This window comes from Arthrobacter sp. BL-252-APC-1A, assembly GCF_009696625.1.
In the GTDB taxonomy this organism is placed as follows: Bacteria; Actinomycetota; Actinomycetes; order Actinomycetales; family Micrococcaceae; genus Arthrobacter_B.
Window position 1 is genome coordinate 1 of record NZ_VULS01000012.1, and the last position, 56,256, is coordinate 56,256.

51 protein-coding genes, 1 other RNA gene and 2 pseudogenes (1 of these 54 only partly in view) are annotated in these 56,256 nt (G+C 65.5%); 27 read left to right on the forward strand and 27 right to left on the reverse strand.

Going from position 1 to position 56,256, the window contains the following annotated elements; translation table 11 throughout:
• The coding region (locus FYJ28_RS17445) for an integrase core domain-containing protein (RefSeq protein WP_154579921.1) at window positions 1-115 on the forward strand (115 nt) is incomplete at its 5' end.
• A gap of 14 nt (window positions 116-129) precedes the next feature.
• Here FYJ28_RS17445 and FYJ28_RS15310 read toward each other — a convergent pair.
• The 6 genes and pseudogenes from FYJ28_RS15310 to FYJ28_RS15335 form a co-directional block, all read right to left on the reverse strand.
• A pseudogene (locus FYJ28_RS15310) lies at window positions 130-1,767 on the reverse strand (proline dehydrogenase family protein); the annotation flags it as partial.
• A gap of 83 nt (window positions 1,768-1,850) precedes the next feature.
• Window positions 1,851-2,366: a DUF805 domain-containing protein gene (locus tag FYJ28_RS15315; RefSeq protein ID WP_055241523.1), complete on the reverse strand. Its 516-nt coding sequence runs from the start codon at window positions 2,364-2,366 to the stop codon at window positions 1,851-1,853.
• A gap of 163 nt (window positions 2,367-2,529) precedes the next feature.
• Complete coding sequence (locus tag FYJ28_RS15320; RefSeq protein ID WP_154579923.1) at window positions 2,530-3,459, reverse strand: glycosyl hydrolase family 32; 930 nt, start codon at window positions 3,457-3,459, stop codon at window positions 2,530-2,532.
• A 2-nt stretch (window positions 3,460-3,461) separates the two neighbouring features.
• Window positions 3,462-4,382, reverse strand: coding sequence for a carbohydrate ABC transporter permease (locus FYJ28_RS15325; RefSeq protein WP_082413563.1), 921 nt, complete (start codon window positions 4,380-4,382; stop codon window positions 3,462-3,464).
• A 2-nt stretch (window positions 4,383-4,384) separates the two neighbouring features.
• Window positions 4,385-5,344 carry a carbohydrate ABC transporter permease gene (locus tag FYJ28_RS15330; RefSeq protein ID WP_229780508.1) on the reverse strand — a complete coding sequence of 320 codons (960 nt, stop codon included), beginning with the start codon at window positions 5,342-5,344 and terminating at the stop codon, window positions 4,385-4,387.
• Window positions 5,345-5,413: 69 nt separating this feature from the next.
• Window positions 5,414-6,745 carry an ABC transporter substrate-binding protein gene (locus tag FYJ28_RS15335; protein WP_154579924.1) on the reverse strand — a complete coding sequence of 444 codons (1,332 nt, stop codon included), beginning with the start codon at window positions 6,743-6,745 and terminating at the stop codon, window positions 5,414-5,416.
• 102 nt (window positions 6,746-6,847) lie between these two features.
• Here FYJ28_RS15335 and FYJ28_RS15340 point away from each other — a divergent pair, with 102 nt between their 5' ends.
• Complete coding sequence (locus FYJ28_RS15340) at window positions 6,848-7,561, forward strand: GntR family transcriptional regulator (RefSeq protein ID WP_326831760.1); 714 nt, start codon at window positions 6,848-6,850, stop codon at window positions 7,559-7,561.
• 79 nt (window positions 7,562-7,640) lie between these two features.
• Here FYJ28_RS15340 and FYJ28_RS15345 read toward each other — a convergent pair whose 3' ends face one another.
• From FYJ28_RS15345 to FYJ28_RS15360, 4 genes are all read right to left on the reverse strand, one after another.
• Window positions 7,641-8,747 (reverse strand): YsnF/AvaK domain-containing protein, encoded by a 1,107-nt coding sequence (locus FYJ28_RS15345; protein ID WP_154579926.1) that lies wholly within the window; start codon window positions 8,745-8,747, stop codon window positions 7,641-7,643.
• 321 nt (window positions 8,748-9,068) lie between these two features.
• Window positions 9,069-10,757 (reverse strand): long-chain-fatty-acid--CoA ligase, encoded by a 1,689-nt coding sequence (locus tag FYJ28_RS15350; RefSeq protein ID WP_154579927.1) that lies wholly within the window; start codon window positions 10,755-10,757, stop codon window positions 9,069-9,071.
• Window positions 10,758-10,842: 85 nt separating this feature from the next.
• Entirely contained in the window at window positions 10,843-11,799 is a 957-nt protein-coding gene (locus tag FYJ28_RS15355; RefSeq protein ID WP_154579928.1) for an ATP-grasp domain-containing protein, read from the reverse strand.
• Window positions 11,800-11,889: 90 nt separating this feature from the next.
• The gene (locus tag FYJ28_RS15360; RefSeq protein ID WP_055241511.1) at window positions 11,890-12,642 is read right to left on the reverse strand and encodes an SDR family NAD(P)-dependent oxidoreductase; all 753 of its coding nucleotides are present in this window, start codon (window positions 12,640-12,642) and stop codon (window positions 11,890-11,892) included.
• A 135-nt stretch (window positions 12,643-12,777) separates the two neighbouring features.
• On the opposite strand from FYJ28_RS15360, the gene FYJ28_RS15365 reads away from it, so the two are divergent.
• The 5 genes from FYJ28_RS15365 (at window position 12,778) to FYJ28_RS15385 (ending at window position 18,212) form a co-directional block, all read left to right on the forward strand.
• Window positions 12,778-13,455 (forward strand): phosphoribosyltransferase family protein, encoded by a 678-nt coding sequence (locus FYJ28_RS15365; RefSeq protein ID WP_055241509.1) that lies wholly within the window; start codon window positions 12,778-12,780, stop codon window positions 13,453-13,455.
• A gap of 129 nt (window positions 13,456-13,584) precedes the next feature.
• A complete protein-coding gene (locus FYJ28_RS15370; protein WP_154579929.1) occupies window positions 13,585-14,181 on the forward strand; it encodes an HdeD family acid-resistance protein in 597 nt (198 codons plus the stop codon).
• A gap of 244 nt (window positions 14,182-14,425) precedes the next feature.
• Window positions 14,426-15,712, forward strand: coding sequence for an ammonium transporter (locus FYJ28_RS15375; protein ID WP_154579930.1), 1,287 nt, complete (start codon window positions 14,426-14,428; stop codon window positions 15,710-15,712).
• A gap of 117 nt (window positions 15,713-15,829) precedes the next feature.
• The gene (locus FYJ28_RS15380) at window positions 15,830-16,588 is read left to right on the forward strand and encodes a LamB/YcsF family protein (protein ID WP_154579931.1); all 759 of its coding nucleotides are present in this window, start codon (window positions 15,830-15,832) and stop codon (window positions 16,586-16,588) included.
• A complete protein-coding gene (locus FYJ28_RS15385; RefSeq protein WP_154579932.1) occupies window positions 16,572-18,212 on the forward strand; it encodes a 5-oxoprolinase/urea amidolyase family protein in 1,641 nt (546 codons plus the stop codon). Before FYJ28_RS15380 ends, FYJ28_RS15385 begins: the two co-directional genes overlap by 17 nt.
• A 12-nt stretch (window positions 18,213-18,224) precedes the next feature.
• Here FYJ28_RS15385 and FYJ28_RS15390 read toward each other — a convergent pair whose 3' ends face one another.
• From FYJ28_RS15390 to FYJ28_RS15405, 4 genes are all read right to left on the reverse strand, one after another.
• A complete protein-coding gene (locus FYJ28_RS15390) occupies window positions 18,225-20,015 on the reverse strand; it encodes a thiamine pyrophosphate-requiring protein (RefSeq protein WP_154579933.1) in 1,791 nt (596 codons plus the stop codon).
• A 114-nt stretch (window positions 20,016-20,129) separates the two neighbouring features.
• Window positions 20,130-20,585 (reverse strand): carboxymuconolactone decarboxylase family protein, encoded by a 456-nt coding sequence (locus FYJ28_RS15395; RefSeq protein WP_154579934.1) that lies wholly within the window; start codon window positions 20,583-20,585, stop codon window positions 20,130-20,132.
• Complete coding sequence (locus FYJ28_RS15400; protein WP_154579935.1) at window positions 20,582-20,902, reverse strand: GNAT family N-acetyltransferase; 321 nt, start codon at window positions 20,900-20,902, stop codon at window positions 20,582-20,584. Before FYJ28_RS15400 ends, FYJ28_RS15395 begins: the two co-directional genes overlap by 4 nt.
• Window positions 20,903-20,916: 14 nt before the next feature.
• Window positions 20,917-21,903, reverse strand: a complete 987-nt coding sequence (locus FYJ28_RS15405; protein WP_154579936.1) for a pirin family protein — start codon at window positions 21,901-21,903, stop codon at window positions 20,917-20,919.
• A 165-nt stretch (window positions 21,904-22,068) separates the two neighbouring features.
• Between FYJ28_RS15405 and FYJ28_RS15410 the strand changes: the two genes are divergently transcribed.
• From FYJ28_RS15410 to FYJ28_RS15425, 4 genes are all read left to right on the forward strand, one after another.
• The gene (locus FYJ28_RS15410) at window positions 22,069-22,605 is read left to right on the forward strand and encodes a dihydrofolate reductase family protein (RefSeq protein WP_154579937.1); all 537 of its coding nucleotides are present in this window, start codon (window positions 22,069-22,071) and stop codon (window positions 22,603-22,605) included.
• 183 nt (window positions 22,606-22,788) lie between these two features.
• The gene (locus FYJ28_RS15415) at window positions 22,789-23,607 is read left to right on the forward strand and encodes an alpha/beta fold hydrolase (protein ID WP_055238927.1); all 819 of its coding nucleotides are present in this window, start codon (window positions 22,789-22,791) and stop codon (window positions 23,605-23,607) included.
• A complete protein-coding gene (locus FYJ28_RS15420; RefSeq protein ID WP_154579938.1) occupies window positions 23,604-25,196 on the forward strand; it encodes an ATP-binding protein in 1,593 nt (530 codons plus the stop codon). Before FYJ28_RS15415 ends, FYJ28_RS15420 begins: the two co-directional genes overlap by 4 nt.
• A gap of 146 nt (window positions 25,197-25,342) precedes the next feature.
• Complete coding sequence (locus tag FYJ28_RS15425) at window positions 25,343-25,816, forward strand: GtrA family protein (RefSeq protein ID WP_154579939.1); 474 nt, start codon at window positions 25,343-25,345, stop codon at window positions 25,814-25,816.
• Between the two features lie 2 nt (window positions 25,817-25,818).
• Here the strand turns inward: FYJ28_RS15425 and FYJ28_RS15430 are convergent, their stop codons facing one another.
• From FYJ28_RS15430 to FYJ28_RS15445, 4 genes and pseudogenes are all read right to left on the reverse strand, one after another.
• Window positions 25,819-26,655 (reverse strand): SDR family oxidoreductase, encoded by an 837-nt coding sequence (locus FYJ28_RS15430; RefSeq protein WP_154579940.1) that lies wholly within the window; start codon window positions 26,653-26,655, stop codon window positions 25,819-25,821.
• Between the two features lie 102 nt (window positions 26,656-26,757).
• A pseudogene (locus tag FYJ28_RS15435) lies at window positions 26,758-27,343 on the reverse strand (AAA family ATPase).
• A 175-nt stretch (window positions 27,344-27,518) separates the two neighbouring features.
• Window positions 27,519-28,814, reverse strand: a complete 1,296-nt coding sequence (locus tag FYJ28_RS15440) for an MFS transporter (RefSeq protein WP_154579941.1) — start codon at window positions 28,812-28,814, stop codon at window positions 27,519-27,521.
• 70 nt (window positions 28,815-28,884) lie between these two features.
• Entirely contained in the window at window positions 28,885-29,253 is a 369-nt protein-coding gene (locus tag FYJ28_RS15445) for an L-rhamnose mutarotase (RefSeq protein WP_082413202.1), read from the reverse strand.
• Window positions 29,254-29,557: 304 nt separating this feature from the next.
• On the opposite strand from FYJ28_RS15445, the gene rhaI reads away from it, so the two are divergent.
• From rhaI to FYJ28_RS15465, 4 genes are all read left to right on the forward strand, one after another.
• The gene (gene rhaI / locus FYJ28_RS15450; protein ID WP_055238931.1) at window positions 29,558-30,724 is read left to right on the forward strand and encodes an L-rhamnose isomerase; all 1,167 of its coding nucleotides are present in this window, start codon (window positions 29,558-29,560) and stop codon (window positions 30,722-30,724) included.
• A 58-nt stretch (window positions 30,725-30,782) separates the two neighbouring features.
• Entirely contained in the window at window positions 30,783-32,846 is a 2,064-nt protein-coding gene (locus FYJ28_RS15455) for a bifunctional aldolase/short-chain dehydrogenase (protein WP_154579942.1), read from the forward strand.
• Between the two features lie 29 nt (window positions 32,847-32,875).
• Window positions 32,876-34,339 (forward strand): rhamnulokinase, encoded by a 1,464-nt coding sequence (locus FYJ28_RS15460; protein ID WP_154579943.1) that lies wholly within the window; start codon window positions 32,876-32,878, stop codon window positions 34,337-34,339.
• A gap of 123 nt (window positions 34,340-34,462) precedes the next feature.
• Window positions 34,463-35,479, forward strand: coding sequence for a LacI family DNA-binding transcriptional regulator (locus tag FYJ28_RS15465; protein ID WP_154579944.1), 1,017 nt, complete (start codon window positions 34,463-34,465; stop codon window positions 35,477-35,479).
• Window positions 35,480-35,553: 74 nt separating this feature from the next.
• On the opposite strand, the gene ssrA is transcribed toward FYJ28_RS15465, so the two are convergent.
• Window positions 35,554-35,922, reverse strand: a transfer-messenger RNA (tmRNA) gene (gene ssrA, locus FYJ28_RS15470).
• Window positions 35,923-35,993: 71 nt separating this feature from the next.
• Here ssrA and FYJ28_RS15475 point away from each other — a divergent pair.
• Window positions 35,994-36,626 carry a nucleoside/nucleotide kinase family protein gene (locus FYJ28_RS15475; protein WP_229780509.1) on the forward strand — a complete coding sequence of 211 codons (633 nt, stop codon included), beginning with the start codon at window positions 35,994-35,996 and terminating at the stop codon, window positions 36,624-36,626.
• A 73-nt stretch (window positions 36,627-36,699) separates the two neighbouring features.
• Window positions 36,700-37,305 carry a membrane protein YczE gene (gene yczE, locus FYJ28_RS15480; RefSeq protein WP_055238935.1) on the forward strand — a complete coding sequence of 202 codons (606 nt, stop codon included), beginning with the start codon at window positions 36,700-36,702 and terminating at the stop codon, window positions 37,303-37,305.
• A gap of 92 nt (window positions 37,306-37,397) precedes the next feature.
• Here yczE and FYJ28_RS15485 read toward each other — a convergent pair whose 3' ends face one another.
• The gene (locus tag FYJ28_RS15485) at window positions 37,398-38,150 is read right to left on the reverse strand and encodes a PDC sensor domain-containing protein (protein WP_154579946.1); all 753 of its coding nucleotides are present in this window, start codon (window positions 38,148-38,150) and stop codon (window positions 37,398-37,400) included.
• Window positions 38,147-38,932 (reverse strand): FadR/GntR family transcriptional regulator, encoded by a 786-nt coding sequence (locus FYJ28_RS15490; protein WP_195840699.1) that lies wholly within the window; start codon window positions 38,930-38,932, stop codon window positions 38,147-38,149. The genes FYJ28_RS15485 and FYJ28_RS15490 overlap by 4 nt, the downstream gene beginning before the upstream one ends.
• Before the next feature lie 167 nt (window positions 38,933-39,099).
• Between FYJ28_RS15490 and FYJ28_RS15495 the strand changes: the two genes are divergently transcribed.
• From FYJ28_RS15495 to FYJ28_RS15510, 4 genes are all read left to right on the forward strand, one after another.
• Window positions 39,100-40,164, forward strand: a complete 1,065-nt coding sequence (locus FYJ28_RS15495) for an ABC transporter ATP-binding protein (RefSeq protein ID WP_326831761.1) — start codon at window positions 39,100-39,102, stop codon at window positions 40,162-40,164.
• Between the two features lie 73 nt (window positions 40,165-40,237).
• Complete coding sequence (locus FYJ28_RS15500; RefSeq protein ID WP_154579948.1) at window positions 40,238-41,440, forward strand: extracellular solute-binding protein; 1,203 nt, start codon at window positions 40,238-40,240, stop codon at window positions 41,438-41,440.
• A 145-nt stretch (window positions 41,441-41,585) separates the two neighbouring features.
• Complete coding sequence (locus tag FYJ28_RS15505; RefSeq protein ID WP_082413205.1) at window positions 41,586-42,503, forward strand: ABC transporter permease; 918 nt, start codon at window positions 41,586-41,588, stop codon at window positions 42,501-42,503.
• A gap of 9 nt (window positions 42,504-42,512) precedes the next feature.
• The gene (locus FYJ28_RS15510) at window positions 42,513-43,316 is read left to right on the forward strand and encodes an ABC transporter permease (protein WP_055238939.1); all 804 of its coding nucleotides are present in this window, start codon (window positions 42,513-42,515) and stop codon (window positions 43,314-43,316) included.
• 4 nt (window positions 43,317-43,320) lie between these two features.
• On the opposite strand, the gene FYJ28_RS15515 is transcribed toward FYJ28_RS15510, so the two are convergent.
• Window positions 43,321-43,782 carry a hypothetical protein gene (locus FYJ28_RS15515; RefSeq protein WP_055238940.1) on the reverse strand — a complete coding sequence of 154 codons (462 nt, stop codon included), beginning with the start codon at window positions 43,780-43,782 and terminating at the stop codon, window positions 43,321-43,323.
• Between the two features lie 128 nt (window positions 43,783-43,910).
• On the opposite strand from FYJ28_RS15515, the gene FYJ28_RS15520 reads away from it, so the two are divergent.
• Entirely contained in the window at window positions 43,911-44,483 is a 573-nt protein-coding gene (locus FYJ28_RS15520; RefSeq protein ID WP_154579949.1) for a GNAT family N-acetyltransferase, read from the forward strand.
• Between the two features lie 42 nt (window positions 44,484-44,525).
• Here FYJ28_RS15520 and FYJ28_RS15525 read toward each other — a convergent pair whose 3' ends face one another.
• Together FYJ28_RS15525 and FYJ28_RS15530 are read right to left on the reverse strand one after the other, a co-directional pair.
• Window positions 44,526-45,848: an MFS transporter gene (locus tag FYJ28_RS15525; RefSeq protein WP_229780510.1), complete on the reverse strand. Its 1,323-nt coding sequence runs from the start codon at window positions 45,846-45,848 to the stop codon at window positions 44,526-44,528.
• A 371-nt stretch (window positions 45,849-46,219) separates the two neighbouring features.
• A complete protein-coding gene (locus tag FYJ28_RS15530; protein ID WP_154579950.1) occupies window positions 46,220-46,828 on the reverse strand; it encodes a TetR/AcrR family transcriptional regulator in 609 nt (202 codons plus the stop codon).
• A gap of 159 nt (window positions 46,829-46,987) precedes the next feature.
• Between FYJ28_RS15530 and FYJ28_RS15535 the strand changes: the two genes are divergently transcribed.
• The 5 genes from FYJ28_RS15535 to FYJ28_RS15555 all read left to right on the forward strand — a co-directional run bounded on the left by FYJ28_RS15535 (window position 46,988) and on the right by FYJ28_RS15555 (window position 50,739).
• On the forward strand, window positions 46,988-48,706 hold the full coding sequence (locus FYJ28_RS15535; RefSeq protein ID WP_154579951.1) for an alpha-glucosidase: 1,719 nt from the start codon (window positions 46,988-46,990) through the stop codon (window positions 48,704-48,706).
• A 33-nt stretch (window positions 48,707-48,739) separates the two neighbouring features.
• Window positions 48,740-49,393: an aldo/keto reductase gene (locus FYJ28_RS15540; RefSeq protein ID WP_154579952.1), complete on the forward strand. Its 654-nt coding sequence runs from the start codon at window positions 48,740-48,742 to the stop codon at window positions 49,391-49,393.
• A 57-nt stretch (window positions 49,394-49,450) separates the two neighbouring features.
• Complete coding sequence (locus tag FYJ28_RS15545; protein WP_195840700.1) at window positions 49,451-49,918, forward strand: DoxX family protein; 468 nt, start codon at window positions 49,451-49,453, stop codon at window positions 49,916-49,918.
• A gap of 198 nt (window positions 49,919-50,116) precedes the next feature.
• Entirely contained in the window at window positions 50,117-50,293 is a 177-nt protein-coding gene (locus FYJ28_RS15550) for a hypothetical protein (RefSeq protein WP_154579953.1), read from the forward strand.
• A 128-nt stretch (window positions 50,294-50,421) separates the two neighbouring features.
• Window positions 50,422-50,739, forward strand: a complete 318-nt coding sequence (locus FYJ28_RS15555; protein ID WP_152225709.1) for a hypothetical protein — start codon at window positions 50,422-50,424, stop codon at window positions 50,737-50,739.
• Window positions 50,740-50,794: 55 nt separating this feature from the next.
• Here the strand turns inward: FYJ28_RS15555 and FYJ28_RS15560 are convergent, their stop codons facing one another.
• The 3 genes from FYJ28_RS15560 to FYJ28_RS15570 form a co-directional block, all read right to left on the reverse strand.
• Entirely contained in the window at window positions 50,795-54,472 is a 3,678-nt protein-coding gene (locus FYJ28_RS15560) for a thioester domain-containing protein (RefSeq protein ID WP_154579954.1), read from the reverse strand.
• A 131-nt stretch (window positions 54,473-54,603) separates the two neighbouring features.
• Entirely contained in the window at window positions 54,604-55,248 is a 645-nt protein-coding gene (locus FYJ28_RS15565; protein WP_326831762.1) for a response regulator transcription factor, read from the reverse strand.
• On the reverse strand, window positions 55,241-56,256 hold the 3' portion of the coding sequence (locus FYJ28_RS15570; RefSeq protein ID WP_154579955.1) for a sensor histidine kinase. It continues 325 nt past the right edge of the window; 1,016 of the gene's 1,341 nt are visible here — the last part of the coding sequence; the start codon falls outside the window, past its right edge — the gene reads right to left on this strand; its stop codon occupies window positions 55,241-55,243. The genes FYJ28_RS15565 and FYJ28_RS15570 overlap by 8 nt, the downstream gene beginning before the upstream one ends.

Consider the following 56,256-nt stretch of genomic DNA (forward strand, 5'->3'; position numbering starts at 1 on the left):
CAGCAACCAGGAACGCACAGCAGCACTTGCACCATGGCTCGAGCACTACAACAATGAACGACGCCATAGCGCACTCGGAGGCAAACCACCCATCAGCCGACTGCTACCAACCTGACGGCCGGGTACACCTAGGGCCGCCCAGCTTGCCTGGGCGGCCGCCGCTCCGGTCATGACTTCTTCGAGCTGTTCTTCGGTTTCGACGCGTGACGCGGCCAGGAGGCCAAGGCCGAGATCTGATCCCGGCACCCGGGACAGGATGTCCCGTCCCCAGCCCCGGTTGGCTGGGAGCGAAGGATCGGTGTCCGGGGTGTTCCCGAATTCCTCCGGCCCGGGCTCGGGGGACAGGGTACGGTCCTGCTGTCGCCGGGGCGTGGGAACACTGCTGTCCGCAGCCGCCAGGGAATCCAGGAACCGCTGCTTTTCGCGTTCGAAGAGCTTTTCCTCCTCCGCCAGGTCAAAGACTGCGGACATGAAGTTCTCGCTGCTGGCGCCTTCTTCCAGCCGCCGCACCAGGTAGGCAATGGCGACGTCGAACTCCTGCGGGTGCACCACGGGTGTGTAGAGCAGCAGTGAACCGACCTCCCTCTTGACCACTTCGGCCTGCGCAGTGGCCATCCCGAGCAGCATCTCCACGTCAATGCCGTCCCGGACTCCGCGGGCTCCGGCGAGCAGCCAGGCATACGCGATGTCGAACAGGTTGTGTCCGGCGACGCCGACCCGCACGTTGCGGATCCGTTCAGGGTGGAGCGAGTAGTCGAGGACGCGCTTGTAGTTCGCATCCGTTTCGAGCTTTGACCCCCAGGTGGCCAGCGGCCACCCGTGCAGGGAAGCCTCCACCTGCTCCATGGGAAGGTTGGCACCCTTGACCAGCCGCACCTTGATGGGTGCACCCCCGGCGGCACGGCGGGAAGCGGCGAACTCCTGCAGCCGCTGCATGGCGGCCAGCGCATCAGGCAGGTAGGCCTGGAGCACCAGGCCCGCTTCAAGGTTATGGAACTCGGGCCGGGACAGTAGTTCCATGAAGACCGCTATGGTCAGCTCAAGATCCTTGTACTCCTCCATGTCCAGGTTGATGAACTTGGGGCGGGGGGATCCTGCTGCCAGCCGGTAAAGCGGGGCAAGGGTTTCCGCCACGTCGGCGACGGCTTCGTTGAAGGCCCACGGCGCGTGGGGAGCCACAGTGGATGAGACCTTGATGCTGACGTAGTCGACGTCGCTGCGCTCCAGCAGCCGGCGGGTACCTTCCAGCCGCCGTTCAGCTTCCCGGCGGCCCAGCACTGCTTCGCCGAGCAGGTTCATGTTCAGCCGGACACCGTCGCGGCGCAGCCTGGCGATGGACTGGCCCAGACGGTCCTCGGAAGCGTCAATGATCAGGTGACCCACCATGCTCCGCAACGCCCGCCTGGCAGCGGGGACCACAACTGACGGAACGGCCGGACCCAGCACTCCGCCAGTACGTACGGCGGCCTTCAAATACCAGGGAATGAATCCGGGAACCTGGGGGGCAAGGTTGGCGAGGTTCCGGGCAGCGACCTGCAGGTCTTCGGGACGGATCACCCCGTCAACGAAGCCGACGGTAAAGCCGAGGCCGCCGGGGTCCTTGAGGACACCGGCCAGCTGCGCAGCAGAGGCGTCCACTTCGAGAGTGGACGCCTCTGCGAGCCAGGTTCGAACCAGCTGGATGGATTCCTCCGCGAGGTTGGCGGATTCGGAAGCGGAGCTGTAGGGGGCACCATTGCCGGGGTGTGGCGATGTGGTGTGGGTCATCCTCCCAGTATTGGAGTCTTTGCTCCCAATCGGAAGGGGCACCCCGTTTCACCTGCGGTTATGCTCCCCGGGTCCTTGGATGGCTAGGACTGGTACGGTGCCTGCGGGTACGCGCCGTACTGCTGGGCGCCGGCGTCGAACCGGGCGCCTTCCGGCTTGCTGGGCATCAGGGAGAAGACAAGGATGGCAATGCCGCCCACACCCGGAATCAGACCAAGCAGGATCAGCCAGCCGTTGAACCCGCCGTCGTGCAGGCGCCGCACCGTCAGCGCGAGGCTCGGCACCAGGGTGGCCAGCGACCAGAGGCCAATCAGCGCGTAGGGGAACAAAAAGCCGGTACCTTCCAGTTCGCCGGTCACCGGATCCACGCTGCCGGCTGCCGCCGCGAACATCCAGATGACCAGCGCGGTGATGACAACGAAGTTCACCAGCATCCACCACCAGTATTCGCTGCGGCTCGCCCTGCCGGAGAAGGTGGCGTACTTCTTGAAGAACCGCTTGACGGCATCTCCAATGCCTGCGCCATAGAGCGGCTGGGACAGGTCTGTGGTGCCGGGCTGGGCCGGCGTGTACGGGTTGGGTGCAGAGTGCTGTGACATTCGAATTTCCCCCTGTGAGTAGAAAATGAAGCCTGCTTAGTGCGCGGGCTGGCGATCGGATCATAGCCCACGGATTTGCTGTCGTCGAACCCGATATCGCAGGTCAGAGCTATGTTCATGCGGACGCATAATTCTCTCCACCCGGGCAGTGGCCGCAGGCGGTTCAGCTGAAGAGCGGTGCGCCGTTCGTCAGTTCCTTTAGCGTCGTTGGGCCTGAAATCTCCCCCGTAAAACTGCCGTTCTGGAATCCGAACAAGACCCATTCGCCGTCGCGCTTTTGAACCAGCTGGGCCGCGTAGATGCCTTCGAGATAAAATTCGGCGCTCTCCTCCAGTTTCCACGGACCCAAAAGTGATCCGCCCGGAGCAATCCAGGTTCCGGTGGGAACACGCGGCGCATCCACGCCGGGAGCGAATTCGGGCAGGCAGGAAAAGATCAGCACCGGCTGTCCGTCCACTATCCGGGACTGGATGACTTCCATCTCGCCGAACCCGGCCGGACCCGACAACGGCGGGCGGACTTCCCAGTCCTCCAGATCCGGGCTGACCGCGTGGCCCACTACCGCACGGCCGGCCGGGTCGCCTTCGCGGGAACGGGCCGTCACGAGCATGTGCCACAGTGCGGTGTCTTCATCCCAGAACACAAACGGATCCCGCCAGGCTTCATCCGGCCAGGTCCCCTCCCCCAGCTTCTCGTACCAGCGCGGGTCCGCCTCCAGCGGCGGACGGTCCCGGCGCGTCCACGTCACCATGTCCTCCGAAACGGCCATTCCGATCCGCTGCTGCAGTCCATTCTCTGCCCGGCTTACACCCGTGTAGAAAAGATGCCAGCGCCCGTCCGCACCCTGCACCGTGCATCCGGTCCACGTGGCCAGGTCATCCCAGGCCGGACCGTCGGCAGCCACCAGGGCATCCGGCAGCAGCTCCCAGTCCTCCAGATCGTTCGAAACGGCATGGCCGATCGACGCGCGGTAGTGCCTGCGCAGTGGATCCTGCAGGGCACGGGAGGCGCGCAGGAAAAACAGGTGGTACTGCTCGCCGTCGTCAGCCAGCCAGCTGTCCCAGGCCCAGTGGTCGTTGAGGCGGAAGACCATGTTTATCCCTTCACCGCGGAGGAGGCGACGCCTTCAATGAACCAGCGCTGGAAGAGCAGGAACACAACGAGTACCGGCAGCACCAGCAGTACGCCGAAGGCCATTACCTGCCCCCAGGCAGGGGGCAGCTGGCCTGCGAACACGCTGATTTGCAGCGGCAGCGGCCGCAGGTTGGGTTCGGAGACCATCAGCACAGGCCAGAGGAAGGCGCCCCACTGGGTGAGGAAGGTCAGGATGGCCACAGACGCGTAGACCGGCTTGCTCATCGGAGCGATGATCAGCGCAAAGATCCGCCACGGTCCGGCACCGTCCAGCCGGGCTGCCTCGTCAATGCTGCGCGGGATGCCGGAGAAGAATGAATAGAACAGGAAGATCGAGAGGGCGTTGCCGATGAACGGGACGATCTGTATCCACAGCGTGTTCCGTGCGTCGTTGTACAGGTAGAACATGGGGACGGCGACCGCTTCAAAGGGCACGATCAGCAGCATCAGGATGCCCAGCAGTGCAATCCCCCTGCCCTTCCACTCCAAGCGGGACAGTGCGAACGCGGCCATCGAGTTCACCACCAAACCGAGGCCGACGACGGCGACGGTCACCGTGAAGGAAACCAAAAAGAACCGCCAGAGGTGTCCGGTGCTGTCCGAGGACAGGCTCGCGGTGACACCCGAATAGTTGTGCAGGCCCCAGTGGGAGACGTCGAAGACCTTGAAGCCTGCCAGCGTGTCCGACGCCGGAGCGAAGGACGCAGCGACCATGTACGCGACCGGTGCCAGGAACACCAGGCTGGTGATGACCAGGGCGAAGTAGTGCACGGTGATACCGGCGCGGTGCCGCGGGCTGCTTCGGCGCAGCCGGGGTGCGGCGGGAGTTCCTGCCGGAGCAGCACTGTTCCGTGGTCCGCTGTTTTGGATAGTGGTTGCCATGCCTAGGCCTCCCGTTCGCGCGTGAGTCGGCGCTGGATCAGGGACAGGATCAGCACCAGGATGAAGAAGACCACGGAGATGGCGCTGGCGCGGCCAATGTTGTTCTGGTCAAAGGCTGCGGTGACGGCCTGATACATGACGGTGCGTGTGGCGTCCTCGTTGAGGCCCCCGCCGGATTTGGCCAAAACATAAATCTGGTCGAAGACGCGCAGCGAGAGGATGGTCGTGTAGAGCGCTACAAAGACGAGCGTGGTACGGATGCCTGGAAGGGTAACGTGCAGCAGCCGCTGCCAGCCGTTGGCGCGGTCCAGCTCAGCCGCCTCGTACAGCTCACCGGGCACCTGCTGGAGGGCAGCCAGAAGGATTACCATCTGGAAGCCGCAGCCCTGCCAAATGGACAGCACGATCACCGATCCCAGGGCGGTCAGCTCCGAGCCGAGCCAGTCCTGGGCGCCGAAATTGCCGCCGGAGAAGAAATTGAGCGTGGCATTAAGCAGGCCCTGGTCGCCGCGGGCCAGGATCAGCCGCCAGATGATCGCCACCAGCGCCATCGGGAAAATCACGGGCAGGAAGTACACCGCTCGGAATACCGCCATACCCGGCAGCGCCCGCTTCACCAGCATGGCCAGGGCCAGCGCCAGTGCGGTCTGCACGGGGACCACAATGACGGCGAAGATCAGGTTGTGCCCAAGAGAACTAAGGAACTGGGCGGAGACATCCGGGTCTGTCAGGATGCGGGCGTATTGGGTGAAACCCATGAAGTTTGGTTCGCGGGGATCACCGAGCCGGACGTTGTAGAGCGAAAACCCGATGGCGGCCACAAACGGCACCGCCACGAACAGGATAAGCAGCAGCATGGCCGGGGCGGCCATGGCAGGCCCGGCGGCGCCGCGGCGCCTGGCCGGACGCGCAGGCGTTTCCGGCGTTCCGCTCTTGGGCGGCAGCAGTGACGTGGTGGTCATGACGGATTCCTCCATCCCGCTTTGGGCGGGGCCGGGCACTGCGCGTGCCCGGCCCCGCCGCAGCTGGGATTATTCGTCTTCGTAGCCGTTGTTGTCGGTGAAGTCGGAGTCGATGGCGCGCGCCGCCTTGTCCAGCTCTTCCTTCACGTCCGCACCGCCCCAAATGGCGAGCAGGGCGCTGCCAACGGAACTGGTGACCGTTGGGTAGCCCGGGGTTACCGGGCGGGCGACGGCGATGCACTCGGCGGTGACGTCCTCCGAACCACAGGCGGAGGCGAGGTTGTCCGCGAAGAGGGCCAGCGGCTTGCCGTCGCCGTAGAGTTCACTGGTTTCCAGGGCAGAGGTGCTGCCCGGGATCGCGGCATTGGCGTCGGTCATGGCGGTGATGGCCTCATCCGACATCAGGAAGTCCAGGAACGCGCCGGCAGCTTCCTCGTTGCCTTCGGCGGCAGGGGTGGCACCCCACTGCCACGAGCCATGGCCGGCCTTGGTGCCGTTGCCGAAGTCAGGCAGTGGCATCAGCACCAGGTCTTCACCGAGCGCCTCGCTGAAGCCGGGGTACATCCAGTTACCGGTCCAGGTCAGGGCTACCTGACCTTCCTGAAACGCAGTGCCGCTGGTGTTCGGATCCGTGTATTCCTTCCAGGAAGACCATTCGGTCAGCGCGTCGACGTTCTCCTGGGAATTGAGCACGCCTTCAGCCTTGCCGTCCTTCATCAGCGTGCCGCCGGCCGACCACAGGTTGGGGCTGGTGGTGAACAGACCCCATTCTGCGGCGAAGGAGTTCGCTTCACCGAGGTCGATCGCGTTACCCGAAGGGCTGACCTCGGCCAGCTTGGCCAGGTTGGACCGGAATTCTTCTACGGTCCAGGCTTCCCCGGCAGTTGCCGGAGCTTCGAGGCCTGCCGCTTCGAGCAGGGAGGCATTGCCCCAGAGCCCAAGTCCGACGTCGAACATGCCAACCGCGTAGGTTTCACCGTTGTAGGTGCCGCTCTCCTTCACACCGCCGATCCGGTTCTCCAGGACCTCTTCGGAGACGATCCCCTCGAGCGGGACCAGCTTGCGGTCGTAGACGAAGGAAGCCATGGTCGGAGCATCCATTTCCATGATGTCCGGCAGGTCCTCGGCCTTGGTGGCCTGAACAGTGCTGGTGTAGTCAGCTTCAGGCACCAGCGTCAGTTCGACCGTGATGTCCTCATTGGCATCGTTGAACTGATCCACCAGGCTCTGCAGTGCTTCCGCCTCGGAGGCCTGGCCGGAGTGGGCCCAGACTTCCAGCGTGCCATCGGCTTCATTGCCGGCCTCACCATTGCCGCCGCATGCCGTCAGCACCAGAGCCAGCGCTACGCCGGCGGCCCCCATCGATCCGGCGCGCAGCCGGGTCTTCCTTCTTGAACGCATTTCCGCCCTTCCCGTAGGTTCCCCATGCCATAAGCAAGTGGGCTGTCAATGTCGTTCAGTTTGGCCTAGACCAATTTGAGAGTCAATCGCTATGCTGAAGCCGTGACGTCACATTCCCATCCCGCTCCGAAGTACTACGTACTCAAGGAGCGGATTCGCGCCCTGGCCGCGAAAGGGGAACCCGGCACGCTCATTTCCACTGAACGGGCCCTTGCCGCTGAGTACGGAACCTCCCGAACCACGGTCAGGCAGGCCATCGCAGAACTTGTTGCGGAAGGCGTACTGGACCGGACCCAGGGCCACGGCACATTCGTGGCCCACAACCGTCCAACCTATGTCCGCCAGCTGACTTCCTTCACCGAGGACGCCGCGGCCCAGCACCTTCGTACATCCTCCGAGCTACTGGGCATTTCCACCGTGCCTGCAGAAGGCGAAGCGGCACATCGGCTTCAGCAACCCGCCGGTGCGCCGTTAACCCGGGTTGAACGTATCCGCCTCATCAACGAGGAACCGCTGGCCCATGAGACGGCGCTTCTCCCGGGTGAACTGCCGCAACTTGCCGACGCACTGGCCCACAGCGGTTCGCTTTATGCCGCACTCCAGGAGAGCTACGGCATTCGCATTACGGATGCCGAGGACACCGTGGAAACCCAGCTGGCCGGACCGGAAGACGTGCGGCTGCTTGGCCTGGAAATGGGCTTCCCGCTGCTGCTTATCCACAGGCTGGGTCTTGCCGGGGATACGCCCGCGGAGTGGACGCGTTCGGTGTTCCGCGGCGACAGGTTCCGCTTCCAGGCCCGGCGCCACCGGGACTAAACCACAGCCCACACGGTGAAACCCCGCCGGCACTGAGCCGGCGGGGTTCCGTAAAAGGACTGTTTATCCAGCCGAATGGCTAGCGTGAACCGCCTGATCCCGAGCTGCCGGAACCGGAATCATGCCCCGAACCGGAGTCATGGTGTCCGGAGCTGTGGTGCCCGGATTCCTGCCCTGAACCGGAGCCGCTCTCGCTGCCCGCAGACATGGTCCGCCCCGAAGCGTCCTCCACCTCGGTGTCGATCTTCTCCTTGCGCACGTCTCCGGAAACGGTTTCCGTGTCGGTGACGGTTTCGGTGTCCAGCCGGATCCGCTCCACCGGTTCGGTGTGCTTCTGGACCACGGGCTCTTCGCTGTGCAGCGTGACCTCGTACTCATCTTCCCGGATCTCCGGGCCGCTCATCGCTGCGTCGCGGTTCGCATCGGTGATCGGTTCGCGTTCGATCACCACTTCTTCGTGACTGACCGGCACCTCGGTGGTGACCGTGTCAGTTACGGTGTATTTCCGCAGCCTGGCCCGCCCGGTCTCATGACGTTCGGTGCCAATGTCGAGTTTCTCCTCGGAGCGCGTCATGGCGTCGTCGATTCCTGAACCCGATGTGCCGGACATCCCGGTTGTTCCCGATGTGCCCGCCCCCGAGCCGACGCCCGTTCCGGACCCCGAACCCATACCTGAGCCGGTGCCTGAACCCAGGCCTGATCCGGAGCCCATGCCGGATCCTGAACCCACCCCGGAGCCGGACTGTGTGTCATCAACCAAACCCGAACGGGTTCCGCTGGTATCGGAAACCGTCTCCGTGTCCGATTCGACGAGTGTGTCCGTTCCTGCATCCGCGTCCACCGAATCGACGTCCGACGTTCCGTCGTCATAGGTGAACCCGTAATAGCGGTAGAGGGTCACTTCCTCCTCAGCGCTAATAGAGCCGTCACTGGCGATCTGCGGCGCGTTCTTCACCTCATCCTTGGAGTAAGGCACCAGGACGTCGATGCCCTCCACGCTTGCCTCACTGAGCGGGACAAACGTCTCGCTGGTACCAAAGAGGCCGGTGTTGACGGTAACCCAGGCCGGTTCGTTGGTCTGGTCATCGAGGTAGAACGTTCCCACTGATCCGATTTTGTCGCCGTTGGGACCGAGTACGTTCCCCGAAGCGGCCATGAGTCCTTCGACCTGCTCATTGCTGATCATCGTGTGTTCTCCTTCGGCAGCGTCTGCGCCGGGGGCCCGGCACAGCGATCACGATTCCGAACCAGAACCCGTTCCAGCCGCTTCCGCCCGCGGCGGCGGGATCACGGTGAGCGAAGGTGTTCTCCACCCTGCTTTACCGGTGCAGGTCCTGGCTCCCTATGGCCATTTCTCCGGCCGGGCCTGAATTGCCAAGCCTGCTTATCATTCCACTGCCTGCGTGGAACCGCGTCAATAGGAAACCGGGTACACCACGGGACCAAAAGCTGCAGCAAAAAGCGGGCTCCTCCGTGGATGCGAAGGAACCCGCCGTGGAAGGAGGGACTAGAGCGAGTCCTGCAAAGATTCACGCACCTGCTTGCGCAGCACCTTGCCCAGCATGGACTTGGGCAGCTCATCGATAGCGACAATGCGGCGGGGAACCTTGTACGGCGTCAGCCGCTCGCGGCAGAAGGCCCGCAGTGCCTGCTCGTCCAGTTCCGTGTCCGGCTGCATGATGACGGCTGCCACCACCTGCTCTCCGCCGGTACCCCGGGGAAGGCCCACAACGGCGACGTCGGAAATGCCCTGGTTGCTGCGGAGGACTTCCTCAACCTCGGAAGGGGAAACGTTGAACCCGCCGGTGATGATCAGTTCCTTGCGGCGGTCCACTACCTTCACGAAGCCGTCTTCGTCCACGGTGACAATGTCCCCGGTGCGGAGCCAGCCGTCCTCGGTCAGCACCTCTTCGGTTTCCTCGGGGTTGTTCCAGTACCCGGAGAAAACCTGCGGTCCCTTGATCAGCAGTTCGCCGGACTCGCCCTGGGGAACGTCCCGGGAGAGGTCCTCCGGATCGGCCACACGCATGCGGGTGCTGGGGAACGGCACACCGATGGTTCCGTTCCGGCGGGTCTCCGCGAACGGGTTGCCCAGCGCCACCGGAGAGGATTCAGTCAGGCCGTAGCCTTCAACCAGCAGGCCGCCGGAGACTTCCTCCCAGATCTCCACGGTCTTCGCCGAGAGAGTCATGGCACCGGAAATTGCATATCGGATGGTGGAGATGTCTATGCCGCGCTTCTTTGATTCAAGAGCGACCTTCTCGTAAATCGGCGGCACGGCACAGAAGACAGTCGGCTTGGACTTCTTCGCCGCATCCAGCACCAGGTCCACGTCGAACTTCGGGAACAGCACCAGCCTCGAACCGGTGAGCATTGCGAAGGTGAGGTACAGCGTCAGGCCAAAGGCATGGAACATGGGCAGCACGCCGTAAATGACCTCTTCGCCCTCCTTCGCCCCGTGCATCCAGGCCTGGCCCTGCAGGGCATTGGAGCGGAGGTTGTAATGGGTAAGCATTACGCCCTTGGGCATGCCCGTGGTCCCGGAGGTGTACTGCAGTGCGGCCAGGTCCGTGACCGCCGGCTTCGGGTGTTTCGGGTCGATCGGATCACTGTCGAGCAGTTTCTCCCAGGGGATGGTGTGCTCTGTTTTGGTGGTGAGGCCGGCCCGGGTGCGGCGGATGGAAGGGATCGGCAGGCGCAGGCCGATCCGCTTCAGGCGGGGCATGGCCTTGGTGATGTCCACGGCGACGATGCTCGGAACAGCGACGTCGTCCGGGAAATCCTGGATCTTCTCGACAGCCTTGTCCCAGACAATGGCCACCTGCGCACCGTGGTTCTCGAACTGGTGCCGCAGCTCTCGCTCCGTGTACAGCGGATTGTGCCCGACGACGACTCCGCCCAGCCGCAGCACGGCGTAGAAAGCAATGAGGTACTGCGGGCAGTTCGGCAGGATGATCGCCACCCGGTGGCCCTTGCGGACGCCGAGTTTCCGCAGCCCTTCGGCTGCCCGGTTGATCTGGTCTCCGAGCCGCTCATACGTGGTTTCGGCACCGAAGAACTCCAGCGCGATTTTGGGCCCGAACCGTGCCACGGCGTCCTCCACCATGGCGGTCAGGGACTCGGTCGGCAGTTCGATTTCTGCCGGTACGCCGGGCTGGTAGTGCTTCACCCAGAGCGGTTCTTGGGCAGCGGTCATGGAAGGAGCTCCTTAGTTTCGGTACTTTTCGACTATATTCCAGTCGCCGCATGGACAGTGAAAAGTGCAGGTCCGGGTATCGCCTTTACCGTGAAGCGAGCCCGCCCAGGTACCGCGCGAGCTGCCGCGGGGCAGAGACCGGCGCGGCGGCATCGACGGCCGCGTTGTAGTTGGTGTTGGTATTCACGTCATAGGTGAGCACCCGCCCGTCAGCAGCCTCAATGAACTCGATCCCGCACACTTCCAGGTTCATGCGGCGGGCGAAGTCCTCATACCTGGCGATGATGGGGTGGTCGAAGCCTTCCCGCAGGCTGAAGAGCTGGGTATCAGGGTCGGGGGCAATCGATGCGCCGGGCGGCATAATCGGCGTTCCCGTGGCCGGGTCGATGGCGCAGGCGTCCGCAGGGCAGAGCTGGAAACCGCCGCGGGCGGTGTCGGCACTGATCGCGTAGACGAACTTCCCGCCTACCAGTTCCACCCGGCTGATGAACGGCTCAGCGGCCTGGATAAATTCCTGCACCAGGGTGATTCCGTCCTGCGGTTCCTCAAAATCGGCGGAAGCAACGTAGTCCGCCAGCTCGCCGTGGGACTCGAATTTGCGCACGCCCAGGCCCTTGCCGCCCTGGTTGTGCTTGAGGATAAACGGCACCGGAAATTCCTTGGCTGCCGCCAGGATCTGGCTGCGGCCAATGGCTGCCACGGTCCGGGGTGTTTCGATACCGGCGGCGCGCAGTGCGGTGAGCTGGTCCACCTTGCTCATTTCAAGTTCAAGGACGCGCCGCCCGTTGACGGTGCGCCGTCCGTGGGCTTCCAGCCACGCCAGCACCGCGCGGGCGTAGTCCTTGGAAAGAGAATGTCCACGGGTGTGGGATGAGGCGCTGATCCGCGACCAGAAGATGCCTTCCGGAGGGGCGGCGTCAAGGTCCAGCACGCCGTCGGTCAGCAGCCATTCGTGTACCTCCACACCTTCAGCCTCGAAGGCCTTCGCGAAGGGCGGAAACCACTCGGGGTTCTCATGCAGGGCGTACACGGGCAATGCCATTTTCAAACCTTTCACAGCGATGGTGCGTGGTTGGAAGCCTACTGGAAAGGGGGAACGCCCCTTTCCAGTTTCCGGCCGGAACCGGTACTGTCAGCGCCCGCGACCACCGATTTTGGCAATCAGTCCCTGCGGGCCGCGGCTTCCCACGGCGGCGAGCACCTTGTACCGCTTCGACGGCACCGAGACTCCCTTGCCGGCGAAGGCGTCAGCGAGGCCTTCCCGTACCACTCGGTCCGCATCCAGCCACATCCATTTGGGGTACAGCGTTTTGTCCATCTGCATCCGCTCATGGAATTCGGTGTGGACAAAGCCGGGGCACACGGCGGTCACGGAGATTCCGCGGGAGGCATAGTGCAGGTTGGCCCAGCGGCTGAAGTTGATCACCCAGGACTTCGCTGCGCTGTAGGTCCCGCGGGGGATGAACCCGGCAACTGAAGCCACGTTGATGATCCGCCCGCCGCCGCGCTCAAGCATCGAGTTCACGGCTGCGTGGCTGAGCAGCAGCGGTGCCTGGACCAGCACATTCAGGTGGTCGATCTCGGTCTGGACCGGATTCGCGTGGAAGTCGTTCTTGAGGCCGTATCCGGCATTGTTGACCAGCACAGCGACGTCCGGCCGGCCCACTCTCGCCGCGACATCCTGAACGCCTTCGCTGGTTGAAAGGTCCGCGGGAAGCACCGAAGCCTCCACATGGTAGCGGGCGGCGAGTTCGTCGGCCTTGGACTGAAGTCTTTCCTTATCCCGTGCAGTCAGGACCACGTTGTAGCCGCGTTCGGCCAGTGCCCGCGCGAACTCCGCGCCGAGTCCCGCTGTTGCGCCGGTAATTACTGCCGTTTCAGTCATGCGCCCCAGCCTGCTACGCGGCGAGGTGTTTGGCAACGCGCCATTCCGGCAGCATTCGTGTGGGCATTGCCGGAGGCCGGGGCGGTACCTACCGTGGAGAAACAGGCGCCCGGACCGTCTGTCTTCAGGAGAACCATGGGCCAGCAGGCCAGCCATCCTTTTCCCTACGCCGACCGGCAGGACGCCGGCCGGGTATTGGCCACCGCGTTGGAGGGCTACAGGGGCCGGGAGAACCTGCTGGTCCTGGGCCTGCCCCGCGGAGGGGTGCCGGTTGCGGCCGAAGCGGCCGCTGCCCTGGGCGCGCCCCTGGACGTGGTCCTGGTCCGGAAGGTGGGCCATCCCCGCCAGCCTGAACTTGCGGCAGGGGCAGTGGCTGAAGCAGGCGGCGAGGCAGCCGAAGTGTGGAACCAGGAAATCGTCCGGTCCTGGCTCTCCGCTGCCGCACCGGACGGGCAGGCTGCCCTGGATTCGGTTCTGGCCGCCGAGCGCAGGGAGCTCCTGCGGCGGGCCGCCCGGTTCCGGGGCAGCCGCGGGCCGCAGAAGATCGCCGGAGGCACCGTCATAGTGGTGGACGACGGCGTGGCTACGGGTGCGACCATGCGCGCCGCGCTCACTGCAGTGCGCAGCCTGCACCCCGCCTGGCTGATAGCTGCAGCACCCATGTCCTGTTCCGCCGCCACCAGCATCGCTGCGGCCGCCGACGACGTCGTGCTGCCCTGGCCGGACAGCGGACTGCCCGCCGTTGGCTCCGCCTACCGGCGCTTCGGCCAAACGCCGGAGGACGAGGTCCGCTCACTCTTGGGCATCACCTAGGACAGCTGTTCCTCCCGTCCGCTGCCCGAAACGCGTATGGATGCTGGTCTTGCCTCCGGGGCCAGGAGGATAATCCGAAGGGCCTGGGGGAACGAATCCGAGAACACCCGAGAACGCAGGAGGCTAGTCATGTCCATGACCAACGGTGCGTTTTACGGCTGGGGAGGGCTGGGACTCGATACCAGCGACCTGTCGTCCCGGACCATTAACGCAGTGCGGACAGGTTTCGGTATTTCCGGCGTCGTATCCCTGATCCTGGGCCTCCTGGTGCTTTTCTGGCCGGAAGCCACGCTCTCGGTGATCGCCTTCTTCTTCGGCTTGTACTTCCTCATCTCCGGCGGCCTGCGCGTGGTCAGCGGAATCATCTCCGCCATGACTCCGGGGCTTCGGGTACTGAACATCATCGTTGGCCTGCTGTTGTTCATTGTGGGCATTGTGGCCATCCGCAACCCCCTCTCTTCCCTGGCTGTCCTGGGCATGCTGGTGGGAATCGCCTGGATCATCGAGGGGATCATGGCCTTCGCGGAGATCGAATCAGGCGGATCGCGCTGGTACGCAATCACCTTCGGCATCCTCAGCGTTGTGGCCGGAATCGTGGTCCTGTTCCTCCCGGTTGCGTCCCTGGCTGCCCTGGTCATCTTTGGCGGCATCTTCCTGGTGGTCCTTGGCGTGGTGCAGCTGGTACGGGCCATTACCTTCGGACGGGGCAGTGTCCCCACTGCCTGATTCCCCCCACGGGCACCCCACCGGAGCCAACGTCCCTGCAGCGGTTCCTCCCGTGGTGTTCAGCCATTGCCCAGCAGCCTCCCAGCGGCTGTTAACACAGTGCTAACCTGCCGGCGCTCCCGGCTGTAACACAGCGGTTCCTATTCTGGGGTGCGGCCACTTCCTGCGGCCGCACCCCAGTCTCGGTCTCAACAAATCCCGCACCGGCTATACACGCCGGTCCGCACCCGGATTGGAGCCGCTCATGGATTCTGGAAACACGGCCTGGCTGCTGGCCAGCTCAGCACTGGTCTGCCTCATGATTCCCGGTATCGCTTTCTTCTACGGCGGGATGGTCGGATCACGCCGGATCCTCAACATGATGATGATGTGTTTCGGCGGTGCCAGCCTGGTTGCCGTCCTGTGGGTGCTCTTTGGCTACTCCGCTGCCTTCGGCAACTCGCTCACTCCCCTGGGCGTTCTAGGCAACCCGCTGGAGTTCCTTGGCCTGGAAGGACTGCTCACCGAGGACCCCGCAGCTGCGCTGCCCGTTGCGCTTTTCGCTGCTTTCCAGCTCATGTTCGCCTGCGTCACGACGGCGCTGGTCGCCGGGGCCGCGGCAGGCCGGATGAAGTTCGGAGCATGGATGGTCTTCGCAGGACTCTGGGCAGCTCTGGTGTATTTCCCCGTCGCGCATTGGGTCTTCGCGTTCGACAGTGAGGACGGCAGCGTCACCGGCGGATGGATTGCCAACAGCCTCGGCGCCATCGACTTTGCGGGCGGAACAGCAGTCCACATGAATGCCGGCGTCGCTGCCCTGGCACTCGCACTGGTGCTGGGCCGCAGCCGCGGCTGGCCGCACGTCATCAGCCAGCCGCACAACCGTCCGCTGGTGATTCTCGGGGCCAGCCTGCTCTGGGTGGGCTGGTACGGCTTCAACGCCGGATCAGCCCTCAGCGCCGGGCACACCGCCGCGGTGGTCTTCCTCAATACGGCAGTCGCGGCAGCAGCCGGCCTGCTGGGATGGGCACTGATGGAGCGGCTGCGGCTGGGCCGCTCCTCCACCCTGGGAGCGGCGTCGGGCCTGATTTCCGGCCTGGTTGCCATTACCCCCGCCTGCGGTGCTGTCAGCCCCCTGGGTGCTGTGGCCATTGGCGCGGTTGCCGGCCTGGTGTGCTCCCTGGCGATCGAGTGGAAGTTCCGCCTGGGCTATGACGACTCCCTCGACGTCGTCGGCGTCCATCTTGTGGGCGGTGTGATCGGCACCCTGCTCATCGGTTTCTTCGCCACCGAAGCCGCTCCCAACGGCGTCAGCGGACTCTTCTACGGCGGCGGCTGGTCCCTGCTGGGACTCCAGTCCGTGGCAACAGTGGCCGTGCTCGCGTACTCCTTCGTTCTCACCTGGGCCATTGCCAAGGTGCTGGATCTGGTGATGGGTCTGCGGGTGCCGGAGGAACACGAGGTCCAGGGCATCGATCTGGCGGCGCATTCGGAGTCCGCGTACTTCAACGATGAGGAGCCCGCGCAGCTCGGGGCACCTGCCCGCCCGTAGGTACCCGCCCTCTGGCAGGCGGCGTCCCGTGTCCGGGGCGCCGCCTGCTGACATGTGTTGAACATGACGCGCGAAAACGCGAAGCTGGGAGCCCGGAGATCTGACGGAAGGACGGCCATGGCCACGATCGACCTCAATGCCGACGTCGGTGAGTCGTTCGGCCGCTGGTCGCTGGGAGACGACGCCGCGATGATCGGCGCTGTCTCCAGCGTCAACGTAGCGTGCGGTTTTCATGCGGGCGACGCGGGCACCATGTATGCCGCCTGCCTGGCAGCGGCGCAGGCCGGAACCGCCGTGGGCGCCCATCCCGGATACCGGGACCTCTCCGGTTTTGGCCGGCGGGCCCTGGACGTGGATCCGGGGGAGCTTACCGGCGAGGTGATCTACCAGATTGGTGCCCTGCAGTCCCTGGCGCAGGCCGCCGGCACCCGGGTGAGCTATGTGAAACCGCACGGCGCGCTGTACAACCGGATTGCCGTCGATCCCCTTCAGGCGCAGGCAGTGGTCGATGCAGTCTGCGCAGTGGACCCGGGACTGCCGCTGGTGGTGCTGCCCGGCTCTGTCGTGGAACGGCTCGCTGCCCAGGCGGGACTGCGGTCCATCGCCGAGGTATTCGCGGACCGTGCCTACAATCCTGACGGTTCGCTGGTTTCCCGCACACAGCCCGGAGCCGTGCTGACCGACCTCGCCGAGATCACCGAGCACGTGCTGCGGCTGGCAGTGGACGGCAAGATCCAGACCGCTGACGGCACCGTGATTGACGTTGCGGCGGAAAGCATCTGCGTGCACGGGGACACCCCGGGCGCAGTGGCAATGGGACAGGCTGTGCGCGGGGCCCTTGAATCCAACGGCGTCACCGTTGCAAGCTTCATCTAATCCCGGCACCGCGCCCCGGTTCGCTTCCGGAACCGGGCTCCATGTCCGCGCCGTCGGTGAGCGGGCACTGCTGCTGGAGACGTCCGGGACCGCGGAGGCCTCAGCCCTGCATTCCCTGCTCGCCACCAGCCCGCTGCCCGGCCAGATAGAGGCCGTCCCGGCTGCCCGGACGGTGCTGGTCAGGTTTGCAACCCGCACCGAGACCCGCGAAGCAGCTGCCCGGGCCGGGCAGCTGGCAGGGGAAGCTCTTCCCGACGAAGCTCAGGAGCCCCGGATGGTGGAGCTGGAAACGGTATATGACGGCGAAGACCTGGAAGAAGTCGTCCGGCTCTCCGGCCTGGGCTCAGTCCAGGCCGTCATTGAGGCACATACGGCAGCACACTGGACTGCCGCGTTCAGCGGATTCGCACCGGGATTCGCCTACCTCACCGGCGGAGACCCGCGCCTGCAGGTTCCCCGCCGGTCCGAGCCGCGCACGGCAGTTCCGGCAGGCTCGGTAGCGCTCGCCGGTGAATACTCGGCAGCCTATCCAGGGGTCTCACCCGGCGGCTGGCAGCTGATCGGCCGGACTTCCGCCCCGCTCTGGGACCTGGAACGGGAGTTCCCCGCACTGATCGCGCCCGGCATGCGGGTGCGCTTTGTCCCGGTGCGGGAGCGGGCTGAGCTGTCCGCCCGTTCTGCCGGCGACCGGGGGCAGGGCACCGATCTGGCCCGGAGTGACCCTGACCCCGGGCTGCAGGCCCGGCCGGACGCCGTGGTTCTGGAGACTGGGCTGCTGGTCACGGTGCAGGACCTGGGGCGCCCGGGCCACAGCCATGTGGGAGTCGGCCGCTCCGGGGCCGCGGACCGTTCAGCACTGGCCCGGGCCAACCGGCTGGCAGGCAACACCCCGGACGCCGCGGGTTTGGAGGTGCTTTTCGGTGGGCTGCGCCTGCGGGCGGAACAGGATCTGGTGCTGGCCGTGACCGGCGCTTCCGCTGGGCTGACAGTTCAGGATGCCAGTGGACCAAACGCCGGCATGCTTCCTGACCGGCCGTTCCTGCTGCGTGCCGGCAGCGAACTGGAACTGGGTATACCCGTAGCCGGACTGCGGACGTACATCGCATTCCGCGGCGGACTGGAGATTCCAGCCGTGCTGGGCAGCCGATCCACGGACACATTGGCCGGCCTCGGCCCCGAACCGGTGGCACCGGGGACCGCGCTCACCATTGGCGCTGAACCGGGAAGCGCCGTCGGGCATGCCGAAGTGCCGCCGCCGCTGCCGGGCGGGTTCGCCGAACTGCGGTACGTCCCGGGGCCCAGGCAGGACTGGTTCGGGCCGGACGGCACGAGTGCGTTCGAGTCCCGCGACTGGACCGTCGGCGGGCAGTCCAACCGGGTTGGAATCCGGTTCGAAGGCAGCCCCCTGCCCTGCCTGCGCAGCGGGGAGCTGGCCAGTGAGGCGGTGCTTCCCGGCTCGGTGCAGGTACCGCCGTCAGGACAGCCAATCCTCTTCCTCGCCGACGCGCCTGTGACCGGCGGGTATCCGGTGATCGGCGTCGTGCTGGAGGCGGACCTGGATCTGGCTGCCCAGCTGCGTCCGGGCACTGCCGTGCGCTTCGTCCCCGTAACGCTTCCGGCCTAAACCGCCACGAGGCTAGGAGATGGAGAGGTTTTCCTCCTGGCGCAGGTACGTCTCCAGCAGCTCCCGGGCATGGGCAGTATCCGGCCCTTCCTTGACCAGCGCATCCATCATGTCCTTGCCTTTCTGGCGCCCTGCTTCGAACGGCGGCAGCAGCGGAACATCCGGATCGGAGATCACCTCGATCACCACGGGCCGGTCGGCATCCAGTGCGGCATCCCAGGCGGGCGCGATCTGGGAGGGATCTTCGACCCTGATCCCCTGCAGCCCGAGCAGCTCGGCATACCGGGCATAGGAGAAGTCCGGCAGCGCCTGGCTCTGTTCGAACCGCGGATCGCCCTCCATCTCCCGCTGTTCCCATGTGACTTCCGCAAGTTCGCCGTTATTCAGCACCATGAGCACAAAGCGGGGGTCCGCCCAGCGCGGCCAGAGCCGGCTGACGGTGATGAGCTCGGACAGGCCCGCCATTTGCATGGCCCCGTCACCGGAGAGCGCCACCACCGCACGGGCGGGATCGGACAGCTTCGCGGCCAGCCCGTAGGGAATGGAACAGCCCATGCTCGCCAGTGTGCTGGAGAGATGTGCGGGAACGCCGGCTGGAAGCCGCAGCTGGCGGGCGTACCAGTAGACAACGCTGCCGACGTCAACGGCCACCTGGGCATTCTCCGGGAGGCGGCCGCTGAGTTCACGTACAGCCAGTTCCGGATTGACCGGATGGGCCGGGGTGGCGGCACGTTCCGCCGCAAGCCGGTGCCAGTTCTGCACTGCTTCTTCCACCCGGCTGCGCCAGGGCGAATCAGTGCGCGGCTTCACCAGCAGGTCCAGGGCTTCAAGCGCGGCAGCGGCATCCCCGGTGACGGCCACGTCCACCGGGTAGCGATTGCCAATAGCAGCCGCGTCCACGTCGATCTGCACGGCCCGGGCGGCTCCGGGCGGCGGATAAAACTCAGTCCACGGGTCGTTTGAGCCGATGATCACCAGGGTGTCGCACTCCCCCAGCACCGTTCCGCTGGCACTGGTTCCCAGATGGCCCATCACCCCGGCTGCCAGCGGATGGGATTCATCCACGTACGGCTTGCCCATCAACGAGGTGGTGATTCCCGCACCGATCTTCTGCGCCAGCGCCTCGACCTGCCGGCCTGCCCCGCGGGCGCCCTGGCCGACCAGGAAGGCAACCCGTTCGCCGGCGTTGATCACTTCCGCGGCGGCTTCAAGATCAGCCAGTGCGGGCACCACATTTGGCGGGCTCCACACCGGCGCGCTGGTGACGATCCCGTGTTCCTGCTCAAGTTCCGGGGCGGGCGCCTGCTGGACATCGTGGGGAATGATGACGACGGCGGGTGCCCGGTCCGCGAGCGCAGCCTTGAACGCGCGGTCAAGCACCAGCGGCACCTGCTCCGGGCTGTTGACCTGCTGCCGGAAGGAGGATGCGACGTCGCGGGTGAGGTTCAGCAGGTCGATTTCCTGCATGTACGCGGAGCCCAGCACACTGCGGGACTGCTGCCCGATGATCGCCACCACCGGGACGCTGTCCATCTTCGCGTCGTAAAGACCGTTGAGCAGGTGCACCGCGCCGGGACCCTGGGTAGAGAGCATAACGCCGGGCTGTCCGGTGTACTTTGCGTGCCCCACAGCCATAAAGGCGGCGTTCTCCTCATGCCGGGCCTGGAGAAATTCCGGCGACCCGGAGCGGCGCAGGGCGCCCAGCACCGTGTTGATGCCGTCGCCGCTGTAACCAAAAATCCGGTCCACGCCCCAGGCCTGAAGCCTGTCCACGATCACATCCGCTACGAGCCGTTCTCCCATGGAAGTTCCTCCGTTCGTCAGCATGCTTACGGTATGGCCGCCACTATTCCATGGCAGACAGTCCGGAGGAAAGCTGGTCGACTGGGCAGGATGCCGGCGCCGCAGCCGCGAAGGTCAGCGGGGCTTGACCGGGTGGCCGCTGATGATCGAGACCCGGTTGAAAGCATTCATGGCCACCACTGCCCAGCTCAGCACGGAAAACTGCTCCGGGCTCAGCTGTCCACGGTATTTGGCAAAGAGCTCCTGGCGGACCTCGTCTGAGGGCAGGTGGGTCAGCGCTTCAGCCAGGCCCAGGGCGGCCCGCTCCGTGTCGTCGAACAGATCAGTGTCCCGCCAGGCCGGCAGTACGGACAGCCGCTGGTCGCTCTCGCCGGCCTCCCGGGCCTGGCGGGTGTGCAGGTCGAGGCAGAAGGCACAGCCGTTGAGCTGGGAAACGCGCAGGTTGACGAGTTCCATGATGATCCGGCCCAGCCCCGCTTCCTCCGCAGCGCTGCGGATAGCCGCTGCCGTAGCTCCAAGCGCCTGGTAAACCGGCCGGTTCTGCTTGTCGATAAAGACCCTGCCACTCAACGTGCTGACTCCCCATTCTTGGTTTTCGCGGTCTGGGGCCAGTCCACGAATCCGGTGTATTCCGGATGCCTTGTGAGCCAGCGGGCGATGTAGGGGCAATACGGGACCAGCCGCCGGTCGGCGTCGCGCACGTCTTCGACGGCGAAGCGGGCAAGTTCCGAAGCCACCCCCTGCCCCGCGTAGGCATCGGAGACCTCTGTGTGGGTAAACGCCCGGCTCCCCGGGCGGTCACGGTAGGCAGCGAATCCGGCTACTGTGCCGTCGCCCTCGTCAATCGCTTCATAGCGCTGCTTCGCGGGGTTGTGCTGGATTTTCATCAGGCGGCCTTTCTTTAGCTGCGCGGGCGCAGACGGGCGTTGGGCAGGTCAGGTGCAGGCAGCGGCGGCAGCGGATCGTTGGGCACCACTGCGAAACGGTCCGCAGGATCCGCACCGGGATGGGATTCGGCACCAATGTGCTGCTGCCAATCCCGGCGGTACTGCACTATTTCCTCGTGGCTGCGGCCGATGAAGTTCCACCACATGACGATCGTTTCGCCCAGTGGCTCCCCTCCGATGAGCACGGCACGGACTGCAGCATCTGCAGACGCACTAATCCGCAGCGTCGTATTTCCGGTCGGCACGTACGCCAGCTCGCCGGGCACAACACCGGTGCCCTGAAAGCGCAGCTCCCCGGTGTCCGCGAGGAGCCCGTACTCGAAACGGGGATCGGCGTCGAGTTCCAGCACGGCTCCCGGTTCCAGACAGATTTCTGCGCCGAGGATGGGCGAATGGACGCGCACCGGGGACGCCGAGCCCGCCAGTTCCCCAAGGAACACGCGCAAATCCCAGCCCCCGCCACGGACGGGCTCGGGCGCGTAGTGCTCAAAGCGGGGATCGGTGTGGCGGGAGGTTTCCGGCAGGGCCAGCCAGAGCTGAACGCCGTGCAGGGTGGCGGTTTGCGGCGTGGAGACCTCGGAGTGGGCAATGCCGCGCCCGGCCGTCATGAGGTTGACTTCCCCGGGGCGAACCATGGCGTGTGCACCGGAACTGTCCCTGTGCTCAATTTCGCCCGCGAAGAGCCAGCTGACGGTCTGCAGGCCGGTGTGCGGGTGGGGCGGGACCACCATCCCCCCGGTGCGGGTGACGGCGTCGGGACCGTAATGGTCCACGAAGCACCAGGCGCCGATCAGGCTGCGGCTCCGCTGGGGAAGGGTACGGCGCACCGGCATGGCGCGGGGCCCGCCGAGCGGCACATCCCGGGGCGTATGGATTTCAACGTCGGCGGCGGGCGTACTGGCACACTCGACTTCCAGCGGCGCAGTCTCGATGTTGCTCATGCCATTCCCCTCACACAATGTGTTGCAGCTTCTCCGATGATATATGCATATGCATATAAATGACAGGCATCCGTCCGGAGCGCTGGACGGGCAGTTTACGCCCTCACGGCGTGGAGGAGGGGAAGGAACCTAACCCCCGGCGCACCCCGGCACTATTCTCGATCCATGCCTAAGGTCATCTACTACGTCGCATCGTCACTGGATGGCTTCATCGCCACCGAAGACAACAGCCTGGATTGGCTCCTAAGCTTCGGTTTCGCGTCCTTCCAGGACCACTACGACAGCTTTATCGCGGGCATTGGGGCAATCATCATGGGTGCCGAAACCTATGACTGGATCCGCCGTGAGCAGCCCGGGACCTGGGACTACGGGGAACTCCCCTGCCTGGTGCTGACGCACCGGGAGCTTCAGGCCCCGCCGGGCTCCGGCGTCCGGTTTGTCAGCGGAGACCCGGAGCCAATCCTGGAGGAGGCCATGCTGCACGCCGGAGGCAGGAACGTGTGGGTTGTGGGCGGAGGCGACGTAGCAGCGCAGTTCGCAGATGCCGGACTGCTGGACGAGCTGTGGATCACCTACATGCCCGTGGCGCTGGGAACCGGGCGTCCCCTCCTTCCCGTCCGGAACCCAATCAGCGGAATGCATCTGGTGGGCACCACCTCCTTCAACGGCGGCGCCGCGGAGCTCCGGTTCGCACGGGGGTGAGGGCCGGCGGGGATGCCAGACACCGCTCAGGGCGGAGATTCCCGGCAAATGCACCTGCCGGTCATCCTGCCTGATCAGCGCGCCGTGTCGTTTCTCAGGATTCACCAGAGTGCGCTTGCGGAACGGTAAAGTTCACTCCAGCATCTCCTCCCCCACTCCGCCCCAACCGAAGGCCGCCGTTCCATGACGACTGACGTTACCGCCCGCAATAACGTCCAGGTCCTTGGCAACAGCGAAGGACCGGTTGTCATGTTCGGACACGGCTTCGGCTGCGACCAGGGAATGTGGCGCAGGGTCCTTCCTTACTTCACGGCGGATTACCGGGTGGTGCTTTTCGACCATGTGGGGGCCGGCGGTTCCGATAAGGGAGCGTACAACCCGGCCAAGTACTCCTCCCTCGAGGGATATGTGGAGGACCTCCTGGAGATTTGCGCCGAACTGGATCTGAGGGAAGTCACATTCGTTGGGCACAGCGTCAGCGCCATGATGGCCGTTGCAGCCGGCGCGGCCGATCCTGCAAGGTTCGCAAACCTGGTCCTGCTCGCGTCATCACCGAGTTATATGGACCGTCCGGAGGATGGTTACAGGGGAGGCTTCACCTCAGCGGACATCGACGAGCTGCTCACTTCCCTGGATGCGAACTATATTGTGTGGGCCGCTGCCATGGCCCCCATGATCATGGGCAATCCCGGCAGCCCGGAACTCCACAATGAGCTTGAAGGCAGCTTCTGCCGCCTTGACCCCGCGGTGGCCCGGGACTTTGCCCGGGTCTCGTTCTGTTCCGATGTCCGCGGACAGCTGCCGGAAGTCAAAGTCCGCTCGCTCATCCTGCAGTGTTCCCAGGATCTGCTGGCGCCGCCTCATATCGGCGTCTACACCCGTGACCTCATGCCGGAGGCGACGTTGGTGCAGCTGCACGCCACCGGCCATCTTCCGCACGTCAGCGCACCCGCAGAAACCGCGACAGCGATTCTCGCCTTCCTCGCCGGGACACCGCTGTGACGGATGGAACCGGCACGGAGCTGCCTCAGCCTGCCATGGACCTGGATTACCGGGAGCTTTTCCATGGCTCCCCCTCCGGGTATCTGGTGACCCTGGATGACGGCACCATCGTCGAAGCAAACGCCACGTTCGCCAACTGGATCGGCCACCCACGTGAGGAGCTGGTGGGCACCAGCCTGCTGTCCCTGCTTCCGGTGGGCGACCGGATCGTCTATTCAACGCATGCGTTGCCCCAGTTGGGCGTTGGGCGGTCCTTCGCCGAGCTTGCGGTCGACTTTGTCAGCGCAGACAGCACCCGCCTGCCGGCGCTCATCTCCGCCACCCGCCACCCTGCCGAAGGCTCCAGGCCTGCGGTGGACCGCGTCGTCGTCTTCAACGCACACGAACGGCGCCTGTACGAACGTGAACTTGTCACGGCACTGCGTGCTGCCGAACGGGCAGAATCGGCCCGTGCAAGCGCGGAGGCGGACGTACTGGAGAAGCAGCGTGCCCTGCGGGAGAAGGACCGTGTGCTGCAGGAAAGCCTGGCTGAAAGCCGCAGGAAGGAATCGCTCCTGCAGACGGTGCTGGACACCGTTGAGGTTGGCGTTTCCGTGGTGGATGAAGAGGGAAACACCATCCTCACCAACTCCCGGCAGCGTTTCATCCACCGCCGCGCCCTCCCTCCGGGCACAACGGAAGCGAACGAGTGCGAGCTGCTCATTTTCGGCCCGGACCGAACGACGCCCCTTCCTGCGGAGATGCGTCCCGTCCGCCGTACTGTCCTGGGCCAGTCCTTCTCCGACTATCTGGTCTGGTTCGGAACCGGAGAGCAGCAGCGGGCGTTCAGCGTGACCGCGCGGTCCGTGCAGCGCCAGGGCGGTTTCCAGGGGTCCGTCCTGGCCTTCAGCGACGTCACTGGACTGGTAAACGCAGTCGCGGCCAAGGAGGACTTCGTTGCCAATGTTTCGCATGAGCTGCGCACCCCGCTGACGTCCATCATGGGTTACCTGGACCTGGCGCTGGAAGAAGAAGACAAGATGCCCGCCTACGTCGCGACGTCCCTGCGCGTCGCACAGCGTAACTCCGAGAAACTCCTGGAGCTGGTCTCCGACCTGCTGTCCGCCGCCGCCGGCCCCAGCAGCATCGAACGGGCGCCGGCCGACCTCGCGGAACTGCTCCGCAGTGCCCTCACCTCTGCGGCACCCCAGGCAGAGATCAGCAAGGTCCAGCTTGTTGCGGACTTCCCCTGGAGCCTGCCCGCGGTGCTGGATCCGCAGCGGGTAGGGCAGGTCATCGACAATTTGCTGTCCAACGCGGTCAAGTACTCCCCCGACGGCGGCCGGGTCACCGTGCGGGCGTGGGACAGCGCCGACACCGTGGAGTTCGAGGTCGCCGACACCGGGATCGGCATGACCGAAGCGGAGCAGTCCGAGGTCTTCACCAAGTTCTTCCGGTCGGGCACCAGCCGCAAGGCAGCCATTCCGGGGGTCGGCCTGGGCCTGGTCATCAGCAAGAACATCGTTGATGCCCACTGCGGCACAATCACCCTCAGCAGCGAGGCGGGAAAGGGCACCGTTTTCCGCGTCCGGCTCCCCAAGCTCGCGTAATCGGGGCGGAGCGGCGATTTTGTACCGTTTTGGTCCATGTGAAAACATGAAGAAAGAGCCAATTTCCGTGGTTCTTAGGCCTGCCGCCGATGCGCAGGCAACCGCGACGCAGCCCCTCCCGGGCCGCACAGAGAACTGGTAGCAGCATGGACGGCATCTCTACTGCCCGGAGGGTACTCCGGAGGCTGGGTTCGTTCTCCTTTGTGGGGACCGTGGCCTTTTTGGTGGACATCGGCCTGTTCAACCTGCTGGTCTCCACGGTGCTGGACGACAATCCCATTTCCGCCAAGATCGTCTCCGTCGTTGTGGCCACCACGATCTCCTGGCTGGGCAGCCGCTACCTCACCTTCCGCAGGACCCGCGGCCGGAGCGTGCGTTCGGAGACCATCCTCTTCGCGCTGACGAACCTGATCGGGCTGGGCATCGCCACCGGCTGCCTGTTTGTCTCCCACTACGTCCTCGGTTTCACCAGCCAGTTCGCCGACAACATCTCCGGCAACATCATCGGTGTCCTGCTCGGCAACGTCTTCCGTTACTTCGCCTACCGGTACATCGTGTTCACGGAGCCGAGGGGCAGCGTGGGCAGCCCCGCGCGCGAAGACGCAGAACTGCCCCGCTAACCTCACATGGCAGGCGGTTCCGGCGACCCCGGGGCCTGGCTTGGCATGGACGGCCCCGGAGGCGACGACGGCGCCTGGCCCGGTTCAGAGCTCAGCACTGCCACCTCGTACCGTGCCAGCCCGGCGGTCTCTCCGCCGTCGGCCACGAACTCGGCGCCCGTGGAGAAGCTGGATTCATCGCTGGCGAGGAACAGGACCAGGTTCGCGATTTCTTCCGGCTCGCCCCTGCGGTGCAGCGCCACATGTTCCTGCCCGCCTTCCAGTCCCTCTGTCATGGGTGTACGGATGGCACCCGGGTGCACTGAATTGACCCGGATTCCGTAGGGACCGAGATCAATCGCAACAGACTTAGTCAGCCCGCGCACCCCGTATTTGGCGGCCGTGTATCCCGGCAGGTCCTTGTACCCCTGCAGCCCGGCTGTGGAGGAAATGTTGATGATGGATGCCCCCGCGGAGCGCTTCATTGGTTCCACCACGGCCTTGATGCCCAGGAATACGCCGGTGAGGTTGATTCCGATGATCGTGTTCCACTGCTCCAGCGTGTAGTCCTCGATGCTGCCGAAATTCGCTATGCCGGCGTTGTTCACCAGAACGTCAAGGCCACCAAACCGCTCTTCCGCTTTCCGGACGGCCGCCGCCCAGTCGTCGGGGCTGGTGACATCCAGGTGGACGAAAGCCGTTGCCGCACCCACGGAATCAGCAAGCGCCCGGCCCTCGTCGTCGAGCACGTCTCCGATGACCACCTGTGCACCCTCCTCCACCAGCCGGCGCACCACGGCCGCCCCGATGCCCCGCGAACCCCCGCTGACCAAGACCGTCTTGCCGCTGACCCGTCCCATGGAACCTCCTTGAATTCCGGCCGCAGGGGCGTCGGTACCCCTGGCAACTGCCGTATGGCACATCCAACTACCCTGTGCCCTGGAAGTCACGAAACTGCCGGCTCAGAGGTGGCGGAGGAACCTCTCCGGTGAACTCAGGAAGGACCGCCAGCTCTCCACCAGGTCAAGATCCTCCCAGGTCCGCCGCCGCAGCCCCCAGGTGCCCACTTCCAGGATCTCTGCCCCGGGCAGCGCTGCCAGCAGCGGTGAGTGGGTGGACATGATGACCTGTGACCGGCCGTCGGCAAGCAGCCCCTTCAGCACCGAGAGAAGCCTGAGGCAGCCGGAGAAGGAGAGCGCCGATTCAGGCTCGTCCAGCACCCAGAGCCCGCGTCCCCGGAAGCGGTCGGCAGCCAGCTCCAGGAAGGACTCTCCATGGGACATTTCGTGGAAGGGGATGTCTGGCCGGTCCATGCGGGGATTCTCTTCGAGATACGTGTAGAAGCCGTGCATCGTTTCGGCCCTCAGGAAGTATCCCCTCCGTGTGGCCTGAGCCGTTTTCCCCCACGAGGATGGTAGCGGGCCCCAAATCGAGGCCGCGGTCCAGTATCTGGGCCACCGGCGGCAGCACTGCCGGCCAGGTACTGCGCTCCAGAGGGTGGGCGGGGTCTTCCTCCAGTCGGCGGACCGGGAATCTGTGCATGGCCATGCGCCCCATTGTTACAGCACGCATGGAGCCGGCAGGCGCCGGGACCGGATACCGGATGGACGCTGCCTCGGGTTCCGCCCGGAAACCCGCTGAACTGCCTGCAGCAGCACAAAGGCCCCCTGCCCGGTCCGGCGTGTAACCGGTACCGGGCCGGAGGCCCTTGGCTTTTCTGTGCCTAGACTGACTGCTTGGCGGTGTCCGGAGCGTTGCCGTAACGCTCCGCCTCGATGTCTTCCAGGGTCCGGCCGCGGGTGTTCGGGGCCCACAGGACGCCGATCACCATGGCTGCCACGAGTGCACCGATCATGATCATGCCAACGAACGGCACGCCCTGTTCGGCCAGCAGAGTGGGGAACCAGTAGCTGAGCACGCCGACGACGATGCGTGCCACGAAGAACAGCACGCCCTGAGCGCTGGCGCGCAGCCGGGTGGGGAACATTTCTGCGGCCCAGAGAGCGTAGAAGGCCTGGGCGCCGATGCCTGCGGAGATACCCCAGAGGGCGGCGAACAGGATCAGCACCGGCATAGTGACGTGCGCGAAGACCAGCAGCAGCCAGGCAATGATGCCCAGCACGGCTCCGATGCCATAGAGCTTGCGGCGGTCAACCCGGTCGCCGTACTTCATGAAGCCGAAGTAGGTGGCTACCACGGTGAGGGTCCACAGGAGTACCTGCAGCAGGTTCTGCTGGGTGGCGGATTCGACGCCCGCGGTCTCGTAGACGCGCGGCATGAAGATGCCCATCTGGCCGGCAACCAGGTTCCAGAGCGCGTAGACGCCGGTCAGGAACAGCAGGGCCTTGAGGTTGGTGGCGTTGGTGAGCAGTTCACGGTAGTTCCGGCGCTTGATTCCGCCGGCTTCGGCCGTGCGGCGCTCTTCGTCGGACTTCTTCCAGGTGACAGATTCCGAAAGGCCCCGGCGAATCCACCAGGTGACAAAGGCGACCACAAAGAGGTGGGCAAAGATGATTCGGCTGCCCGTCAGGCCAAGCGGCACCACGATGGTGGCGAACAGGAACACCAGTGCCGGGCCAAGCGACCAGGCCAGCTGGGCGGTGCCCACGTGCTTTGCGCGGTGTTCGGCAGGGGCTTCCTCGGCGATGTAGGTCCAGGCCACCGGTACACCGGCGCCCACGGCGATGCCGGTCAGGATGACGCCGACAATGAGCATCCAGGGAGCCACGGCGAAAATGACCAGCAGTGTACCGAGCATGTAAAGGATGAGGTCATAGGTGTAGATGAACTTCCGGCCGTACCGGTCACCCAGCGGTCCGCCGATGAGTGCGCCAATGGCCGCACCGAACGCGTTCGCGCTCAGGGCCGCGACGAGTCCCACCAGCAGGTTGCTGAACCCGAAATACTCCTGCCACAGGGACAGGCTGGTGGCCAGTGCGATGATCGAACCGGCCTCGATGTAGTTGGACATGGACACGGCGATGGTGGCTTTCCATCCGCCGAGCTTCGTGGTGCTCATGGCGAGCCTTTCTGCAACAGTGAAGAAGGTGCTGTGAAGCGGGCACGGCTGTGCCCCGGATAAAACTGGGTTAGGAGAGGTGGAAGTACTGCGTCAGCGCCTGCGCCGAGGTACCTTCCACGAAGTACTGGGCCATCTCGGCCTGCCACCGGGTATTGACGGGATGCGCGTCCATGAGCTTTTGGGTGGCTTCGGCGTCTTCCGCCTCAAAGTAGCCCACAACCAGGCCGTCTTCCGGGCGAAGGAACAGCGAGTAGTTCCGCCATCCGGTCTCGCGCAGCGCGTCCAGCATTTCCGGCCAGACCCGCTGGTGGACCTCGACGTACTCGGCGAGCCGCTCCGGGCGGATGTGCAGCAGGAAACAGCCGCGCGTGCTGGTGACCCCGGCAGGAAGCTGAACCAGCTCCTGCAGCTCGGCCGTGGCTAGGGGAGAGCCCATGCATCACTCCTTCGTAATGTGGCGGGTCCGGGAGGACTTCGCACCAGTGGCGGCAGCAGGGGTGGCCACCCCGGGAGGATGGGCCGGCCGAGCGGATCCTGTGAGGGACCTCTCATGCACTGCCGGACTCATAGTACCCAAAAATTGAGACGTTTCAAGAAGTCGTTACTCCCGCTGCCACTGTTCTTTACAGGGACCACGTTTGACCTTCCCAGCATGAACGGCATACTTTGATGAAACGATTCAATGCGGTGCCCAGCATGACCCGGTGCCGCCCGCCGGCTACCACAGAGAAGTGACGCACATGCCTGTATTCGACGACATCGCCCCCCAGCTGGCCGCACAGGCCATCGAACTCCCGTCCTGGGCCTTCGGCAACTCCGGAACCCGCTTCAAGGTCTTCTCGACGCCGGGAACTCCGCGTACGGTGCAGGAAAAAATCGCCGACGCCGCCCAGGTTCACCGCTTCACCGGGCTGGCACCGGCCGTCGCGCTTCACATCCCGTGGGACAAGGTGGACGACTATGCCGCCCTCGCCCGCTACGCAGCAGACCAGGGCGTATCACTGGGCACCATCAACTCCAACACCTTCCAGGACGAGGAATACAAGTTCGGCTCCCTCACCCACGCTGATCCGGGGGTACGCCGCAAAGCGATCGACCACCACCTGGAGTGCCTGGAGATCATGAACGCCACCGGGTCCAGGGACCTGAAGATCTGGCTTGCAGACGGCACCAACTACGCCGGGCAGCAGGACATGCGCGGACGCCAGGACCGCCTGGCCGAATCCCTGGCGGAGATCTACTCCAACCTGGGTTCCGAGCAGCGGCTGGTGCTGGAGTACAAGTTCTTCGAACCGGCTTTCTACCACACCGACGTGCCGGACTGGGGCACGGCGTACACCCAGGTCGCCGCGCTGGGCGACCAGGCCAAGGTCTGCCTGGACACCGGCCACCACGCACCGGGCACCAACATTGAGTTCATCGTGATGCAGCTGCTGCGCCTGGGCAAGCTGGGCTCCTTCGACTTCAACTCCCGCAACTACGCCGACGACGACCTGATTGTCGGAGCCGCAGACCCGTTCCAGCTCTTCCGGATCATGGTCGAGGTGGTGCGCGGCGGCGGGCTCAACCCGGAAAACGGCGTGGCCTTCATGCTTGACCAGTGCCACAACATCGAAGACAAGATCCCGGGCCAGATCCGCTCGGTGCTCAATGTCCAGGAAATGACGGCCCGCGCCCTGCTGATCGACGGCGAAGCACTGGCCGCCGCGCAGGCGGCGGGGGATGTCCTCGGGGCCCACGAAGTCCTCATGGACGCGTTCTACACCGACGTCCGCCCGCAGCTGGCTGCCTGGCGCGAATCCCGCGGCCTGCCGGCCAATCCGATGGCAGCCTACGCAGCATCCGGGTACCAGCAGCGCATCGCTGAAGAGCGCGTTGGCGGAACCCAGGCTTCCTGGGGCTCCTAAGCCGCCCGCGCCGTCCCGCTCCCAACGAATTCCACCCACTCCACGAGGAGACTTCCGCATGAACGCCCACGCCAGCAACACGACGACCGGTCGGACCGTCGCCGCAGACCTCATCGCCCGTTCCAACCGGCTCGGATCAGACCCAAAGAACACCAACTATGCCGGCGGCAACACCTCCGCCAAGGGCACCGCGGCGGACCCGGTTACCGGTGAGGACATCGAACTGCTGTGGGTCAAGGGATCCGGCGGGGACCTCGGAACGCTCACCGAGAAGGGCCTCGCTGTGCTGCGCCTGAACCGGGTACAGGCACTGAAGAACGTCTACCGCGGTGTGGAGCACGAAGACGAGATGGTTGCGGCCTTCGACTACTGCCTGCACGGCAAGGGCGGAGCAGCGCCTTCGATCGATACCGCCATGCACGGGCTGGTCGATGCAGCCCACGTTGACCACCTGCACCCGGACTCCGGCATTGCCATCGCAACGGCAGCCGACGGCGAGGAACTCACCGCGAAGATCTTCGGTGACAAGGTGGTCTGGGTACCGTGGCGCCGCCCCGGGTTCCAGCTGGGCCTGGACATCGCCGCGATCAAGGAAGCCAACCCCGGCGCTGTTGGGACCATCCTCGGCGGCCACGGCATCACCGCCTGGGGTGAGACCAGCGACGAGGCCGAGGCGAACTCCCGGTGGATCATTGACACCGCCGAGGCGTACATCGCCGAACACTCCAAGGCTGAACCGTTCGGTCCGGTACTGGCCGGCTACGAAGCTCTTCCGACGGCCGAGCGCCATGCCAAGGCCGCAGCCCTGGCCCCGGTGATCCGCGGACTGGCATCGCACGACCGCCCCCAGGTGGGCCATTACATGGACGATCCGCGGGTCCTTGATTTCCTCTCCGCTGCCGAGCATCCCCGGCTGGCTGCGCTGGGCACCTCCTGCCCTGACCACTTCCTGCGCACCAAGGTGAAGCCGCTGGTCCTGGACCTGCCGGCCGACGCACCCGTCGAAGACTGCATCGCGCGCCTGAAGGAACTGCACGAGGCCTACCGGGCCGACTACCAGGCCTACTACGAGCGGCACGCCGACGCCGCCTCCCCCGCCATGCGCGGAGCCGACCCGGCGATCGTGCTGGTGCCCGGCGTGGGCATGTTCTCCTGGGGCAAGGACAAGCAGACCGCACGCGTGGCCGGTGAGTTCTACCTCAACGCCATCAACGTCATGCGGGGTGCCGAAGGCATCTCCACCTACGCCCCGATCGATGAGTCGGAGAAGTTCCGGATCGAATACTGGGCCCTGGAGGAAGCCAAACTGGCCCGGATGCCCAAGCCCCGCAGCCACGCCACCCGCGTCGCTCTGGTGACCGGCGCGGCGTCGGGGATTGGAAAGGCCATCGCCACCCGCCTCGCCGCCGAGGGCGCCTGCGTGGTCATCGCCGACCTGAACCTTGAGGCTGCCGAGCAGGTGGCAGCCGAACTGGGCGGCTCCGACGTGGCTATTGGTGTCCGCGCCGACGTGACCGATGCGGGGCAGGTTGCCGCCGCCATCGATGCCACGGTGCTGGCCTTCGGCGGAATCGACCTTGTGGTGAACAACGCCGGCCTGTCCATTTCCAAGCCGCTGCTGGAAACCACCGAAAAGGACTGGGACCTGCAGCACGACGTGATGGCCAAGGGCTCCTTCCTGGTGGCCAAGGCCGCTGCCAAGGCCATGATCGCCCAGGAAATGGGCGGGGACATCCTCTACATCTCCTCCAAGAACTCCGTCTTCGCAGGCCCGAACAACATTGCCTACTCCGCCGTCAAGGCCGACCAGGCCCACCAGGTGCGCCTGCTGGCCGCGGAACTGGGCGAACACGGCATCAAGGTCAACGGCATCAACCCCGACGGCGTGGTCCGCGGCTCCGGCATCTTCGCCGGCGGCTGGGGAGCCAAGCGGGCAGCGGTTTACGGTGTGCCCGAGGAGGAGCTGGGCAAGTTCTACGCCCAGCGCACCCTGCTCAAGCGTGAGGTCCTGCCGGAAAACGTGGCCAACGCAGCCGCAGTGCTGACCAGTTCCGACCTCTCCCACACCACCGGCCTGCACATCCCGGTCGACGCCGGCGTCGCCGCCGCGTTCCTGCGCTAAGCGGCGCAGCAGGAAAGGACAGAGTGACCATGGAGCAAACGGCATCCGTAGCGGCCGTCGACCTCGGGGCGACCAGCGGCCGGGTCATCCTCGGCGGCGTGTCCGGCGGCCGGATCCGGATGCGGCACGTGGCCCGTTTCCCCAACCAGCCGGTCCGGCTGCACGAGGGGGACGGGCCCGGCCTGCACTGGAATATCACCGAGCTCTACCGGTCACTGACCGCCGGGCTGGCCCAGGCCTTCCGGGAGGAACCTGACGTCCGGTCCATCGGCGTCGACTCCTGGGCAGTGGATTACGGGCTGCTGCGCGGCGGGAAGCTGCTCGGCCTGCCCTACCACTACCGTGACCACCGCACCGCCGGCGGTGTCCAGGCCGTGCACGCGGCAGTTTCCCCGGAGGAGCTCTATTCCCGCAGCGGGCTGCAGCATCTCCCGTTCAATACCGTGTTCCAGCTGGCCGTGGACCGGCAGCGCGGGGACCTGGCGATGGCGGAGCGGGCGCTGATGATCCCGGACCTTATTGCCTACTGGCTCACCGGCAGGCAGGTCACGGAGGAGACCAACGCCGCAACCACCGGACTGCTCGATGCCCGGACCCGGCAGTGGGACACAGCGCTGATGGACAGGCTCGGGCTTTCCGCTGACCTGTTCGCTCCGCTCATCGCTCCGGGGAAGCAGATCGGCAGACTCCTGCCCTTTGTGGCCGAAGAGCTCGGTGCCCCGGCCGGCGTTCCGGTCACCGCAGTCGGTTCACACGACACTGCATCCGCTGTAGTGGCTGTTCCGTTCGCCGATGAGAATGCAGCCTTCATCTCCTCGGGCACCTGGTCGCTTGTGGGTGTTGAATTGCCCGGCCCGGTACTGACTCCCGAGAGCCATGCCGCCAACTTCACCAATGAAGGCGGCGTGGACGGGCGCATTCGGTACCTGAAGAACGTGTCCGGGCTGTGGCTGCTCTCCGAGTCCATCCGCACGTGGGACGGACCCGGCACCACCGATTCCCAGCGCACCAGCAACCTGGCCGAGCTGATCAGCCAGGCGGCAGCGGTCACCGCTCCGGTGCCGGTGTTCGATGTGCAGGACGAACGCTTCACGGCACCGGGCGATATGCCCGCACGGATTACCGCCTGGTGCGAAGAGCACGGAGTGCAGCCGCCCCGCGGGCGGGCCGAAATGGTCCGCTCGATCCTTGAATCGCTGGCAGCCGCCTACGCGGATGTCATCGAACAGATGGAAACCCTCACCGGACGCAGTATCCGCACCGTGCATGTGGTGGGCGGCGGCTCGCAGAACACCCTGCTCTGCCAGCTCACGGCAGACCGGACCGGGCGCACGGTTTACGCTGGCCCGGTCGAAGCCACGGCGATTGGCAACGTGCTGGTCCAGGCACGGGCTGCGGGCCTGGTTTCGGGCGGGCTGGAGGAACTGCGCCGTCTGGTTGCCCGCACCTTCGAACCGATCCGCTACGAGCCGCGGGTCCGGGCTGCCCTGTAACATCAGCCGGCGCTCCGGCGCCCAAAGGACATGCTGCTTACAATAAGAACCTGTCCCGCGGGCCCGGCCCGCCGGTGACGGTGCCAGGAGAAGTGGACCCCGTCCGGACGGAAGAGAAGAGAAATGGACAGATTCCCGGTCAGCATCAAGGACGTCGCCCGGGAAGCCAAGGTCTCGATTGGAACGGTTTCCAACGTGATCAACCGGCCGGAAGTCGTCTCCGAGGACCGGCGCCGCCGGGTCCTGAAGGTGATCGAGGACCTTGGATATGTCCGCAACGACGTCGCACGCCAGCTCAAGGCCGGCCGCTCCCGGACCATCGGACTGGTAGTCCAGGACACAGGCAACCCGTTCTACAACGAGATCGCCCGCGGAGCCGAAGCCGCAGCGGATACCCTCGGCCAGGCCGTAATCGTGGGCAACTCGGGGCTCTCCCGCACACGCGAAGAGGTCTACCTGGATCTGTTCGAGGAACAGCGGGTGCGCGGGGTGCTCATTACGCCGCAGTCCTCCCAGGACCGCAGCCGCATTGACCGGCTTAGTTCCCGCGGCACTCCGGTGGTGCTGGTGGATGAACAGGCTCCCGCCGCCCAGTACTGTTCCCTGGCAGTGGACGACGTCGAAGGCGGGCGATTGGCAGTCGCCCACCTGCTCTCCGGAGGCGCGCGCAGCATCACGTTCGTGGGCGGCCCTGCAGGCCTGCACCAGGTGACCGACCGACAGGCCGGCGCCCAGGCAGCCGTGGAAGCAGTGCCCGGATCTTCACTGGACGTCGTAGGCACCACGGCCCTGACGGTGCTTGAGGGCAGGCGGGTGGGCGAGGAACTGCTCCGCCGTCCGGCCCGGTCCCGGCCCGAGGCAGTGTTCGCCGCCAATGACCTGCTGGCGATCGGGCTGCTGCAGGCCTTCGTCTTCGACCACCGCATCCGGGTGCCCCAGGACATCGCCCTGGTCGGTTATGACGACATCGACTTCGCGCCGTCCGCGATCGTTCCCCTGTCTTCCATCCGCCAGCCGGCCCGGCTGATTGGGCGCACTGCGGTTGAGCTGCTGGAGGACGAGCTGGCTGAAGACCACCGCCACCGCCACGTGAGATTCCAGCCGGAGCTTGTGGTTCGGGAGTCCTCGGGCGCCCGCTAGCAGCAGGGACCCGCCGGCCACGGCTGCAGGCATAGAAAAGACTGCGCCCCGGCCTTTCGAGACGGGACGCAGCCTGGTGGAGATGGGGGGAATCGAACCCCCGTCCGACGCCGACGTGCCTGGGCTTCTCCGGGCGCAGCCTGCTGTGGATTTTCTCGGCCCCAGCCCTCCCGCAGGCGGGTGGCTGATCCAGGCCCAGCCGTTCCAGTTGTCCCGGACACCTGAACGGCAGCGGTGTCCGGCAGTGGCTTCCTTAACGACGCCAGGATCCGGAACGGAAGCGTTTCCGGTCTGACGGACTCACTCTGGCCTAGGCGGCGAGAGCGAAGTCAGTGCGCATAGGTTTGGCACTTATTTGTTTACAGGGGGCGTTTGCGAGATAACCCTGCATCCTCGGCCCGCTTCCCCAGGTACGGCAAACATCGTCGATACCGATCATCCCCATATTCAGTTACACAGCCATTAACCCACCGGCACCCCGGAACATTCCAGCCCCTGCGCAAAGATGGAACACATGCAGATCCTGGACCGCACATTCTCCGAACTCACTGCCGAGGCACGCCGCCTTGCTGCTGGGCCCCGGCGCATCCTCGGCATCACCGGCCCGCCCGGCGCAGGCAAATCCACCCTGGCCTCCGCTCTGGCCGCAGAACTGGGACTTCAGCTCGCCGTCGTGGTTTCCATGGATGGCTTCCATCTGGCTAACCAGGTCCTGGAGTCAAGGGGGAACCGGGAACGCAAAGGCGCCCCGGATACGTTCGACGACGGCGGGTACGCGGCACTGCTGGGCCGGCTGCGGGAGCAGCAGGAGCCGGTGGTCTACGCCCCGGAATTCCGGCGGGACATCGAAGAACCCATTGGCTCGGCCGTCCCGGTGGAACGCAGCGTCCCGCTGGTCATCACGGAAGGAAATTACCTGCTGCTGAACTCCGGTGACTGGTCTCGGGCCCGGGCCCAGCTCGACGCCGTCTGGTATCTCGAACTGGACGAAGGTGAACGGCTGAAACGGCTGGCAGCACGGCATGAATCATTTGGAAAGAGCCCCGCTGACGCCCGGGCGTGGGCACTGGGCAGTGACCAGGCCAACGCGGAACTGGTTGCCCGCCACGCAGGCAACGCCGACGCCGTCATACGCCTGCGTGCTTAACCGGTTACCCCATATTTCTCCTCTCTGAGGGGCGCTTTTGGATTACCGGGCCGGGAGGAGTTTGGTTGAGTCCATGTCCGTGAACTTCCTCCGCCGGGTGCTTCAGCTGCTGGCCGGCCTTTTCTTCTACGGTTTCTCCATCGGATTGATGATCCGTGCCGGTCTGGGCGTCTCGCCGTGGGACGTGCTGGGGCAGGGCACCAGCATCCAGACGGGGATCGCGTTTGGGCTTGTCACCAACCTGATCGGGCTGGCGGTGCTGCTGCTCTGGATTCCGCTGCGGCAGAAACCCGGTGCAGGTACGGTCCTGAACGTTCTGCTGGTGGGACCGAGCGCCGAGGTGGCGCTGGCCCTGGTATCCGAACCGGCGCAGCTGTGGGCCCGGATCCTGATGTTCGCCGCCGGACTGGGACTGCTGGCGGTGGCAACCGGACTGTACATCGGTGCGCGGATGGGGCCCGGCCCGCGGGACGGACTGATGACCGGACTCCATGCCCGTTTCGGCTGGCCCCTGTGGGCGGTGCGCACAGGCATTGAAGTTACTGTGCTCGCCATCGGCTGGGCGCTCGGGGGCGCCGTCGGACTGGGCACTGTGGCTTTTGCCCTGCTGATCGGTCCCATGGTCAACCGCACCGTGCCGTTCTTCCACATTCCGGCACGCCCGGCGTCCGCTGTCTGAGCCCGCCCGTCCTCCGTCGAGAGGGCACTTACGGCTCTTCTGACGGCTGAGAAGAGCCGTAACTGGCCTTTCGGCGGGGCAGGGAGGAAGCGTTACGCGGGGACCGCGACCGCCAGCGGCAGGCTGCCGCACGGATAAACTGCCGCCAGGCGCCCGGCGTACTCGGCTCCGCGGAGTTCCATCCGCAGCAGATCAGGAGCGTTGCGCCAGTCCCCCACCAGAAGCCGTCCGGCCGCCAGCTGCGGATCCGCTGAGACCACTACACGCCCTACCCGGTTGACCAGGGACGCCTCGGGGTGCAGGCTGCGCAGGTCCGGGAGCAGCACTTCCTCCAGCGACTCCACGAAGACATCCGCGCCCACCACGCCCACAACCCGTCTGCCCACGCTGACAGGGGAAGTGAGGGTAACGGTGTACTCGTCAGTGCAGATGAAATCCACATACGGGCCGGTCACATGGCTGGCACCCGTCTCCAGCGGAACCGAGAACCATTCCCGCCTGGCATAGGCCTCCCCCATGCTCTCGAGTGAAGTGAGCAGCTGGTTTTCCTTGCTGCGGCCCTGCCACCAGGCCATATGCCAGGGCGCATCGCTTACAGCCTGGTGCGCTGCCACGAACCCGCCTCCGGCAACCGGATAGTCGCTGCCTCCCAGCAGCGCAGTCGTTAGGGGCTCGACGGCGGCATCCACCTCCCGGCGCAGCGGCGGCGCCGCCGGGTCGCTGAACAGGGCCCCCAGCCGGGGCTTCCACTCTTCGAGATGTTCCAGGAGCTCCTGGAAAAAGATGCCGACGTCTTCCGGCTGCGCTGCCGGAAACGGTTGGGATTCACTGCGGGAAATGCTCATGCTTTCCTCCTGGCGGGTGCGGGGGGTGATGGCTCCGCCGTAGTGAGGGCGGCGGAGTGCAGACGGGTATGTTCATCGATCAGCCAGGCCACGGAGGCCTGGACATACTGGCGGACCAGTGAGCGCGCCGTCGAGGGATCGGCCCCGGAGACAGCAGTGCAGATCCGGCGGCACAGCCGAACCATGGTGGAGTCAAAAACCGGGTCGGCGTGCGCCAGGCCCAGGAGCGACCCGTAGTCGGTATGCAGGCGGACGTATTCTCGGGTCAGCCGGGCTGACTGGCTGAGTGCCGCCAGTTCCAACAGGAAATCCCCGACGGCGCGGCTGCTGCCGGCGGGTACATCCAGCAGCTGTTCCAGCGCCTGCACGTCCTCGTGTTCGGCGGCTTCGGCAGCCAGCTCCGCGGCAGTGGCCGCGATGGCGGCGTAATGGATGGCGAGGTCACGCAGCTCCACCCGACTCATGGAGGTCAGCCGGCGCCGCACCAGCACTGACCGGTCCCCCGAAGGCAGCGTCACAAAAGTGCCGCCTTCGCGTCCGCGCCTGGTTTCAACCAGCCCGCGGGAGCGCAGTCCGGCCAGCGCTTCTCGGGCCGTCACTGTGGCAACACCCATGGACGCAGCCAGTTCCATCTCGGTTGGCAGACGGTCTCCGTCCAGCAGCGCACCAGCAGAAATCCCCTGAACTATGCGCTCTTCGACGCGGCTGGCCTTGCCGGCGTCACCCAGCGGAGCGAAGACAGCAGTTAGGAGGCGTTTCTGGGGAGCGGTGTTGTGGGGCATGTTCACGATCTTTCCAGCTTGACGGTCCGGCTGGCGCCAGAGTGCGGGGCCGCGCATCCGTAACAAGAAATTTACTTGAAGTGACGTGAATTACATATAACATCTGGTTTCATAGCTTTACTACCTGACGCGCTTCGGCGCTTCCAGCTGAAGTGAAAGGAACCACCGTGCGAGCCAGTGCTGCACCTATCTCCACCTCCGCCGAGGAACAGGCTGCTCCCGGCAACGCCATCAGCCTCTCGGCCGTGACGAAGAGCTTCGGCGATTTCACCGCGGTCAAGGACCTGGATCTGGACATCCGGTCCGGCGAGTTCTTCTCCCTGCTGGGCCCCTCCGGCTCCGGCAAGACAACGGTGCTGCGCATGGTCGCCGGCTTCGAGCCCGTTACCAGCGGCATCATTAAGCTGCACGGCACCGATGTCACGGCCAAGGCCCCCTTTGAACGCGACGTCAACACCGTCTTCCAGGACTATGCGCTCTTCCCCCACCTGACCGTGGCCCAGAATGTGGGCTATGGCCTGAAGCTGCGCAAGACACCCAGGCCTGAACGTGAGCGCCGCGTCGCCGAGGCACTGGAGATGGTCCGCCTGCCCCACGTCGCCGGGCGGCTGCCTTCCCAGCTCTCCGGCGGGCAGCGGCAGCGAATTGCCCTGGCACGGGCACTGATTCTGCGTCCACAGGTTCTGCTCCTCGATGAGCCGCTCGGCGCCCTGGATAAGCAGCTGCGCGAACAGATGCAGATTGAGCTCAAGCAGATCCAGCGTGAGGTGGGCATCACCTTCATCTTCGTCACCCACGACCAGGAAGAGGCACTCACCCTCTCAGACCGGATTGCTGTGTTCAACGACGGCGGGATCGAGCAGGTGGGAACCCCGGAAGACCTTTACGAGCGGCCTGCCACCCGCTTCGTGGCAACCTTCCTTGGCAGCACCAACCTGGTGGAGGGCGAACTCTCCCGCCGGCTCACCGGCGCCGACGGCCTGGTGAGTATCCGCCCCGAACGGATCCACCTTGCTGCCCCCGGTGCCCTGGCACCGGAGGGCTTCTCCTCCGTTCCGGCAGTCATTGAGGAAATCGTGTACACCGGGCCCACTACGCGCTACGTCGCCCTGACCGACACCGGGGACCGGCTGATCGTCCAGGAGCAGAACGACTCCCGGGCCACGGAAGCAGCCCGCGGCGACGCCGTCGAACTGCAGTGGCCCTCCCGGTTCAACTTCCACGTCTCCTAAAACCTTTATCCCACCCGGCCAGCCACCACCGGCCTGCACCACCCGCTCCGCACCCACTATGAAAGGTTCACCCATGAAGATCACCAAGGCCCTGCCGCTGGCAGCGCTCGCCTCGCTCTCGCTGGTCCTGGCCGGCTGCGGCGGGGACGCCTCCACCACGGACTCCGGCACCACCGGCATCCAGGTTCCGGACCTGCCCATGGCCACGGAAATCGGCGAAAGCGAAGGCCAGGTCAACATCATTGCCTGGGCCGGCTTCGTGGAAGACGGCTCCACCAACCCGGACGCCGACTGGGTTTCCGCGTTCGAGGAAGAGACCAAGTGCCAGGTGAACCGCAAGGTCGGTGCCACCTCGGATGAAATGGTCCAGCTGATGCGCAGCGGTGAATACGACCTGGTTTCGGCCTCCGGCGATGCCTCCCTGCGCCTGATCGCCGGCGGCGACGTGGCCCCGATCAACACCGACCTGATCCCCAACTTCGGCAACATCGTGGACGGCCTGAAGGGACAGGTCTACGACACGCTCAACGGCAAGAGCTACGGCGTTCCGATCGGCCGCGGCGCGAACGTGCTGATGTACAACACCGACCACGTCGCCCAGGCACCGGATTCCTGGGCGCCGCTGTGGGAAGAGGACACCGACTACGCCGGCAAGACCATGGCCTATGACTCCCCGATCTACATCGCCGACGCCGCCGTGTACCTGATGGCCACGCAGCCGGACCTGGGCATCACCAACCCGTACGCCCTCGACGAGGAGCAGCTCGCTGCTGCCGTCGAACTGCTCAAGACCCAGAACGGCCTGGTGGGCGAGTACTGGAACGACGCCCTGAAGGCCGTCAGCTCCATTTCCTCCGGCACCGCCCACATGGGCACCGGCTGGCAGGTCATCGTGAACCTGGCCCAGGGCGACGGCGGCAAGGTTGAGTCCGTGCTGCCCAAGGAAGGTGCGACCGGCTGGTCCGACACCTGGATGATCGCCGCCGAGTCGAAGAACCCGAACTGCGCCTACAAGTGGATGGATTACGCCTCCTCCGCCGAGGTCAACGCCCAGATCTCACAGAACTTCGGCATGGCCCCGGCCAACGCCCTGGCCTGTGAAGGTTCCGAAGCCAACGCAGCCCACTGCGAGACCTTCCACGCCACCGATGAGGACTACTACAAGCAGGTCTGGATGTGGACCACTCCCGTTGAGCAGTGCGTTGACGGCCGCACCGACGTGACCTGCACCAACTACCAGGAATGGACCAAGGCCTGGACTGAGATCAAGGGCTAGTTCCAGCCCGTACTGACCGCCGGTGGGCGGCGGAGAGAACTGCCGCCGCCCACCGGCTTCCAACCTCCCAGCCGCGCACTGCGGCACCACGTCCCACAGGCCCGGCCCAAGAGGAGAATCGGCGGAGATCCGCCGGAAAAGCGCCATGGCAGTAATCCACGAAACCCCGCCCCCGCCCGCAGCGGCGGTGCAGCCCCGCAACAGCCTGGGCGACCGCATTTCCCGCATGCTCTATGCCCGGCCGAAAGCCCGCCTGACCGGACTGCTCCTGCTGCCGCTCGGCTGGCTCGGCGTGCTCTATATCGGGTCATTGATCCTGCTGTTCATCACCGCCTTCTGGCGCACGGACAGTTTCACCTCGAAGGTCATTCCTGCGTTTACGCTGGAGAACTTCATTGAGATCATCACCGTCCCGGCGTACCAGCAGACCGCCCTGCGGACCATCGGCATTGCCCTGGCGGTCACTGTTCTCTGCGCCGCACTGGCCCTGCCCCTCGGGCTCTACATGGCAAAAGTGGCTTCGCCGAAAATGCGCGCAGCCCTGGCGATCGGCATCACCCTGCCCCTCTGGGCCGGTTACCTGGTGAAAGTCTTCTCCTGGCGCATCACCTTCTCCTCCGGCGGCCCGCTGGACTGGCTGCTGGCGCCGCTGGGCATGACCGGCCCCGGCTACGGAACTGCCGCGCTGATCGTGACCCTGGCCTACCTGTGGTTCCCGTACATGGCAGTGCCCGTCTACAACGCCTTCCGGCAGATCCCCGACAGCCTGTTCGACGCCTCCTCCGACCTCGGCGCCAAAGCCTGGGCCACCGTGTGGACGGTAGCAGTTCCGCTGCTGAAGCCCGCCTTCGTCGCCGGGTCCATCTTCACCTTCTCGCTGAGCCTGGGCGACTACATTGCCGCGCAGTTCGTCGGCGGCAAGACCCAGGTGATCGGCACCGTGATCGCCTCGAACATCAACCTCAACCCGCCGCTCGCCGCGGCCTTCGGAACCGTGCCGATCATCGTCGTCGTGCTTTACCTGTTCCTGGCCCGCAAGTCCGGCGCCCTGAAGCAACTGTAGGAGAGACCCATGAGGCTATCGGCTTCTGCCAAAATCACCCTTCGGGTCTTCGCCGGCCTGGTTATGGCCGCGATTTACCTGCCCCTGCTGCTGGTCATCGCGAACTCGTTCAACGCCACCACCTCGGGCGCGTTCCCGATTCAGGAATTCACCACCCGCTGGTGGGTCGCCGCCTGGCACAACGAGGGCGTGCGGGAGGCCCTGTGGACCTCGCTCAAGGTTGCGTCCGTCGCTACCGTGATCGCCCTGCTGCTGGGCTCAATGGTGGCCTTTGCCCTGTCCCGGTACGACTTCTTCGGCAAGAACACCATCAACCTGCTGGTGGTGCTGCCCATCGCGCTGCCCGGCATCGTCACCGGCGTCGCCCTGAACAACACGTTCAAGACCGTGCTGGAACCGCTGGGGATCGGTCTGGGGCTGTTCTCCGTGATTGTTGGCCATGCGACGTTCTGCATCGTGATGGTCTTCAACAACGTCCAGGCACGGCTGGGCCGGATGAACCGCGGGCTGGAGGAAGCGGCCATGGACATGGGCGCCAACGTGGTGAAGACCTTCTTCCAGGTCACGTTCCCCGGGTTCCGCTCGGCGTTCGTTGCGGGCGGGCTGCTCGCCTTTGCGCTGAGCTTCGATGAGGTGGTGGTCACCACCTTCACCGCCCCGCCCGGCACCGAAACGCTCCCGATCTGGATCTTCAACAACATGGCCCGCCCCAACCAGGCGCCCGTGGTGAACGTCATTGCCGCCGTGCTGATCGTGGCGTCGATGATCCCTGTCTACCTGTCCCAGCGGCTCACCGGGGATGACAAGAAGTAACCGGTCAGCGGGTGGCGGCGCACTCCGGGAGCAGCTCCGCCATCCGCTCATCACTCAGCCGGGACAAGGCCGTGAGCAGCGTGGTGATCCGCTCGCGCTCCGCCCTGGTGAACCGGCTGGAGTCCAGGATGTCGCTGACCCACAGCCCGTCCATGGCCAGGCGGATGACGACGCCGATGATTCCCGCCGGGTCCCGCGGGCCCAGGTTCGCTGCATCCAGCCGGCGGTTCAGGTACAGCAGCGACTCTGCGAGGTTGGGGCGGCTGATGGCTGTTTCCAGCAGTGCGGCCTGGTCCATGGAGCTGTTGGCCCGGACGTCGGAGAAGGCCTTGATGTAGGCCCGTTCCTGGGCTCCCACCGGATCCGGGTCCGCATCGGCCAGGTCTCCCAGCCGGTGCACCAGCTGCACGATCATGTCCTCGACGTCCTGCTCAATCTCGGTAATGGACGCACCAGCGGCGAACATTGCGCTCTCTTTTCTTTTTTCCTGCTGCTTATGTCTTCCGGCGGAGGATCCGCCGGGATGAACCGGCTAGTCTAGCCCGTTTCCGCGCGGTTCTCAGCTTTGGCCCGGTTCGGCGGTAGGGTGTGCGCATGCCAGTCGAGGTCCGGCCCGCAACGGTGTTCGCAGATACTGCCGCCGTCCTGGGTCCCAAGAATCCTGAATCCAACGCCTGCTGGTGCCTGAGCTACCGGCTGCTGAGCTCCAAGGAGAACCAGGCGCTGCAGCGCCAGGCACGTGGAGAGAAGATGCGGGGCCTGCTGGGCGAAGTGCCGCCTCCCGGCGTCCTGGCGTACGACGACGGCGAGCCGGCCGGGTGGGCAGCGATTCATCCGCGGGCGGACACCTCATTTGCGAAGAACCGGAAGATTCCCATTCTCGATGACCTGCCGGTGTGGTCCCTGTGGTGCGTCCGGGTCCGTCCCGGCCACCGCGGCAGGGGAATCTCCCACGCACTGGTGTCCGGCGCCGTCGACTTCGCGCGAGGGCACGGGGCACCCGCCGTCGAGGCTTACCCGGTGGACAACCAGGGCGAAAAAGTGGAAATGACCATGGCATACGCCGGCACCCGCAGCCTTTTCGAGGCAGCTGGATTCGTTAAGGCCGCGGACACCTCGTCTGTCCTTAATGGTTTTCCCCGGGTCCTGATGCGGCTGGCTTTGTAGGGAGCCGGGCTGCGGCTGCCCCTGCCGGCGATTCTGCTGCGCTTAGCCTGCCATGCCGGCCGCTGCACCTTTTCTCGGCCAGGCCAGCGCAGCAAGGCAGGCGGCCGCGGCGATCGCCGCGGCGAACCAGTAACCGCCGGCGAAGACTCCAAAACTCGGGGTCATAATGCCGGCCGCCACACTCGAGACAGCAGAGACGCCGGCAGCGGCCCCAAACTCATGGAAGGTGCTCAGCGCACCCGACGCAACTCCTGCCTCCTGCGGCTGCACTGCCGAGAACATGCTCCCGGCGGCTGCAACAAAGACTGCCCCGACGCCGAACCCGGCCACCGACGTGCCGATGATCAGCACTGTCATGGAGAGAATCCCCGCGGCGGCCGCCAAGCCGGCGCATGCGATCAGCAGGCCTGCAACTGCCACTGCGCGGACGCCGCGGGCCGGGAGCATCCGCCCAGCCAGCGTCGAGCCCAGAATTGTGCCAAACGCGACGGGCAGGAACGACAATCCGGTTTCCCACGCCGTGAACCCATGCAGCTGCTGCAGCACAAAGGAACCCAGGAAGAACACGGAGATCATCAGGGCGGTAGCCACGAAGATCAGGCCGAGGCCCAGGACCACTGGCCGCCGCCGGAGCATGGCGGGATCAACCAACGGCTCGGCGGCGCTGCGGATGCGGCGCCAGAACAGCACGTAACCGAGCAGTCCCGCTGCTACCGGGACCAGCGTCTGGACGCTGACCCAGCCGTAGTCGCCGGCAGAGACCAGTCCGTAGACGACTGCTGCCGTCGCCGCGGTCACCAGGGCCGCGCCTGCGGGGTCCAGCCGTCCGCCCGAGCCAGGAAGCGGCCGGACCCACAAAGCCAGGCACACCAGCAGGAGAACTCCGACGGGCACGTTTACGAAGAACACCCAGGGCCAACCCGGGCCGGCTGTCAGCACAAGTACCCCCAGGGCGGCCCCGGCCCCGCCGAGGGCCGACCAGACGCCCAACGCGCGCGCCAACTCGTCCCCGGAGAAGCTCCGAGCAATCACCGAGAGCGCTGCAGGTGACATCGCGGCGGCTCCCAGTCCCTGCAGTGCCCGCGCAGTGAGGAGGACTTGCGGCCCTCCCGCCAGCCCCGCCAGCAGTGAGGCAGCCACGAACAGGCCCAGGCCTGCCAGCACCACGCGGCGGGGACCCAGCACATCCGCGGCCTTCCCGCCCAGCAGCATCAGCCCACCAAACACCAGGGCGTAGATGCTCGCTGTCCAAGCCAGCTCGGACCGGCCCAGGCCAAGGTCAACCTGGATGGCCGGCAGAGCGATGGCCACCACCGTGACATCCACAATGAGCATCAGCTGGGCGATGCCCAGGAGCCAGAGCATTCTCCAGCGGTGGGGAACTCCGGCGGCTGTCTCCCCTGGGAAAGCGGCTTCATGCCCTGTTCCGCTCTCCGAGCGTGGTTCTGAATCGTCAAAAGCCTGCATCGCAAACACCCACCCAGCATGTTGGATTCGGATGCAACCCAACGTAACTCGAACAGTGGTGTTCAACAAGAGGTTTTCGGAATGGCCTTTTCCACCAAGCCCTCCGGCCTGACGGGAGTCCGTCCTGTGTCGCAATAATGCTGGATTGCTCGCACCCGGTTCATCCTGTGTCGCAATAAGGTTGCTCCGGGCGCGGCATAGCGACGGCGCTGCCACACACGATGGGAGATGGTGATGGTAAACGACGTTATTGCGGCACTGGATGGGCGCTACCGAAGGAGCGCCGCCAGGAGTGTGGTCCGCACCAGCGACGGTGCTTGCTCAGCTGAGATTTCTCCTCTGTGCACAGCAGCAGAAGCGCCATGCAGGACCGCTTGGATCACACTGATCTGCCATTCGACGGGCATATCAATGCGGAAGGCACCTTGCTCCCGTCCGCGTTCCAGCAGAACCCGGACCCGTTCAGCGGGCTCGTCATGTGCCCGCCGGATCTCCTCCGGTGGAAGGCTACCGGATGCAGCAACCACCAGTGCCCCAAACCGGTGAGTTAGGTGCCAGGTCATTTCCAGGAGCCGGCCGAGCGCCTCGGCCGGATCGCCGTCGAATTCCTCGCCGGACAATGCCTTGTCCGTCTGGTCGATGGCGCGCGCCATGACTTCCTGAAGCAGGACCGTGCGGGTCGCGAAGTGGCCGTAAAGGGTCACTCTGCCAACGCCGGCCGCCCTGGCAATTTCACTCACGCTGGCGTTCGGATCAACGGCCAGAAGTCGGGTGGCAGCCGCCAGAATCGCCTCGATGTTGCGGCGGGCGTCGGCGCGCTTGCCTTCGTCTGGCCTAGTTCCGGACGGGGGAACCGGGGTGGCTGGTACTGCAGGCATCGTTCTCCTTCCGAATCTGGAGAATACCCCAGCCATTCTGCTGCCGGTTTCCATTTCTGCTGCCGTTTCAAACCGGCAGCAGAAAACCGAACCGGTCGATTTATCGCACAGGGCCATCGGCGTAGACTCCCAGGCACTGCCTGCGAGAGGAAGCCAGCCATGAGCGATCCGCACCAGCCAGCATGGTGGACCAGCGCCGTCGTCTATCAGATCTATCCGCGCAGTTTCGCGGACGGCAACGGGGACGGAATCGGGGACCTGCGCGGAATCCTCGCCCATGTGGACTATCTGCAGGATCTGGGGGTCGACGTCGTCTGGTTGTCCCCGGTGCACGAGTCGCCGCAGCGGGACAACGGGTATGACATCTCCAACTACCGCCGGATCGACCGCCTGTTCGGCACGGAAGAGGACTTCGACGAGCTGCTCGGACAGCTGCATGTGCGCGGCATGAAACTGGTGATGGACCTGGTGGTCAACCACACCTCCAGCGAGCACCCCGTGTTCCAGGAAGCCCGGAAGTCACGGGAGAACCCGTACCGGGACTATTTCTGGTGGCGGGACGCCCGGCCGGGCTTTGAACCCGGGGAACCCGGCGCGGAGCCGAACAACTGGGGCTCGCACTTCGGCGGACCGGCCTGGACTTTCGAGCCGGAGACCGGACAGTACTACCTGCACCTGTTTACGCCGCACCAGCCGGACCTGAACTGGGAGAACCCGGCCGTTCGGCACGAGGTCTACGAGACGATGCGCTGGTGGCTGGACAGGGGCGTGGACGGCTTCCGGATGGACGTCATCAACTTCATCTCCAAGGACCTGGCGCTGCCCGACGGCCTGGTGGGACCGGGCAGTGTCTGGGGCGACGGTTCCCCGCACTTCACCAACGGGCCCCGGATCCACGAGTTCCTGCAGGAGATGCGCCGCGAGGTCTTTTCAGGGCGCGACGGCGACTTTCTCACCGTGGGCGAAACCCCCGGCGCCACGGTGGACCAGGCGCTGCTCTATACCGACCCGTACCGGGCGGAACTGGACATGGTCTTCCAGTTCGAGCATGTGAGCCTTGACCAGGCCGGCGGGCGGAAATGGGATTACCGGCCCCTGAGTCTCCCGGACCTGAAAACGTCCTGGAACCGCTGGCAGCGCGGACTGGCGGACCGCGGCTGGAACAGCCTGTACCTGAGCAACCATGACCAGCCGCGGCATCTGTCCCGGTTCGGGAACGATGACGAATTCCGCTACGAATCAGCCACGCTCTGGGCCACGCTGCTGCATCTGCAGCGCGGTACGCCGTATGTGTACCAGGGCGAGGAAATCGGCATGACCAACGCCGGCTTCACCTCGATCGAGCAGTACCGCGACGTCGAGTCACTGAACTTCTACGCTGAATCCACAGCGCAGGGCATGCCCGCCGGGGAGGCCCTCGAAGCACTGCGCGCCATGAGCAGGGACAATCCCCGCACCCCGATGCAGTGGACTGCTGGACCGAACGCGGGGTTTACCGAAGGCCAGCCCTGGATCGACGTCAATCCGAACCATGTGGACGTCAATGCCGAAGCCGACCGTTCCGCGGCGAAATCGGTCTTCCGGTATTACCAGGACCTCATCCGGCTCCGGCACACCCACGATGTGGTTGTTCTTGGCGACTTCCATTTGGAGGCGCCTGAACACCCGCACCTGTTCGCCTACCGCAGGACCCTGGACGACGCGGCCTGGCTGGTCCTCGCCAACGTGTCCGGCGACGCCCTGGAGGTTCCGCTGGGGCTCGCGGCCGATGGGCCGCCGATTCTTGGCAACTACGCCGAGGCAGGCGGTGCCGGGAACCTTCGCCCGTGGGAGGTGCGGGTCCTGGACGTTTCTGAAACCGTGAGCTGGGTTGGCTAGGCTCGGACAACAGCCACAGTGAAAGGAAGCTTCATGCCGAACTCCACCGTCCCCACCGCCCGCAGTGACGTGGTGATCACCACCAAATTCAACAAGCGCTGGCACAGCCGCGACGGCGTCCGCCAGGCCTTCTCCGCGTCAGCGCAAAGGCTCGGCACCGACTACATCGACCTGCTGCTGGTGCACTGGCCCAACCCTGACCAGGACCAGTACGTTGAAGCAGTGCTCGGGCTGAACGATCTGCTCGAAGAAGGCCTGATCCGCGGCATCGGAGTTTCCAACTTCAAGCCGGCCCACCTGCAGCGCCTCGCTGACGCCGGTGTCATCCCGGACCTGAACCAGATCCAGGTGGATCCCCGCCACATCCGCGAAGCGTCCCGCCAGGCAAACAACAGGCTCGGCATCGTGACCGAGTCATGGAGCCCGCTGGGGCGCGACGGCGGCCTGTTGGAGGACACTGCAGTCACCGCGCTGGCCGCGAAGTACGGAAAGACCCCGGGACAGATCGTGCTGCGCTGGCACGTCCAGCAGGGGCTGGTTCCCATCCCGAAGGCATCTTCGCGGGAACACCTGGCGGAAAACCTCGCAGTCTTCGATTTCGCCTTGGAAGAAACGGAAATCGCGGATCTTTCAGCGCTGGACGCCGGAGAAGCCGGGATTCTGGACTCCGACAGCTTCGGCCACTGACCCCCGCCGCCCGCCGCCGCACTTTTCGGCGGCGGGCGGATACGTTAGCGTCGGGGCATGTCCCGCAGCCCCCTGATCCGCACCCTGACCGCCCGTGCCCCCAAGGCCAGCCGCCCCCGCCGGGCGGCCGCAGTGGTGCTGGGCCTGTTCCTGATGTTCGCTGGAACCAGCCATCTCACCTTTGCCCGGGACGAATTCCAGGCACAGGTCCCCGGCTGGGTGCCGCTGGACAAGGACCTGGTAGTGCTGCTGTCGGGGATCGCTGAGATTGGGCTGGGCGCCGCCCTGGCCGCTCTGCCCAGCCGGCGGGTACCTGTTGGGCTGGCTGCAGCTGCCTTCTTCATCGCGATCTTCCCGGGCAACATCTCACAGTACGTAACCCAGACAGACGGTTTTGGCCTCGACACGGATCAAAAGCGCCTCGTCCGGCTGTTCTTCCAGCCGCTCCTGGTCATTTGGGCACTCTGGTCCACCGGAGCCTGGCAGGCGCTGCGGCAGGCTTCCCGTCGAGAGGCCGGCCGCTAAACCGATTAGCCCTGCTATCCCGGCGTAGTGCACACCACATCCCTGCGTGGCCAACACCACGGGAGGAAATCCCGGATCTGTGAGCCGTGTTATGCCAGCCGGCCCGCGGTCCGGCCTAGCATTAATTAAGGCACAGCGGCGCGGGCACTTCGGCCTGCCTGCTGGTCCCACTCCAGATCTGGAAAGGAGGACATACCTATGTTCCAGACCAAGACAAGCCAACGGTCATCGAACCGCACCACTGCCCTTCTCGCGGGCATCGCGGTCGCTTCTGCCCTCGTGGCGGGCGGCGTATCCGCTGTTGAAATGAGCTTCGAGACTGCTCCGAACCTCTCCGGCATGGCCGCTCCGGCTGCTGCCGAGGCGAACGCGTAGGGCAGCGCCGGCGGAAAGCCGCCAAAGGGCCGCAGGCATTTGCCTGCGGCCCTTTTTGCTGCACGGGTGCAGTGGCAGAATGTCCCGCAGAACGGCAGCACCCAAGCACCAGCCCAGGAGCTGATCGCATGGCCGAACCGCAGCGGACACCAGCAGGACCGGACTACGGCAACGTCCCCGTCATAGTCTCCGGCGTCATCGCCGGATTCGTAGCCGTCACGACGGCAGTGGTTTCCACAGGCGGCGCCGAGAACGAACTGCGCTGGCAGCTGGGGCTGGCTGCCGGGTGCATTACGTTCATCGTCTGTCTGCTGACGTTCCTGCTGATGATCATTGCCGGTAAACCCAATCCGGATTCAATGGGACACGGCTCCGGGGTGAACCGCAGGTTTGGTGCGGTTCCGGGCTCCGAGGACAAGGACCCGGACGAATCCAGGAACGATTAACGATTAAAAGGATTGGGCGGCCGGTTTCCCGGCCGCCCAATCCTTTTACTACTGGCTAACTCCTGCTGCCGCGGCGGCGCTTAGCTGCCGCTACGCCTGCACCGCCCACCGCGATCAGGCCAGCGCCGAGGGCCAGGAAGCCCCCGGCAAACTCGGCGCCCGTGGACGGCAGACGCTTCTTGCCCGGCCGATCCGGCGTCGGGCGCGGTGCCGGCTGCGTTGAGGTGTAGGTGTTGACGACCCGCAGCTCGGAGGCACCGGCCGCGGTAATCCCCACCGGTTCGGGGAGGACTGTGCTGACTTCCAGCCCGCTGGTTACCCCGGTAGCCGTCTCCGTCACGGCACATTCAGAACCCTGGGCAAGCCCGCCGTAGGTGTTCATGACGTCGCCGGTGGCACCGGCCTGTATCGTCACGGTCTCATCCAGCACCGTCTCCTCCCCCAGCGTGCAGACCACGTTCAGCACCACTTCGCCCTGATGCCCGGCAGCTGCACCGGCGATCTGCTTGGTGACAACCAGCGTGCCCGGATTGAAGGTGTAGGTGTTGGTCACCGTCGCCTCGCTCGCGGTGGCCGCGGCGATGGTTACCGGTTCCGGAAGGACCGTGGTGACCGCGACGGCGTCCGTCGCACCGCTGCCCGGTTCGGTGACCGCGCACTCGGTACCCACAGCCAGGTCTTCGAACACCTGGGTTTCAGTCCCGGTGGTTCCCGCGGGGATCGTGACCGTCTCATCCAGCACGCTCACGCCGTCCAGCGTGCAGGTGATGCCCAGGACGATGTCATCCTGCGCCCCCGCTGCCTCACCGTCGATCACCTTGCTGACGCTGAGCGAACCCGGATTCAAGGTGTAGGTGTTCGTGACCGTGGCTTCCACCCCGGCGCCGGCCGCGATAGTGACCGGATCCGGCAGCACGGTGGCTACCCCAACGGTTTCGGTGGAGCCGTCCTGAGTCTCGGTCACGGTGCATTCGGTGCCGACCGTCAGGTCCTCGTACTGGGTCGATTCAGTGCCGGTGGATCCCTCCGCGATGGTGAATGTTTCGTCGAGGACCGTTTCGCCGTCCAGGATGCAGACGGTTCGCAGCACGATTTCACCCTGGTTCCCGGCCTCTTCGCCGTCGATGACCTTGCTCACGGAGATTGATCCGGGAGCGAAGGTATAGGTGTTCGTGACGGTGGCTTCGACTTCACCTCCGGCAGGAACGGTGAACGGATCCGGAAGATCCGTCTCCACCAGGATTGCGGGGGTGCTGCCGTCTTCAAGTTCCGTGACCAAGCAGGATGCCCCCGCCGGCACATTCAGGAAGCGGCCGAAGACCGGGGAAGCTGCCTGCGGCGGGCCCTGGAAGGTCTCTTCCAGGACGGTCGCCCCGTTCAGCGTGCAGGTGACCTCAACCAGGACGCCTTCCTGACTGCCGGCGGCCGGACCCTCGAAATTCTTGTAGACCGTGATAATGCCGGGTTTCTGTGTGTAGGTGTTGGTGACCGCGGCAGTTGCGGTGCCTCCTGCCGGGATGGTCGCGGTGTCCGGCAGATCAACGACGACGGCGATCTCGTCAGTCTCGCCGGTGGCGGACTCCGTCACTGCGCACGCGCTGCCCGCCGGGATGTCCGTGAACGTCTGCGCTTGCGGTGCGGTAGTCCCCGCCGGAATCGTGACCGAGGTGCTGAAGGTGGTGACGTCGTCGAGGCGGCAGAGGATGTCTATCTGCACTTCACCCTGCTGACCTGCCGCTGCTCCGGCGATGGTCTTGGAGACAGTCAGTGAGCCCGGGTTCACCGAGTAGGTATTGGTGACGATAACTTCCACGCCGTCCTCCGCCGGGATGGTGACAGTACCCGTGGTCGGTTCAAACACCGTCTCGACGCCAATCTCGGTGCTGGATCCGTTGGCCGTTTCGGTGACGGTACAGCTCGTGCCGGCGAGCAGGCCCGGGTATTCCACCGGATCGGTTTCGGTGGCTCCCGCTGGGATGGTGATCGTCTCGTTGAGGGTAGAAGCCCCGGTGCAGACGACGTTCAGTGTCACGGGACCCTGCTGGCCGGCGGCAGCGCCGTCGATCAGCTTGCGGACTGCCAGGACACCGGTCCTGAACGTGTAGGTGTTGGTGACAGCGGCTTGCACACTGCCCGCAGCGGGAACGGTGTATGTCCCCGTTCCCGTGGTCTCCACCGCGATGCTGGTGGTTTCTCCGCTGCTGGTTTCCGTGACGACGCAGCTGGTGCCAGCCGGCAGGTTTCCGTACTCGGTGGGGGTGACCTCCGTGGCGTTGGCCGGGATGGTGATGGTGTCATTGACCACCTGGGCTTCACCTGAGGTGCAGACCACCGTGATGACCACCTCACCCTGGGCCCCGGCGGCCTCACCGGCGATGGTCTTGCCCACGGAGAGCGTCCCGGGCACGAAGGTGTAGGTGTCCGTAACGGTGGCCGTCGCGGTGGTCCCCGCCGTGATGGGCACGGGGTCCGGCAGAACGGTGCTCACCGCTACGGTCGCCGTGGCGCCGTTGGTGGGCTCGGTGATAGTGCAGGTGGATCCCACCGGAATCTCGTTGAAGGTCTGGCTGACGGATCCTGTGGTGCCCGCATCGATGGTGAACGTGAACTGGTAGCCCTCGCCGCAGTTGATGCTGATGGCTACGGCTTCCTGGCTGCCGGCTGCCTCGCCGTCGATCGTCTTGGTCACTGCAAGGGAACCGACTTCAAAGAACTCCGCCTGCGCCGTCGCATTGGAAGTCAGTGTCCGGGTGGCGGCAAGGATCAGCTTCTGGGCGGTTGTGGTTCCCGACGTGGCGCCGTCGTACAGGTACACGTTTCCAGTCGGAACCGGAACCGCGGCCTGGGCCAGGATGGTGGCCGGTCCTGTGTCCCCGGCATCACTTCTCACCCATACCTGGGTCCCGGATCCAACCGGATTGGTGATGGGCACAGTGCCGGCTGCGTCGGCATAGAGGGTGAAGCCGTCGGACACGCTGAGAGTAATGTCGGCCCCCTCCTGCGCCTGCACGGTATAGGGACCCGCCACACCATTGACCGAGGCCTCTGCCGTGGCAGGGGTGACGGAGATATCCGGCGCCGGAGGTTCGGTCTGGGGGCCGGCGGCGATGGTCGCGTTCACGATTCCGGCGACGGCGGGGTAGAGGGGATCGCTGACGCTGACCACGTAGCCGTCGGTGAAGAACCAGATGGCTGCCTGCACTGCCGCCGCACGCTGGTTGTTGTTGAGGCCCGCGGGCAGGTTGGAGGACGGATAGTAGGTATTTAGTATCCGTTCCACGTATCCGATGTTGGGAACGTTGGCTTCTGACCAGGTGCCGTTGACGTAGCCGATGCCCACACGGGTGGAGGTGCGCAGGTCGATGCAGTACATCTGGGCTGTGGTGGTGCCCTGGGCGTCCTGGGTCTCGATGATTCCCGCGAAGTCCACGTTCTCTGTTTCGTAGCCCGCCGGCCGCGTTGTGGGATAGAAATTGATGGGCCAGGTAGCTCCTAGGGGCGGGATCGCCCCGTTGACGGCCTGCCCAAATCCCAGGGACGTGATGACGATGTCCGTCTCGTCGGAGGTGCCCACAGGGTCGTTCGGGACCGGCTCGTCAATGCGTGCCTGGACCGGTCCGGCGAACGGGAGCAGAAGCAGCAGCGCCAGGACAAAGACGGCAAGGCCTCTGATCCTCCGGCGCAGCCTTCGATTCGTGGTTTCACGGTGGGCAGAAGACTGCTGAGTGTTCATGGTTCCCCTCGGGTGCGAGTCGTCAGGCGGAGCCGGTCCCGGTCCGAAACGGGGTTGCTGGATCCGGCTCTGGCCGCCGAGACTAACCTCCGGTCCGGGCGGTCACCAGAGGGGCAGTCGATCTCCGCCCGTTAGGCCCGGATAATTCTCCGTTCACGCGCCACCGCGATGGCCGCGGTGCGGTTGTCCACGCCGAGCTTCTCGTAAATGTGGACCAGATGGGTCTTCACGGTAGCCTCGCTGATGAACAGCCGGCGGGACATGGCCCGGTTGGACATCCCGGTGGCCAGGAGCTCAACCAGCTCGATTTCACGCGCGCTCAGGGAAGGCTCCGGATTGCGCACGCGGCCCATCAGCCTGGCGGCGACTTCCGGAGCGAGCGCGGTCTGTCCGGCCGCAGCCGACCGGACGGCGTCCCGGATCGCCTTCGGCGGGGCATCCTTGAGCATGTAGCCGCTGGCGCCGGCCTCGACGGCCGCCAGGATGTCCGCGTCGGTGTCGTAGGTGGTCAGCACCAGCACAGGCAGGTCCGGGTACTGTTCCTTGATGCGACGGGTGGCTGTCACGCCATCCATGCCCGGAGCCATCTGAAGGTCCATGAGCACCAGGTCAATCCTCTCGCCCACGGCTGCCTCGCGTCCAAGGATCTTCAGCGCTTCATCCCCGTCCGCTGCCTCTTCGCCGACGGAAACCTCCTCGAAGCCGGAAAGCATCGCCCGCAGCCCGGCCCGCACCACCGGGTGGTCATCCACCAAGAGCACACGCAGTTCAGCCACGGCCCTGCCCTCCCGCGTCGGGAACCTGTCCCGGAACGGATGCGGGCAGATCCGCCGCGGCCTGCCGCGCGTCAGGCAGGGGAAGGCGGATGCCCACGGCGGTTCCTTCTCCCGGCACTGACTCAAGGTCCATCCTGCCTCCCAGCGCTTCAACGCGGTCTGCAATGGAAATAAGTCCGTAGCCGCTGCCGTCGTGGCGCGGCCCCGAACGGGCACGCTCGACCGGGTCAAACCCTCGGCCGTCGTCGAAAATGTCCAGCGTCACGTCCCTGCCGACGAAGGCCAGCGTCACCACGGCCCGGGAAGCGGAGGCGTGCTGCAGGACGTTCGCGAGCGTAGCCTGCACTGCCCGCAGCACGGCAACTTCATAGGGCGCCGGCAACGCTGCCGGGACGCCCTCCAACCGGAAACTGCAGGCCAGCTCCTGGCCCTGGGCGGCAGCCCGTTCCTGGACAGACCGGCAGGCACGCTCCAACCGGTCCACGAGTGACCCGCCGCCGTTCTCGGATCCACGCAGGTTCCGAACAAACTGCCGGGCCTCGGCCAGGTTCTCCGCCGCGGTTTCCTCGACCGTTCCCAGCCGCTCCCGCACGGTTTCGAGGTTCCCGGCATCGAGGGAAGCGCGGGCCGACCTGCTCATTAATACGATGCTGGCCAGTCCCTGGGCCAGGGTGTCGTGGATTTCGCGGGCCAGCCGCCCGCGCTCTTCCAGCACCCCCTGTTCCCGCTGGCTGCGTGCCAGTTCTGCGCGGGTGCGGTGCAGTTCGTCCAGGGCTTCTCGCTGGTTGGTCACCTCGGCGTACAGCGCCTGGTACGCGAGCGCCATGATGACGGCGAATCCGGCCCCAATCAGCGGGCCCAACAGCATCGCGGCGTGAAACTCCCCGGCGTGCGCCCACTGCGCCGCGACGACGGCGGCGGTGGTCACCGTGACGGCCAGGAGCGCCGGGCGCAGGGGCAGCAGATGCAGCTGGAGGAAGAACAGCGGAAAGGCCAGCCAGGAAAAGT

Excerpts from the sequence above, each read along its gene's own strand:
- FYJ28_RS15500 (WP_154579948.1), top strand. The coding sequence starts at position 40,238 with ATGAAGATCACCAAGGCCCTGCCGCTGGCAGCGCTCGCCTCGCTCTCG.
- FYJ28_RS15540 (WP_154579952.1), top strand. The coding sequence starts at position 48,740 with ATGCCGAACTCCACCGTCCCCACCGCCCGCAGTGACGTGGTGATCACC.
- FYJ28_RS15560 (WP_154579954.1), bottom strand. The coding sequence starts at position 54,472 with ATGAACACTCAGCAGTCTTCTGCCCACCGTGAAACCACGAATCGAAGG.
- FYJ28_RS15430 (WP_154579940.1), bottom strand. The coding sequence starts at position 26,655 with ATGGGACGGGTCAGCGGCAAGACGGTCTTGGTCAGCGGGGGTTCGCGG.
- rhaI (WP_055238931.1), top strand. The coding sequence starts at position 29,558 with ATGCCTGTATTCGACGACATCGCCCCCCAGCTGGCCGCACAGGCCATC.
- FYJ28_RS15460 (WP_154579943.1), top strand. The coding sequence starts at position 32,876 with ATGGAGCAAACGGCATCCGTAGCGGCCGTCGACCTCGGGGCGACCAGC.
- FYJ28_RS15330 (WP_229780508.1), bottom strand. The coding sequence starts at position 5,344 with ATGACCACCACGTCACTGCTGCCGCCCAAGAGCGGAACGCCGGAAACG.
- FYJ28_RS15320 (WP_154579923.1), bottom strand. The coding sequence starts at position 3,459 with ATGGTCTTCCGCCTCAACGACCACTGGGCCTGGGACAGCTGGCTGGCT.
- FYJ28_RS15425 (WP_154579939.1), top strand. The coding sequence starts at position 25,343 with ATGGACGGCATCTCTACTGCCCGGAGGGTACTCCGGAGGCTGGGTTCG.
- FYJ28_RS15455 (WP_154579942.1), top strand. The coding sequence starts at position 30,783 with ATGAACGCCCACGCCAGCAACACGACGACCGGTCGGACCGTCGCCGCA.
- FYJ28_RS15535 (WP_154579951.1), top strand. The coding sequence starts at position 46,988 with ATGAGCGATCCGCACCAGCCAGCATGGTGGACCAGCGCCGTCGTCTAT.
- FYJ28_RS15445 (WP_082413202.1), bottom strand. The coding sequence starts at position 29,253 with ATGGGCTCTCCCCTAGCCACGGCCGAGCTGCAGGAGCTGGTTCAGCTT.
- FYJ28_RS15545 (WP_195840700.1), top strand. The coding sequence starts at position 49,451 with ATGTCCCGCAGCCCCCTGATCCGCACCCTGACCGCCCGTGCCCCCAAG.
- FYJ28_RS15485 (WP_154579946.1), bottom strand. The coding sequence starts at position 38,150 with ATGAGCATTTCCCGCAGTGAATCCCAACCGTTTCCGGCAGCGCAGCCG.
- FYJ28_RS15520 (WP_154579949.1), top strand. The coding sequence starts at position 43,911 with ATGCCAGTCGAGGTCCGGCCCGCAACGGTGTTCGCAGATACTGCCGCC.
- FYJ28_RS15510 (WP_055238939.1), top strand. The coding sequence starts at position 42,513 with ATGAGGCTATCGGCTTCTGCCAAAATCACCCTTCGGGTCTTCGCCGGC.
- FYJ28_RS15355 (WP_154579928.1), bottom strand. The coding sequence starts at position 11,799 with ATGGCATTGCCCGTGTACGCCCTGCATGAGAACCCCGAGTGGTTTCCG.
- FYJ28_RS15490 (WP_195840699.1), bottom strand. The coding sequence starts at position 38,932 with ATGCCCCACAACACCGCTCCCCAGAAACGCCTCCTAACTGCTGTCTTC.
- FYJ28_RS15440 (WP_154579941.1), bottom strand. The coding sequence starts at position 28,814 with ATGAGCACCACGAAGCTCGGCGGATGGAAAGCCACCATCGCCGTGTCC.
- FYJ28_RS15405 (WP_154579936.1), bottom strand. The coding sequence starts at position 21,903 with ATGAGCAACATCGAGACTGCGCCGCTGGAAGTCGAGTGTGCCAGTACG.
- FYJ28_RS15390 (WP_154579933.1), bottom strand. The coding sequence starts at position 20,015 with ATGGGAGAACGGCTCGTAGCGGATGTGATCGTGGACAGGCTTCAGGCC.
- FYJ28_RS15410 (WP_154579937.1), top strand. The coding sequence starts at position 22,069 with ATGCCTAAGGTCATCTACTACGTCGCATCGTCACTGGATGGCTTCATC.
- FYJ28_RS15345 (WP_154579926.1), bottom strand. The coding sequence starts at position 8,747 with ATGATCAGCAATGAGCAGGTCGAAGGACTCATGGCCGCTTCGGGGAAC.
- FYJ28_RS15415 (WP_055238927.1), top strand. The coding sequence starts at position 22,789 with ATGACGACTGACGTTACCGCCCGCAATAACGTCCAGGTCCTTGGCAAC.
- FYJ28_RS15555 (WP_152225709.1), top strand. The coding sequence starts at position 50,422 with ATGGCCGAACCGCAGCGGACACCAGCAGGACCGGACTACGGCAACGTC.
- FYJ28_RS15505 (WP_082413205.1), top strand. The coding sequence starts at position 41,586 with ATGGCAGTAATCCACGAAACCCCGCCCCCGCCCGCAGCGGCGGTGCAG.
- FYJ28_RS15375 (WP_154579930.1), top strand. The coding sequence starts at position 14,426 with ATGGATTCTGGAAACACGGCCTGGCTGCTGGCCAGCTCAGCACTGGTC.
- FYJ28_RS15525 (WP_229780510.1), bottom strand. The coding sequence starts at position 45,848 with ATGCTCTGGCTCCTGGGCATCGCCCAGCTGATGCTCATTGTGGATGTC.
- FYJ28_RS15370 (WP_154579929.1), top strand. The coding sequence starts at position 13,585 with ATGTCCATGACCAACGGTGCGTTTTACGGCTGGGGAGGGCTGGGACTC.
- FYJ28_RS15365 (WP_055241509.1), top strand. The coding sequence starts at position 12,778 with ATGGGCCAGCAGGCCAGCCATCCTTTTCCCTACGCCGACCGGCAGGAC.
- FYJ28_RS15335 (WP_154579924.1), bottom strand. The coding sequence starts at position 6,745 with ATGCGTTCAAGAAGGAAGACCCGGCTGCGCGCCGGATCGATGGGGGCC.
- FYJ28_RS15465 (WP_154579944.1), top strand. The coding sequence starts at position 34,463 with ATGGACAGATTCCCGGTCAGCATCAAGGACGTCGCCCGGGAAGCCAAG.
- FYJ28_RS15325 (WP_082413563.1), bottom strand. The coding sequence starts at position 4,382 with ATGGCAACCACTATCCAAAACAGCGGACCACGGAACAGTGCTGCTCCG.
- FYJ28_RS15515 (WP_055238940.1), bottom strand. The coding sequence starts at position 43,782 with ATGTTCGCCGCTGGTGCGTCCATTACCGAGATTGAGCAGGACGTCGAG.
- yczE (WP_055238935.1), top strand. The coding sequence starts at position 36,700 with ATGTCCGTGAACTTCCTCCGCCGGGTGCTTCAGCTGCTGGCCGGCCTT.
- FYJ28_RS15380 (WP_154579931.1), top strand. The coding sequence starts at position 15,830 with ATGGCCACGATCGACCTCAATGCCGACGTCGGTGAGTCGTTCGGCCGC.
- FYJ28_RS15360 (WP_055241511.1), bottom strand. The coding sequence starts at position 12,642 with ATGACTGAAACGGCAGTAATTACCGGCGCAACAGCGGGACTCGGCGCG.
- FYJ28_RS15475 (WP_229780509.1), top strand. The coding sequence starts at position 35,994 with ATGCAGATCCTGGACCGCACATTCTCCGAACTCACTGCCGAGGCACGC.
- FYJ28_RS15400 (WP_154579935.1), bottom strand. The coding sequence starts at position 20,902 with ATGAAAATCCAGCACAACCCCGCGAAGCAGCGCTATGAAGCGATTGAC.
- FYJ28_RS15315 (WP_055241523.1), bottom strand. The coding sequence starts at position 2,366 with ATGTCACAGCACTCTGCACCCAACCCGTACACGCCGGCCCAGCCCGGC.
- FYJ28_RS15550 (WP_154579953.1), top strand. The coding sequence starts at position 50,117 with ATGTTCCAGACCAAGACAAGCCAACGGTCATCGAACCGCACCACTGCC.
- FYJ28_RS15350 (WP_154579927.1), bottom strand. The coding sequence starts at position 10,757 with ATGACCGCTGCCCAAGAACCGCTCTGGGTGAAGCACTACCAGCCCGGC.
- FYJ28_RS15530 (WP_154579950.1), bottom strand. The coding sequence starts at position 46,828 with ATGCCTGCAGTACCAGCCACCCCGGTTCCCCCGTCCGGAACTAGGCCA.